Origin of the sequence: Streptomyces griseoflavus (assembly GCF_014649995.1) — a bacterium.
GTDB classification, from domain to species: Bacteria; Actinomycetota; Actinomycetes; order Streptomycetales; family Streptomycetaceae; genus Streptomyces; species Streptomyces griseoflavus.
Genome location: NZ_BMUC01000014.1, coordinates 153,358 through 202,545, shown reverse-complemented (window position 1 = coordinate 202,545; position 49,188 = coordinate 153,358). Strand labels below are relative to the sequence as shown.

The window sequence follows — 49,188 nt, the reverse complement described above, 5'->3', positions numbered from 1 at the left end:
CCAGCACCCGCACCGTGTGCTCCAGCAGGTCGGCGAATGCCTGGGCCGCCCCGGTCGCATCCCCCGCCTCCCCCCGCCAGGAGGCGAGGTTGTTCCGGGTGGTGAGGGTGTCGGGGTGGTCGGGGCCGAGGCGGCTGCGGGTGGTGATGGCCAAGTGGTCGAAGTGGTCGATAGCGGCGGTGAGCTGACCGGATTCACCGAGGCTGCGGCCGGTGCGGTACAGCACCGGGTGCGCGTCCGGCCGGTACAGTGCGTCGTCGGCATGGCGGGTGATGGCATCAACGTTAGTGCGCAGGGCCTGGGCAAGGGTGGTATCGCGTTCGATGTCAGGCCAGGCGGCGACTAGGGCATCAGCGGCTGTGCGCGCGGCCTGATCGTGCTGGTGGGGGCTGAGGGTGTCGCGGGTGGCGCGTTGGATGAGCTGGTGGACGCGGACGGCTTGGTGGGGGGCGTCGGGTTGATGACCGATGAGGCTGAGCCGGTCCAGGACCCTTAGAGCACCGAAAGCCTCGTCCGGGGTAACGGGAGCCGCCGAGCGCTGCCGTCTGCTCGGCCACCACTTCGGTCGCCGCCTTCGTCCGGGGCCGGCTGTCGTGCGGTGTGCGGCAAGGTGTGCGCGGGCCACGTCACCCATCAGGACGTCCTGGGGGATGCCGTTGGCGTCGAGCAGGGAGGCCAGGTGGAGCATGGGCCGGGCCAGGCCGGCGGGGCGTAGCGTGTCGGCGCGGTCGATGGACAGGGACCAGGCGGCGGCGAGGGCGGTGGCCTGCTCGTCGGGCAGGGCGTCGGGGGCGAGGTCGGTGAGTTTGGTGGCGCGGTCGGCCAGCAGGTCGCGGTAGGTGGCTGCGGTCTTGCCGGAGTCGATGAGGTAGGCGGCGGCCTGGGCCAGGGCCAGGGGCAGGTGCCCGAGGTCGGCGCCGAGGGCGGCGAGCTGGTCGGCGGGCTCGGTGCGGTCGTGGGCGTGCAGGGCCGCGGTGAGGTAGGCAACCGATTCGGCAGGGGTGAACAGGCTGACCTCGATCCGTCGGCGGCCGTTTCCGAACAGGGCGGCGTCGCGGCGGCGGGTGGTGAGCAGGGTCCGGCCGTGCGGGCTGGCGGGCGGCCACAGGCTGTAGCGGTTGCCAGGATCCTCGGGGTGGACGATCAGGTCGTTGGGGTCGGCGACGTCGTCCAGGACGATCAGCCACCGGCACGGCCGCTGCCCGGGCTTGGGGGCCAGCCAGGCCAGGAACTGTTTCGCGGCCTGCTCGGGGTTCTCGGGGTCGGCCCGGCACAGTTCGACGCCGGCCTGTGCGTACGTGCTCACCACGGGGGACTGGGCGCTCGCGGTGACCCAGACCAGAACGTCCAGGCCGCCGTCGTCCCAGGCGGCGCGGGCGTAGTCAGCGGCGAGCTGGGTCTTGCCGACCCCGCCCATCCCGGTCAGCACCTGGGATAGCACGGCGGTGCCCCCGCCCTCGACCGCCGCCCGCAGCCGGTCCGCCTCCACGCGGTGCTGGAAGGACCGCGCCGGAGACGGGATCACGCCGACCTGGTGCGGCCAGGAGGCAGGTTCCCGCGGCGCGTGCTGCACAGTCAGCGTGTGTACGTAGCCGCTGACGGCGATTGCGCCGTTGGTGGCGGTCGCGTCCCCGGTACTGGACAGGTGCACCGAGGCGGGGGACTCAGGGCCGTTTCCCGGGACCGGGCCGCGATAGCCGCTCACGGCCGTCTCCTCACCGGCGGCCTCGGCGTCACCGGTGTCCGCCACGGTCACCGACGGTTCGGGCTCCTCGTCCCGCGCCGTGCGTCGGGATGCCTTCGTCATGGCTGCGGGGCCTAGTTCGAGTAGTCGATGCCGGAGACGGAGTTCTCGCCGCCGGCCTCTCCCGTCCGCTCGGCTGTCGCCGAGCCACGGCCCCGGCCGCCGGGCCGCCGGATGCCGGTAACGCCACCACGGCTGGCTTTCCCGGTCCGGACGGCTCTGTCCGTGGGCCCGGCAGAGGACGGACGCTGGAACAGGGCCCAGACCAGGGCGGCGATGCCGACGGCGGCCTGGACCGTGGCCCCGGCCAGCTGTCCCGCCCCGGGGCCGTCCAAAAGCCAGATCAGCGGTGTGGACAGGACGCCGGCCACCGCCAGCACGATGACCGTGATCTTCCACCCCTGCGACACAGCGGCTCCCCCTCACCCCGATACATCCGCCGCCGGACGGCTGACGGCCTGTCACTTCGCATTGTCCCGGACCGTTCTCGCCTGAACCAGGAAACGCACTTCTTCGGCATCGCGGTTCCCGGCGCGACCGTCACCCGTCATGTCGCCGGGCGCGCCCCCGCCGCGCGTTGCCGAACATGACGCCCCTCGTTCGCGGCTGGTGACAGCTTTCTTAACCGGCACCCCGAAGCCGGTACTGTGCTCACCTAATCGTCACGTGACGATTAGGTGAGGAGGACGCATGACGACGTGGCCGGTATGCGGCGGGGCCCTTCCCGCGCAGCGCGGCCCCCGGGCCCGCCGCTACTGTTCGCGCGCCTGCCAGGCCAAGGCGTACCGCACCCGTCAGCGACAGGACCAGGAGCACCGGGTCGCCCCCGGCGAGGAGCGGGAGCTGCTGGAGGCGTACGCAGGGGTGCCCGCGGTGGAGCTGGCCGACAGCCTGGCCGCCGCCGCCCGGCGCCTGGCCGGCGCTCTGAACGCCGGACGGCCCGCCGACGACTTCGACCTCGGGGTCGTGGTGCGCATCCCGGTCGTCCTGGCGGCCCGCGCGCGGCAGGCTGCCCCGGCCGCGCAAGCCCTGCACGGCATCCCGGACCGCACCCAGACTTCGACCGTCACCATTGTCGACCTGGTCGCCGAGCCAGCCCCGCCGCGCGCCACGGTGCAGGCGCCGCCGACCGAATCGTCACGTGACGATTCGGTGCCGTCCTCCCCGCAGCCCGCCGGCGCGCCGAAGAAGACAGCACCGGACCGGCGCAAGCGGCTGTCGCAGAAGGCAGCCCGCGCCGTCGCGGACAGCGCCCGCCTGGTCAAGGGCGCGGACCACCGCGACACCCACCGGTGGGACCTGATCGCCGAGGACGGCACGGTGCTGGGCTACGTGGAACCGTCCTACGGCGGTGCCGGCCGGACCGGGCGCAACGGCTGGAAGCACCGCCTTGCCGACTCCTTCGCGGCCGGCGGACCGTACAAGACGCGCGAGGAGGCCGCCCTGCAGTGCGCACTGGCCTGGACCCGCGTTGCCACCGCCCCGGTACGACGCACCCCCACTGTCGGCTGAACTACCAGCCCGGCACCGAGCGGCTCACCGTGATCCCTGGCAGGACGCGCACGCCGCCCGCCGCGCCGGGTCGCCTGGAAGTGCGCGAAGTACACCATCGCTCTCCTGCCGAGGGGGTCGGCCCTCGGTGTTTGCGTCAGTCGACGAGGTAGTGGGCTTCGATGTAGGCGACGGTGGAGTCGTACGGCTCTCCCACCGGCTTCAGGGTGTACCGGCGGAAGACCGCGGCGGTGGCGCGGCGGACGCCTCGGTTGCGGGCGTCCGCGTTGTCCCAGGAGCCTGCGAGGGTGCGGGTGACCACCTGGTCGATCTCCTCGGCCAGGTTCTTCTCCGTGATGGTGAGGCCGGCCGGTGCGTGGTCGTGGATGATCCGTGACAGGACGCCCACGTGGTCGTCGTCCAGCACGACGACGGCTTCGTCGGGGTGTTTCCCGGCGTCCACGATGGCGCGGGCGACCCGGAGCGCTTCGGACAGGAACTCCAGGGCGTCCTGGGCGTTCTGGATGATCCGGTCCCGCAGCTGCTTTATCCGCTCGGCGAGGGCGGTGTACTTTGCGGAGCCCGGTTCGACGTCCTTGTCGAGGGCGGCCTTGATGTGGTCCAGGATCTCGGCTGCGGACGGCGGCGTCTTGTCCTGGCCGTTGTCCGTGCCGGGCTTGGGGCGGACGAGGGCCAGCAGCTCCTTGAGGATGGCGATGCCCTGGGCGTCCAGGACGAGGGCTTCCTCCTGGGAGGCGACCACGGAGAAGGAGTGGACGTGGGCGTTGATGATCTCCAGGACCATCGGCCCGAGCTCGTTGAGCCGTTCCTTGCGCTCCTCGTCGGAGGACTTCTTGAACAGGGTCGTGTACGCGGACCCGAACAGGGCGAAGCCGTCGCGGTACTTGGTGACCCGCTTGTCGGTGCTGATGAGCGGGTACAGGCGGGCCAGGAGCCGGTAGTCCCTGCTGAATACCTCGGCGGCGCCGGGGTGGGCGTCCAGGAAGGTGTTGATGGCGCGCACGGACTCGTAGCCGTGGACCGTGAGGTCCAGGCCGTCCACGTCCACGAGGAGGTCTTCGATGCGGGCGAAGACGGTGCGGAACTCGGCGACCAGCTCGGTCACGTCGGTGACGAACCCGCCCCCCTTGCCGCCGGCCTTCTCCGCGGTGGGGTCGGTGACGGACCGCTGGACCTCTTCGGCCAGGCCGATGTAGTCCACGACCACGCCCTGCGTCTTCACGAACCCGGTCGGGGAGATCCAGGTGCGGTTCGGGCGGGTGATCGTCTGGAACAGGGTGTGGGCCTTCAGCGGCTTGTCCAGGTAGAGCACGCCCTCGTTGGGGGCGTCGAACCCGGTCATCAGCTTCGCGGTCACTACTAGGAAGCACAGCGGGTCGTCCGCCGTGAGGAACCGCCGCTTCTGCTCCTCCTCCTGGACCTCCGAGAGCTGGAACTTCCGCAGGGCGGGGTCTTCGTCCTTGGAGTCCGAGACGGAGATGTTCACCTCGGCGGTGATCCGCTCGTGTCTGCCGACCTCGGCGAGCACCTGGGAGGCCTCGAACCCGGCCAGCAGCTCGTTGATCTTGTCCGTGTACGCCACGGCCAGCTCACGGTTGTAGGCGACGACCTGGGCCTTGAGGCCGTTGCGGTAGGCGCCGGCCAGGTAGTGGTCCACGATGTCCTGGCAGATCGCGTGTATGCGGTCGGGGTTGGAGAACACCGAGGTCAGGCGCCCGAACTTGCGGGACAGGGCCTCACGGTCGGGGTCGTCGAGGTCGAAGGCGTCGGCGAACTGGTCAAACTCGGCCTGCAGCTCCCGGTCGTTCATCTCGAAGGAGACCGGGTGCGGGTCCAGCATGACCGGGACGGTCGCCTCGTCCAGCAGGGATCGGGACACCGAGTACCGGTGCAGCACCCGGCCCGGGTCACTCTCCTCGCCGAAGAGGGCGAAGGTGTCGGTGGCCAGGTTGCGCACGGGGGTGCCGGTCATGCCGAAGAACTTCGCGTGTGGCAGCGCCGCGCGCATCTGCCCGGCCAACGACTTCGACCGGGCGGACTGGGTGCGGTGCGCCTCGTCGACCAGGACGATGATGTTGTCGCGGGTCGACAGCTCCTTGCCGGCGTCGGCGAACTTGTGGACGGTCGTGGAGATGACGCCGCGCACGTCGTCGGCCAGCAGCGCCCGCAGCTCGGCGCTGGTGGCGGGCTGGTGGAAGTAGGCGTCCCCCAGCGCGGAGGTGAACACCCCGGAGGTCTGCCGGACCAGCTGGGTGCGGTCGGAGAGCAGGATGATCGTGGGCGACTCGGTGCGGGTGTCGGCCAGCAGCAGCGAGGCGGCGAACACCATCAGCAGCGTCTTCCCCGACCCCTGGTGGTGCCAGATCAGGCCCTTCGACCCGCCCGCCAGCACCCGCTGGTGGATCAGGTGCGCGGCCTCCATCTGCGGATAGCGGGGCAGGTACTTCTTGTCCACCCCGCCCCCGGAGGTGTCGAACAGGGCGAAGTTGGCGAGCATGTCCAGGATCGTGGCCGGGTTCAGCAGCAGCTCGACGGAGCGCTGCACGTCGGCCTGCCCGGACAGGTTCTCGTCATCCGCGGTGGACCGGAACGGCTGCCACAGGTTCGTGGGCGCGCCGGCGGCACCGAAGCGCAGCTTCAGCCCGTCGGAGGCGACGGCGAAGACATTGGGGGTGAAGAACCACGGGTACTCGGTGACGTACACGTCGTTTATCTCACGGGCCGCGTCGGCCCACCGGGACTTCGCGGTCGGAGACTTCACCTCGACCACGACCAGGGGCAGGCCGTTGACCCAGTACACCAGGTCGAACCGGCGGGAGGTCTTGCCGGGGACGGTGATGGTCACCTCGTCCGAGACGACGAGGGTGTTGGCGGTCGGGCGCTCGAGGTCGATGACCTTCAGGGCGTGCCACACGCCGTCGGCGTCCCTAAACTCCTTCCGGCCCCGCAGCAGGTGCAGTACCTGCTCGTTGGCCCGCACCAGGCCGCCTTCGACGGCGTTGACCGTGGCGACGATCTCCTCGACCACCGCGTCCACGTCGAATCCGTCGATCACCCCCGGGTTCAGTCGGACGAGAGCGCCCCGCAGCTGGCCGGCGAGCATCGTCTGCGTCGTCTCACGCGGCAACGACCTGCCCGCCATGAAGCCCCACCCCATCGGGAGGGACCACTGGATCATCAGATTCTGGAACTCACGCTCTCGAATACCCTTTGCCACGGCTCAGACCCCCTGCTCAGCGGACTCAAGGTCGATGGTGCGATCCAGCAGGCCCGACAGCAGGCTTGCACGAACGCTGCGGAGACCGTCAGCCTCAGCACGTGTGGCGGTAATCTTCGCGTCCACTGCTCCGATTACCTCGACGATCCGCTCCTGAACCGACAATGGAGGCAGGGCGAACGTGAACTCGCTGATGTCCCGTCCCGAGATATGGGGGGCGTAGCCTCCGGGCGTCTGCCTGCCAGCAAGGCGCTCTGCCATGCTCGAGGACTGCACCACAAGGATCAGAAACTCGGGCATGACCCGGTTAAGGTTCGCTCGCAGCCTTGTCACCCGCTGAACAAGCAGCGCCGGCAAGTCAGCTTTTTGGATCAGGCCGCACCGAAGAACGCGATCACGTGTGAACGGTCGATCCATAGCGATACAGACGTCCCCCGGCTCCAGCACGTACTTCTGAAATGCTCCGCTCTCGTCCTCCGGCCAAAATACCGTGTCGGCATCGTTCCAGCGCGTTCCAAAGCGTCCGAGATTGATACCTCGCAGAAGGCGAGGCCCAACAGGAGTCGACGCGAAAACAGATGACTTGAACGCGGGACCAGCGAGTGGGGACGAAACCTCGCTGAGACGTACTTCCTCCCACTCCTTACTCTCGCTTATAGTGAGAGATTCAGCGAGCAACCCGACTCGGAGGGCTATCGCCGCCTCCGCCTCAGTGTCGAGTGCGGTGATTTGGTCGTCCACCGCACCGATGACCTCAATAATCCGCCCCTGGACAGGAAGCGGCGGCACGGGAACCGTCCATGCCTCGAAGTCAGCTTCCTTCCATCGAGCACGTCCCTCGGAGCCTGCACGCATGGCACCGATCTGTCGCAAAACTTCTGACCGCTGGAAGTTGAGAAGTAGGAAACGGGCGTCCACTTCCTCTTCGTTCACTTCATAAAGGGGAAACTCATTGGTTGCCAGGGCGCCATCAAGCTCAGCAGATACGACATCGAATGCACCCTTCTGAGTGTCGATCCGGTTGAATGTGAAGTCTCCCTCCCGCGCTCGATAGAGGGACTTGGCCTTGACTGTCTCAGTCGTTACGGCACCCCTGTCGTAGGCTCCTTTCCCGTACCACCGCACACCCATCGTGCGGTATTCGATCCCCGGCTCCAGGCGAACGATCTCCCGCCGCTGGCGGGCGATCTTCCCTGCAGGAAAGTGCCGCCATTCACTCATCGAAGCCCTCGATTCCAGCATCGGCGAGGACGGCGAGCATGCGCTGCTCGGTCTTCTGCCGCTCAGCTCGAGCGACGTTGTAGGCATCGATGAGGGTGCCGAGCTCTTCCTGCTCAGTGGCGGTCTGCTTGATGTACCGCCCGAGGTTGAGGTCGTACTCGTTCGCCACGATCTCAGTGGCGGGGACGAATCGCGCCGCGAGTCCGCCGTCGCCGTTAGGGTCGACCGGGTTGCCGTCGGAATCGAAATCCGAGTGGTAGGCGGTCACCACATCGGAGATGTCCGCCTCGGTCAGGACGTTGCGGTTCTTGGCCTTGGTGAACCGCTTGGAGGCGTCGATGAACAGCACCCCCTTTTGGCGCTCCTCGGCCTTGGTGCCGGGGGCACGGAACACGAGGATGCAGGTCGGGATGGAGGTCGAGTAGAAGAGGTTCGCCGGCAGGCCGATCACGGCTTCCAGGAGATCGTCATCCAGGACACGTTGGCGGATGGCTGCTTCCTGGCCGCCGCGGAAGAGGACGCCGTGGGGCAGGACGACGCCTGCACGGCCCTTCTTCGGGTTCATGCTGGCGATCATGTGCTGGACGAACGCCCAGTCCGCCGACGACTGCGGGGCGATCCCGCCGATGGCGCGCGGGTCATTGGTCCAGGGCTTCCACTTCAGGCTGTAGGGCGGGTTGGCGACGATCACATCGAACTGCGCGACGGACCCGTCCGGCTTCTTGAAGCGCGGGTCCTTCAGGGTGTCGCCGACCTCGACCTGGAACTGGGTCAGGTTGTGCATGAAGAGGTTCATGCGGGCCACACCGGCAGTGTCCGGTACGGCTTCCTGTCCGTGCAGCTTGAGGGTGTAGCCGCGGCCGCCGTGGGCCTTCAGGAGGTTCGCGGAGGCGATGAGCATGCCGCCCGACCCGCAGGTCGGGTCGTACACCGACTCGTGCCCCTTGGGGTCGAGGATCTCGACGAGTAGCTCGACGACCTCGCGAGGGGTGAAGAACTGGCCGGCGCGGGTGCCGGACCCGTCGGAGAACCGCTTCAGCAGGTACTCGTACGCCCCGCCGAGCACGTCGTGGGACATGTTGCCCTCGTGCATCTTCGGGGTGCGGTCCATCGCCTGCAGGACCGCCGCCAGCACCTCCCCCGACAGCACCTCTTCGGAGGTCCAGGTCATGGACCCGAACAGGCGGGAGAACTTGTCGGGGTTGGCCGTCTCGATGGCCTGCAGGGAGGCGCGGACCCGCTGGCCGAGGCCGGACTGGGTGATGGTGGCCAGGATGGAAGACCAGGACGCGCGACGCTCGGCGACGGTGCCGGGGTAGATGCACGGGATCTCGAACGACTGGTAGTCGCGGTACTCGATCTCGCGGGCTTCTTCCGCAGAGAGGCTGTCCAGGTCGTTCTCGTCCAGGAACTCCTGGTGGTGGTGCTCCCAGGTGTCCGACAGGTACTTCCAGAACATCAGCGGGAAGACGACCGAGGAGTACTGCGCTTCGGGCATCGCCACGCGCAGCTCGTCGGCGGCGTCCCACAGCCGGTTCTCGATCTCCTGCTGGGTCACTGCCATCAGTCGGGGATGTCCTTGCTCGTAAAAGGTGGCGACCCGAAGGCCGTGGTGTTCCGGTGGGTCACCCTATTTCGGTCGTGCCTGGCGCGTACAGGACGGGGGTGTCCTCGGCCTCGAGGGAGGACCGGTTCTCATATGGCTACTGCCAGGTGGCGTGTAGCGCTGAGTAACTGCTGGGCTGCGGGTGCTCTGCTGGTGGGCCGCGCCGTAGGAAACCCAAGGCGCACCAACGGGTCGTGCTGGCAGGATCACCGTATGCTCATCACACCGCGTCCCGGCGCAGATCGGAAGAACATCCGGCAGGCTCTCCGCGGCGTCCACACCGAGGCTATGAACCTGCAGCGGCCCTACAGCAGCGCCTTCGAGGGGCTGCTGACGTATCTGGAATGGGCAACGGAGTCTGCCCGGATGCTGCGCTCCCAGATCAGCGACCGGGACCTTGACCAGCTCGTGTTCACCGACCGCTACCGGGCGCTGCTGGGCAGCTGCGGCACACTCGCCGGGAGCGACCAGCAGCGACTAGTGAACGGCTTGGTCCAGCTTGAGGTCGCGGAACGGATCGAGGCGTTCGAGGCGGCCGTGGCCGCGCTGGATACGCGTATCAGTCGATGGAGCCAGCAGCGCGAGCATTTCGTCGTGGCCGACTCCAGCTTCTACATCCAGAACGAGGTGAAGCTGGCCGATGTCGACCTGCACGAGGTACTCAATGTGCCGCGCTGGCAGTTCGTGCGCCTGTTGTTCCCGATCGTGGTGGTCGACGAGCTGGACGACCTCAAGGACGCCAGCAAGCAGCGGGCCCGCTGGCGCGCCGCCCACACGCTCGGTCTCCTCGACGGGGTTCTCAACGGCGGCACCCACGGGGTCCTGCGTGAGGGGGAGTACACCGTTCAGGATGGCGAGACCCGCGACAGAGTCAACGTGGAGATCGTTCTCGATCCCCCCGGCCATGTGCGCCTGGACCGTCCCGATGTCGAGATCATCGATCGGACGGTGGCCATCCAGAGCCTGGCCGGCCGCGACGTTCGGTTGCTGACGTGCGATACGAGCCAGCACACCCGGGGCCGAGCCGCCGGGCTGCAGGTGACCAAGGTGGCGACGAAGGATCCCGGGGACGAGCCGAACTGGTCAGCTCCGGACAGGTCTGGCACTGGCGTACGCGCACAGCGGCGCGCTCGGCAGACCGAAGCCGGGGAACCAACAACCAGTTGAGAATAGGCGACATCTCGTTGCCGCCTGAGGAACCGGCCCTGCACGGACGAGCAGGCCGAGAGCGACGAGGCGCCTGGTGTCGTCTCCCGGTATGACCTTCCACCCGCATGGGCGGCGCACTGGACGAACGCGTGATCGCGCCCTGTCGTAGGCCGTTATGAACAGCTCATGCTGAACACTGTGCTGCACGGCCTGGCTGCCGCCTCCCTCGCCGTCCTGCCTCTCACCGTTCCCGCACCCGCGCACGCGGCGGAGACGCTCCCCCTGACCGAGGCCGTCACCGCCCTGCCGGTGGGCACCGAGTCCCGCGACGGCTACGACCGGGATGCCTTCCGTCACTGGAACGCTGGCACCGACCCGTCCGACGGCTGCAACACGCGCGCGGAGGTCTTGCTCTCCGAGGCCGTCGAGCCCCCTGTGGCCGGGCCCGGCTGCCGTCTGACGGGCGGGCGCTGGTGGTCGTACTACGACCAGGTGTGGGTGACGGCAGCCTCCGGTCTCGACCTGGACCACATGGTGCCCCTGGCGGAGAGCTGGGACAGCGGTGCGTCCGCGTGGTCGGCGCAGCGCCGTGAGGCGTATGCCAATGACCAGGGAGCCGAAGCCAGTCTGGTCGCCGTCACCGCCCGCTCGAACCGGTCCAAGTCCGATCAGGATCCCGCCGAATGGCTGCCGCCGGCCGCTGAGGTGCACTGCCGGTACGTCGCCGAATGGGTCGCCACCAAGCTCCGCTGGGAGTTGACGGCCGACGAAGCCGAACTGGCAGCCCTGCGCGAGGTGGCCACCGGCTGTCCGGACCAGAGCGTGACGTACGAGCCGGCCGTGTAACTGACCTGTTCGGTCCCGCCACCTGAAGGTGGCGGGACTGCTGGCGTGGCGCAGAGGGGTCAGCCGCAGTCGTTGCGGTTGACCTCCAGGGAGCGGGTCTGGTCGCTGAGGCTGTAGCCACGCAGGTCGTGGATGGAACCGCCGCTGCGGGTGACGCACATCCAGCGGCCGGCACGGTTGCGCTTCTCGTAGACGCGGGCGGTGCGGTCGGACGAGGGAGACCACACCGAGCGCCCGGCGGGCCGCCGCCCTCCCACCGAAACCCGCTAATCATATTTTCTTCACGCTTTCGCCATCACTTGATCACTTCCGATAAGCTCCGGGCCCTCCATCCGCACCACTGAGGGGGGATTCCTCATGCGCATGCACCACGTTCTGACCGTCGGCGCCACCACCGCCGCCGTCGCCGCCCTGAGCCTGACCACAGCCGTTCCGGCTCAGGCAGCCGAGTACTCCTCGGCACTGAAGATCAAGGGCATCCAGTACGACGCTCCGGGCCGGGACTCCAACAAGTGCTCCGGCGGCAACACCAAGAACGAATACCTGACGATCAAGAACTACTCGAAGACCGCCAAGGTCAACCTGAAGGGCTATGTCGTCAAGGACGCGGCCGGCAACAAGTTCACCTTCAAGAGCAGCCACACTCTGGAGCCTGGCGACTACGTCCACCTGCGTGGCGGCCGCGGCACCGACTCCGACGGCAAGAACGTCGTCTACCGGCAGAACTGCAACTTCATGTGGAACAACGACAAGGACACCATCTACTTCTACAAGCCCTCCGGTGCCCGGGCTGACGTCCACTCGTACACCAAGAAGGCCAACGACCGCGATGGCAACGGCTACATCACCTACCACGGCTGACCGGCCGAAGCGTCGCCGCACCGGAAGCCCCGCTAGATAGAGCGGGTGCCACCCGGCATCATGATGACTCCCGCCGGAGCGGGGGCCATCATGAATCTGGCTCAAGGCGCGGGGTGTCGGCGGGCGACAGCTCCGGGCGCATCCGATGCCAGCGCGCCGAGTGGCGCCAGCGTCGGGCACCGTCGCGTGCAACGTCGACGCCGACCTCCACCACCAGCTCCGGCGCGACGAGAGTGTTGCGCAGGCTCTCGCGCGAGCCCCATCCCGCGCTGAAGGTCCAGCCCGTCCACGGATGGTCTGCGGCCGGGGCGAGGAACCCGGCAACGAGTGGGCGCCGCCGTTGAGGGAGGGGACCGACGTGGTGGAGCGCGCGTACGAGCTGAGGTCGGTGCGCATGCGGGCCAGGGAGCGGGGCTGCACGAGATGGTTTACGGGATGGAGAAGGAGCCCGGAACGGAGATGAAGGACATGCCGTCGGTGGCTCTGCCTGCGCTGTAGCGGCCGGAGCATGACATCCGGCTCGTCGCCCGGGCCTGGGCGGCGCTCCAGGAGCTCGGCGCCGACGGCCCGACTCAGCCGGTGTTCATGGCCCTGACGGTCACAGGCCGGCTCGCGAACCGGGCGCATGCCACTTGGCGCGGGGAGCGCATGAAGGGCGCGCGATCAACGAGCGCGTGTAGCCGCTCGCCGGCCGGGCCGGGATCCCTACGTCGGCGGGAAGAAGGGGAAGGCGCACAGTCTGCGGGCCGGCGTCAACACCGACATGATCGCCGCCGGTGTGTCCCTGCGGGACCGCAGCCGGCGCGGCCGGTGGTCGCCGGAGTCAAACACGGCGGACACCGTTTATGACCGGCCGGTGATCGACCCGTAGGACGACCCACTGTTCCAGGGTGCCCCTCGGGGGCCACACGACAGTCCAAGAGCAGTAAACGACTAAGCCCCACCGCCCGGTTGAACGGTGGGGCTATTCGTGTACCTGCGGAGCCGACCGCGGGTACGGTTCTGGTGTCGAAGCAGAACAGGAGCCAGTATGCACGCTCTGCCGCAAGACCACACCGGTACTCGAATCGCCCGTCTACGCCGAGAACGGCATCTGACGCAGAGGGCCCTCAGCGAGCTCGCGAACATCCCGTACAGCACCCTGACGAAGGTCGAGCAGGGCGTCATCCCCGCTTCCCCGCACGTCGTGGGAGCGTGCGCCCGCGCGCTGCGCGTGGAAGTGTCGACCATCCAGGGACAGCCCTACACCGACGAGTTGCGCGCTGACCAACTCGACGTGTTGATAAGGCCCATCCGTGAAGCGCTCGACGTGTATGACCTGGGCGCGGACCCCGATATCCGCGTGCGCCGGCCGGAGGAGCTGCACCGCGAGGCTGAAGACCTCTGCGCGGATGTGCGGGCGGGGAACATCAAGAGCGCCGCATCTCGCGTCGCTGGCCTCATCGAGGAGGGCACGACCGCTGCGCACACCGCGCAGGCCCGGGAGAGCTGGCTGACTCTGGCGAGTTTCTACCGCACCGCCTACGACGTTGCGGCGAAGCTGGGATACCCCGACCTGGCCCAACTTGCCCTGGCCAGGCTCGACTGGGCTGCGCAGCGCGGGTCTGATGCCGTCCTGGGCGGGATGCACCACTACATGCGTGCGCTGACGTACCTGCGCGAAGGCAAGTACGGCACGGGAAGTCGGCTGGTCCGTCTGGGCCTGGCCACCCTGGAGCAGGCAGATGCCAGCCGGGAACGGCGGGTTGTTACCGGGCAGCTCCACCTTGGCGCCGCGGTGCTGGCCGGCCGTGCGCATGACGCGGACCAGGCGCACACGCACCTGCGCGAGGCCGAGCAGATCGCGGCCGAGACCGGCGAAGCGATGAAGGTGCATTGGCTTGCCTTCGGGCCGACCAATGTGGGCGTGCACCGCGTCTCCGTGCTCGCGGAGCTGGACCAGTACGGCGAATCCGTCGAGGCAGCGCAGACGACCGTCATCCCGAAGGGATGGGCCAACTCCCGTAGCAGCCACCACTATGCGGAGGTCGCCCGCTCCCTGCTGTGGACGGGCAACCTCGACGCATCGTTCGAGAATCTGCTCAAGGCGCGCAAGGCCGCCCCGCAGCAGGCGAAGTACCACCCGACCGTGCGCGAGACGTACGCGGGCCTTGAGGCCGCCCGGCGGCGCCTCCCAGACAGCTTCCTGTCCTACGGGTCGTGGCTCGGGCCCGCACCTACACACTAGTCACACCGCGTGAAAGCTTTGGCCCTAACTATCAACAAGCGCTGATAGTTGGGGCCTTCACGGTTCGCCACCATGTCGTCACACGCCATTTCGACATGGAGCCGACCATGACGACTGCCCACCTCCCGGCCTCGGGGCGCGCCCGTCGAACCGCCTTAGACGCTGATGACTTCCCCCCGTCGACCGCCACGGCGGCCGACCGCTCACCTCGCGAACGCCAGCGCCTCCGGCACGCGCCACGGCCTGACGACCGGATGAGTGTGTGCTTTGAGGTCTGCCCGCCCCGGACCGACGACGGCGTTCCTGAACGGGACGCCCAGCGCGTGCGGATGGCCCGGCGGCTGACCGCGGCACGGCTGCGGTTCTGCGGCCTGGAGACGCTCGTCGACGACGCCACGGTCATCGTCTCGGAGCTGGTCACCAACGCTATCCAGCACGGGACCGGCGCACAGGTCACGTTCACCATGACGGTCCGGGACGGCTTCCTGCGCTTGGCCGTGCACGACGAGACCCCCGGCCGGCCGGTCGTCCGCCACGCCGACGACGACGCCGAGCGCGGCCGCGGCCTGTTCCTCGTCAACTGCCTCGCCTCCGCCCACGGAGGCTCCTGGGGAACCAGCGACGACGGAGCCACCACCTGGTGCTGCCTCGCGGTCCCCGGCGGCCAGCCGTGACCGCCCCCAGCACCGCCGAGCGCACCGCCGACACCGTGCGGCCGTGGACGCCGCCCTTATCCGGCGGGGAACTCGCGACCGTCTTGCACAGGCTCCGCGGTTGGACCGCGTTCGACGGCGTCGCCCTCCTCGACGACGTCGCCACGGCCTTGGACGACGTCCCCCCGACCGAGGAGAACACCGAGGAACTCGCCGAGCGGCTCCGCGGGCACCTCATGCGGCTGGTCACCATCGCCGTCGCCGCCGAAGCCGAAGAGGACACCGACGCAGCCCACCTCATCGAGCAGGCCCGCACGCTGCGCGTCGAAGACCTCCCCGGCGACTACTGGAAGGCCGTGGCCCACCTGCGCCGACTCGGCTGGACTGCCAACGAACTCCACGACCGGCTCGCCGCCATCCGCTGTCTAAAGGAGGCGGCATGACACCCGCCCCTACTATCCCGCCCCGTTTGAGAGAGAACACCGTGCGCCCCGAACCGCCCCTGGTCCCGTTCGTCATCCAGCGTGAGGGGGAGGAGGCCGCCCCCGACAACCTGCTGCTGACCACGATCGGGCCGGGCCGCTACCGGCTGCGCTACGCCGACGAAGACCCCCGAGACCGTGACCTGCGCGGCGTGCTGTGGGCCCGCTGCTCCTTCGGAGCTGTCGACGACCTCGGACGGCCGACGGGCCGGCCGCAATGGCGGATGATGCACCCCCTGCGGCAGCGGGGCACGATGCAGGCACTGCGCTGCCAGGTCTGCGCCGAACGCGCGCGGACCCCGCTCGGGTTCATCTTCCTCGCCGGCCCGAACACCGTGGACCCCGACGACCCGACGGTCCTCACGAACCAGCCGCCCGTATGCCCGAAGCACGTGCGTACCGCCGCCGAACAGTGCCCGCACCTCACCCCCGACCCGATGGTGTTCCTCGCGCAGAGCGCGCCCATGTATGGGGTGAACGGCGTCGGCTACGGCTACGGCAACCAGGGCCTACAGGTCGTGCAACGGCCCGCCGGACCAATCCCGTACGGCCACGAGCTTCTCCCCACCGTCCTCGCCTCGCAGATGGTGCGCCGACTCAGCGCCTTCCGGCTCGTCGGCCTGAACCAACTGCTATGGGAGCTGGAGCGCGCCGCATAAGAACCCTGTCCGGTGGCCCGGATGCCCCCTGGTCGGGCCACCGGACAGGCAAGACCCCCGGCGCGGGGACGAACTACCCGATCCGTGTTCCCCCACGGAACAGTTACCGCCCCGCGCCGGGCCCAGACGCGCCGGTCGGCCACACCGAAGGACAGGCGGCCGGCGTGGGGCGGGCCCACGGAGTCCTCTGACTCCACCTCTGCAGCAGGCCCGCCCACCCCATCGCACACACGAAACGAAGGGAAGTAGGACTGTGACGACAGCACCGGAGCGCGAGGCGTTCCCTCTCACTCTGCCCGGAGGCCGGACCCCCTACAGCGAGGAGGCCCCGTCGGCTCCGGCTACGAGGCCGTGGGCGCTGCGGTTCGCGCGTACGCCTGACTCCACCGGCGCCACCCGAATCCCGGCACACGTCTACGACCACGGCCGGCAGGTCAACATCTCCGACGACGGCGGCCTGCTGACCTGCATGGCGAACACGCACTCGCCGACCGTGCCGGACGGCTCGACGAGCAACCCGCCGCCGCTGGACGAGGGGGCGAAGGACTGATGCCCTCGCCCGTCCTGATCATCGCCGCTTCCGACGACTGGCCCACGGACCGGATCGTCGTGGAGCTGGAGCGCCGCGGGGTGGAGGTGTTCCGCATGGACACCGCCGACTTCCCGCAGCGGCTCACCCTGGCCGGAAGGATCGACCAGGCAAGCGCGTGGACGGGCGAACTCTTCACCGAGCACCGGACGGTGGAGCTGTCCCGGGTCGGCGCGGTGTACTACCGCGCCCCTGGGGCGTTCCGCTTCCCCGAGGGGATGTCCGGCCCGGAGAAGAGGTTCGCCTCCGCGCAGGCCCGCGCCGGCCTGGGCGGGGTGCTGTCCGCACTGGAATGCCGCTGGGTGAACCACCCCACCGCCATGGCGCGCGCCGAGTTCAAGCCGGTGCAGCTCGCTGCCGCCCGCGCGTGCGGCCTCCGTATCCCGCGCACCCTGATCACCAACCGGCCGCAGGACGTGGTGGCATTCGCCACGGAGATCGGCGGGCCGATCGTGTGCAAGCCGGTCGCCTCGCCCGTGCTGATCGAAGACGGCCACCTCAAAGCCGTCTATACGCAGCGCCTGACCTTGCCCGACCTGGAGGATCTGCGCGGGATCGACACCACCGCGCACCTGTTCCAAGGGTGGGTCAGCAAGGACCATGAGGTGCGGCTGACGGTGGTTGGGGAGCGGATGTTCGCCGCCGCGATCCACGCTGGTAGTGAAGCCTCGTACGAGGACTGGCGCAGCGACTACGGAGCACTTTCGTACACCACGACGACGGTCCCGGACGATGTCGCCGCGGGTGTGCGCCGCCTGGCAGAGCGGCTGCAACTTCGCTACGGCGCGGCAGACTTCATCGTGGACCCCGGGGGAGAGTGGACGTTCCTTGAGGTGAATCCGTGTGGCCAGTGGGACTGGATCCAGGGCGCGACTGGCCTGCCGATCGCCGAGGCAATCGCCGACGACCTGCAAGGAGTCATCTGATGGACTGGAAGCCGCACGCGGCCGCGCTCGCAGCCCGGGTCACCTATCCGGGTTCCAGCTGGTGGGTGCCGGTCAAGGAGACGCCCCGGCATCTGCTGGTGGAGCGCTGGTACAGGTCCACCCCGAAGGGGTGGATCGTTGTCGACGGGCCGTCCGATGAGTCGGCGTGGGCTGCGGCCGCGTACGTGGACACCACGCTGGTCACCCGTATCGGCGCGGTACACGCCGACCATGCGCGCCCGTACCCGCCGGTCATCGGGCATCCGACCTCGTCCTCCACCCTGCCCAGCCTGGTCTTGACGATGCTCGAACACGGCCGCCTCACCCCGGGCGTGCGGCTGCTGGACGTGGCCACCGGCTCCGGATACAGTGCCGCCCTGGCCTGCCAGCGACTCGGCGACGACCTAGTGACGACACTGGACGTCGACCCCTACCTCACCGAAGCAGCCGCGCAGCGCCTCGACCGCATAGGCCGGCATCCCACCGTCGTCACCGCAGACGCCGGCGGCGAGGAGCTGCCGGGCGTCTTCGACCGGATCGTGTCCATGGTGTCGATGCCCCGCATTCCCGCCTCGTGGCTGGCCGCTCTCGCCCCCGGTGGGCGCCTGGTCACCACTCTCGCCGGTACCGGCCTGATCATCACCGCGGACAAGACCGAAGACGGCGGCGCCGCTGGGCGCGTGGAGTGGGACCGTGGATCGTTCATGACCACCCGGACCGGCGACGACTACCCCCCGGCCCTCAACGACGTGTTCACCACGGCCCACCACACCGAAGGCGAGGTCTCCGTCTCCCCCTTCCCCGTCCTCGACGTCATGCAGGCCTGGGAAGTATGGTCCATGCTCTCCCTGACCGCGCCCGGCATCGAGCACCGCAACGGCATGTCGGACGACGGCAGCCGCATGGCCTGGATGCTGCACCCTGACGGCTCCTGGGCCCGCGCCCACACCGCGCGCGGCGAGCACACCACTACCGTCTACCAGGGCGGTCCGCGCCGCCTGTACGACATCCTCGAACAGATCCGTTGGCGATGGCTTGAGCAGGGCAGGCTCCCCGTGTACGGCGCCCAGGTCACCATCACTCCTGAAGGGGAGACGACCCTGTCACGCGATGGATGGACCGCCACGCTGTAATTCCGCACAGCCCACGGCGATGGGTCGGCGCGACAAACCGGACCAGAACCGACAAGGGAGGAAGCGCCCCGATGGAAGACGAACCCCTCGATGAGTGGGCAGCGCACCGAGAACAACAGCGCCCCAGGCCCGGGGAACGCCGCGCGGTCCCGCTCGGGGAGCAGGCAGAACGAGGAAGCCACGTCGACCCTGATGTGCCGCGCGGCATCCAGGAATGGAACGGCCATGAGTGGATCCCGGCCGGAATTGCCGACGACCACCAGGCCGCCGCGGCTGAGACCGGCCAGGACTCCGCTTCCCGTGCCGAACGTGTTCCTCTGCCCGCGTTCAGCAAACTGCCCCCCGCGCCCGAACCCTGGCGCCCGACCGAGCCGTGGCACCGTCCCTGACAGCCGGAGACGGCTGGTAGATGCCCCTCCCCGGCCCAGGAACCCCCGCCACGGCGGGCGTTCCTGCGTGTCTCCCCAGGTGTAACGCCACGGGCGGTCACTCCGTCCATATGGATTCGAGGCGTTGACGCTGGGGGCCGCGGAAGGACTTTCACGTGACGACAGCGGTGGTGCGGGACCACGCCATGTGGACCGTACGGTGGTCGGTACCACCGCGCCTGCGTCGTTCACCGCCCGAGTGACCATCCCCGCGGGTGCGGGGAGCAGAGCGTGTCGTCCAACGCCATGAGGTCGAGGAAGGGACCATCCCCGCGGGTGCGGGGAGCAGGTACGGCGGTCCCTGTAGGTCTGGGACATCCGGGGACCATCCCCGCGGGTGCGGGGAGCAGGCGTCCATCCGCCGGCGCGCCACCGTGTCGGGGGGGGGGACCACCCCCGCGGGTGCGGGGAGCAGCTGACTCTTGCCGCGGGCGGTCGCGGCCTGGAAAGACCATCCCCGCGGGTGCGGGGAGCAGCATGTAAACCCCGGTGAGTAGCCGCGGGCCGGGGGACCATCCCCGCGGGTGCGGGGAGCAGGCCCTGACACCGACTACACGGAGGTAAGCCGTGGGACCATCCCCGGGGGTGCGGGGAGCAGTAGGGGGACCTATGCCTGTGCGGGTCATGGTTGGGACCATCCCCGCGGGTGCGGGGAGCAGCTCTCGGGCCACCAGCTCCGCGTGCTGAACCAGGGACCATCCCCGCGGGTGCGGGGAGCAGCCTTGGTGGTGCCGGTGTCGAGGCGCTTCCAGGGGACCATCCCCGCGGGTGCGGGGAGCAGCCCAATCACGGTCTCGGCGCTCTACGGCCCTCGGGACCATCCCCGCGGGTGCGGGGAGCAGCGGTTGACCTTGGCGAAGGCGCCGCGCTCGATGGGACCATCCCCGCGGGTGCGGGGAGCAGCCCTTGTAGCGTCGGATTTCATACGACCCGGTGGGACCATCCCCGCGGGTGCGGGGAGCAGGAAAAGCTCACCGCTTGCGTGTGCGACGCCTTGGGACCATCCCCGCGGGTGCGGGAAGCAGACCCAGTTTGTAGACACTATGACTCGCGCATGGGGACCATCCCCGCGGGTGCGGGGAGCAGGCCAACGCCGTCGTCCAGCGGTCCGTGATGCGGGCACCATCCCCGCGGGTGCGGGGAGCAGTGTCGCGCAGCTTGAGAGTCCAGGCAGTGACCGGGACCATCCCCGCGGGTGCGGGGAGCAGCCGTGAACCGACGTGCCGTAAGCGGTACCTCGGGGACCATCCCCGCGGGTGCGGGGAGCAGCTACCACCTCACCACTTACCACGGGAGCACCCGGGACCATCCCCGCGGGTGCGGGGAGCAGTTCCCGATCATCTGGACGATGACGTCGATGATGGGACCATCCCCGCGGGTGCGGGGAGCAGCGCTGCGAGCGGCGGGTGAGCCGCGCGATCTCGGGACCATCCCCGCGGGTGCGGGGAGCAGACGGTGACCGGGGAGCCGGACGCGGTCGACTGGGGACCATCCCCGCGGGTGCGGGGAGCAGACTGTTTGACCTGGGAGTCTATGGTCGCAGAAGCGTGTTTTCAGCGACTTTCGCAGAATCCGACAAATAGGACTTAGGGTGATGTGAGTTTGGAAGACCGGACGAAGACGTGTAGTAGCAGGAGGACAACGGGGTCCGCAGCGGTAGGGGAACGCGGCCGCCCCCGAGTTGTATCTGCCCCTGCCCAAAAGGCCGCTGTTCTGTGATCACTGCGGGTCTCGAAACGCGGGCAGCGGACGTACTGCCGTCGTAGCCCGAACTGCCGACCTCGTCGGAGTGACGGCCCTGGGGAACGGCGCGGCCGTATGCAGTCCGGGCGTCCGGCGGAACGCGGAGCGGGTGAGTTCGGGCGGCAGGGTGACCGCGAGCCGGCCGCCGTGGTGATCGGCCAATGTGGCGACGGCCCGCAGTGCGTCCACATCGGCTGGTACGAAGCGGGGCGGCCGTCCCGCCTGGGCCCGCTGAACGTTCGCGGCCTCGGCCCGCTCCACCAGGGTCTGGGCGCTGCGGCCGACGTCACTGTAGGGGCCGGCCGCTGTGCCAGGGCCGTCGGGCAGGTCTGCTTCAGGCAGCCGCTGCCACGCCTGCCTGAAGGCGACCACCCGGGGATGCTCCGAGGAAGCGGTCAGTTCCTGACCCATGGGGGTCTCCCGCCATGCCTGGAAGGCTTCGGCGACCCCCCGGCAGGCATGCACTGCCTCCTCCCGCGTCCTATAAGAGACCGGGGCACCGGTCCGCAGGATGGTGCGCAGCTGCCGCATCTCGTCGACGTTGCCGCTGGCGGCTTCCGAGAGCGGGTGGTCGGGACGCGGGATGTCGGGGGTGCTGTAGGAGAGGGCCGCCTCGCTGAGCTTGAGCAGGGCCTCGGCGGTGGGCAGGTCACCGCCGCGAAGGCCGCGACGTACCCGGTTGGCGAGAGCCTGCGCGCAGTTGCTGATCGCTGTGGTGGCGCGGATGGAGACCGTGCGCCAGAAGCCCTGTACGCGAAGGTCGGCGTGCAACTGACCGAAGTACTCCCCCGCCCGTTCGCGGAGCACGTTCCACAGGTGAGTGGTGGCGCCCCGGACGGTTTGCAGTCGCTGCCATTCCGGGAGATTTTGCAGCGCGGCTGTGTGAGTGTCGGCCTGCCGCAGGGCTACGGCAACCGGCTCCGGATTACGCCGAGGAAGTATGGGGTTGTCGTGGTCAGGTCGGGCGGGCACGCTTTGCCGTTCGCCGTCCGCCCGAGAGGCGGGTACGGCCCTCTGCCACTGCTCCTCCAGCTCGCGCAGCGGCACGTCGACGGCTTCAAGCAGATCCTCGACCGTGTCGTGTTCGGGCGGGACGATATCGGCCCAAGCCTGGGCGAACGTGGAGATGAAGGCCTGCCTGAGATCGACGGGTTCATATACGTCGGCTCCCCGGGCAACCGGGCTGTCCTCGACGGACGCTTCTGCGGGCGGCTGCATCCTGAGTGCCGCCTTGAGCCGCCACTGAGGGACACCATAGGCGTCGTAGAGAACTCCATCCTCTTTGCGCCAGGGACCGGTCGGCAGGTCGTTTCCGGTCCACAGCGGCAGAACCCGCTGCTCCCGGGAGGGCGCCGCCGCGGCCCGGGCCAGCGCGCGACCCTCCAGCGATTCATGCCATTCCTCCGTCGGCGGGTTCGGCCGGGCACCGGCCCGACTCTCCGCCCGTACCCGGAACACAGCCGCCTCGGCGATGGCCTGCAGGCGTTCGCCACCGGAGGCGACGGGACCAGGAAGTACCTCCTCGCGTGATGGCTCTGACACCGCCTCGACGGCAGCTTCGATCTGCTGCAAGTGCACGGACCCGTCGGCCTGAACGGCGTGACGCAGGCCTCGGCTCACAAGCGCGCGCCTCTCCCTAGCGTGGTGGGCGGGGGCGCGGTGGTTCCTCGTGCGATCGCGCTCCGCGTGGTGGGGGCCGGGGCAGAAACCGGGGCCCAGTTCTGGGCGGTGATGTGCCGGTGGGCCGCCGCGTCGAGAGCGGCACGGTTGGTGTCCATGCCGATCACGGAAGCAGTGGCCAGCAAGCTTCGTGCTGCCGCCTGCTGAGCGGTACAGACCTGCTGGAATGAGTTGCGGAGGCGCTCTAGTTGATGGTCGTGGAGCTGGTAGAAGCGGTACGGCTGGCCGGCGGGGCGGTGCTCGGGGACGTCAGTGATCAGACGGTGTTCGATGGCCGTTACGGCCTGGGGTGCGGCCACCGCCATCTGCCAGTCTGCGACGGTGAGGCGATATACGGTCTGGGCCAGTTCGGCAATACCTCCCGAATCAGCCACAATCTCCTGTGCCGGCCTTGCTCGGGGCGGGCTGCTCGCGGGGTCGGGAATCCAGTCGCCGCCGAAAAGTAACCGCCCTGCACGCAGGAGCGTCGCTCCTGCGATCTCCACGGCCGGGTGCGGGGCCCTCCCCTGGGGCATGCGGAAAGTCTGGCCTCGGCGCACCATCTCGTAGCTCGGCTGGGGGAGCCGGGGACGGGCCCGGGGGTCACCCACATCGACGACACGGTCCCAGCGTTCCTGGACATCCATCCACGCGCGGGCGGCTTTTCGGAAGTGGTCCGCGCAGCTTCTGAGCGCGGGGCCCATCCCGTTCGGTGCCTCAGCAGCGGCCTGTACCAGGAGCCGCCCTGCGAGCATGGTGCCCAGGGACCGCCACTGAGCGATCAGCTGCAGGTCGGATCCGCTGAAGGGCTGAACGGAGCGGCCGTGGAGGGTCTCATAGGCGGCGCGGGACAGCTGTTCGCAGTCGTCCCGGATCAGACCGGCGGCCTGAGTGAGCGGATCGGTGGGCAAGGCGGGGACCGGGGTGAGCGGTAGAGCTTGGGGAAAAGCCGCCAGCGTCAAATCCGCCCCGGCGCTGGTGTGCCAGGCCTGGACCGACGCGTACTGCAGGGAGGCGTGAGCGGTCTGCAGCCTGACCGAAGCGTTCCAACCGGACACCTCGCTCACGGTGTGCACGATCCGGCCCGCGGAATGGAGCATTCTGGAAGCGTGACGCAGATGGTATGCCTGCGCGGAGCGGGTGGTGAAAGCGAGCGCGTACGGGGTGACCGGAGCGCCGCTGGTGTCGCGATGACCACGAATGAGGTCGACGACCGCCCCGCTGGCCTCCACTGCCGAGCCGAGCGGGCCGTCGTTCCTTGCGCTGTCCGGGGCGACCGACGGCAGCCAGCGAGCGGCGCCGCCAAGCGCTCGTCGGGCGTGGTAGAGGTGGCGGAAGGTGTTATCGGCAGCGGCATCGATACGGTCGCCCGGCCTACGAAGCAGGAGATGCACGTGCCCGATCAGTGCTTCGACTTGTCTGAGCGCGAGGGCATGCGCGAAAGGATCGTCTCTGGGCACGGAGGTGACCTGGTGGAGGCGTTGGTGAACGACGTCGTAGAGCTCTCCGAGCGTAACCGTCATGAGGCCTCACCGCCGTCCTGCCGCACGGTCATGAGGTGATCTGCGGCAACTGCCGCGTAGCCGGCCACGACGTTGAGCGACTTTACGTCCTCCGCCCATTCCGGCACGGAAGCCAGTCGGCGTAGCGCCACTTCGACGTGGCGCAGCAGCGCCCCGTACGGTTCGAGCCAGGCCCGGCCGGGACACACATTTGGCGTCTCCAAGGGCTGGCCGTTCTCAGGTGGTGACAGCAGGCGACGACCTTCCGTGCACTTGATGCGGGCGAGCATGGCCTGGATCTCATCGCTACCTTCGTCGACGGCGAGGGCAGCCGCCAGTCGGCCTACGACGTCGAACGCGTCCCAGGCGGCGGAGAGCACGGCGTCGCCCTCATCGGCATCCAAGGCGGTGTCGAGGTCGGTGATGGTCGGCTGCGTCATTGCCGCGATTCCTCCTGTCGGCCTGGCCACACCACCGATGCGGTGGCTGCGGCTTTTCCGCGAGGGTCCCACTTCGAACCAACGACGGCCGCGGGCTGTGGATAACCGGCAGATCGCCGAACCACACGGACGGGTAGCGCGGCTCAGCGTCCGCTACGGGCAGCGAAGCGCATCCCACGTTCCTCCTCGAGGTTCGTCCTGGCCTTCGACCGTGCCGGGAGGCATGCACTGCGCTACAGCGGTGGGTCAAGCTCGGCGGTCATCCGCCGTACCTCCGCCTCGGCCGGGTGCATCGCCGGATCGGTAATGTCGGCGGAGGTGGCCAGGTACAGCTCCCACTCCTCGTCGGCTTTCAGGTCCGGCGGCGGGGGCAGCGGAGGCTCCTGGTGGCCGCCGACGCAGGCGGGGAGCTTCATGTGCGGCTTGAAGGCGTGCAGCGTGTTGATCCACTCGGCCTCGGCGAGCTCGCGTCCCGGTGTCTTCTCACCCTCGTAGGTGCGCAGCCAGCCCACGTAGAGGGCCGTGAGCATCTCTCTCGCCCAGCGGTGCCGGTACCAGCACAACGGGATCTCGTTGTGCAGCTCGGCGGTGTGGCGCAGCCACTCCACCCAGGTACGCAGTTCGCGGAGCCGCACACGGCGTTCGGGGGGTGCCATGGCCGACCACACCCAGCCCTGCGGCTGGGGCGCTTCGGTCTGCGGCGGCGGCGGTACGGAGGGCCACAGAGCCGCCGGGTTGTCCGGGAAGTCAGTCACGGCTCGCCTCTTCCGTCGCGGACGCCCCGGCCCTGTCAAGCGTCTCCCGCCCGTACCCGGCGACCGACCGGGGTACTGCCAGCAGCCGCTTCAGGTCACGGTCGCGGAAGGTCAGCCGCATTTTCACCTTGATCGGGGGCTGGTTGGAGTATTGGGCGATCGCGGTGAACTCCTTCAGCTGCTGCAGGGAGTGGACCGGCGCGAGGTCGGTTTCCATGGGTGAGGTGTTGGTGGTGAACTCGCCGCGGGAGCGGCCGTGCGAGGTGCGCAGGGTCTCGGTGCGGCCGTACAGGCCGGAGAAGTACCGCAGGGTCTCCAGGTCGCCGCAGCCGGGCAGCAGCATGCGCAGACCGCTCGCGGAGAGCACGGTGTTGGCCTTCTGCGTGCCGAGCCGGTCGCGCAGCTGGGACAGGTCGTGCCACACCGTCAGGACGACGATGCCCATGCCGCGGCCGGTGGTGAGGATGTTGGGCAGGCGCGGGTAGCGCAGCATGTTGCCCGCCTCGTCGACCAGCACGCCGAGTGCGGGGTCGAGGGGCCTGCCCGTGGTGTTGTAGGCGACTTCGGCGCCGTGGATGATCGAGGCGATGATCGAGGTCAGCAGCGGGGCGAAGCGTTCCGCGTCGGCCTCGGAGGCGATCAGGCACACGGTGCCGTTCCTGGTCAGCAGATCCTCGACGGTGAAGTCGGTGCCGGCGCAGGTCTCGCGGACCTCCTCGTCGGCGTAGACGCGGGCGAGGACGTTGAGGCTGAACTGGATGGAGCCGATGCCGTCCTCGTGCAGGCGCAGCCAGGGAGAGGCGTAGTCGTCGGCCACCTCGGTGTAGCCGTGCTGCTGGAGTACGGAGCGGACGTGGTCGACGGCGTCCTTGCCCAGGGAGAGCCAGCGGCGCATGGTGTTGATGCCGCCGCCGGAGAGGTTCGCGGCGAGAAGCACGCCCTTGAGAACGTTCTTGGCCTGGTCGATCCAGGGCGCGGCCCGCTTGCTGTCACCGGACGCCGACGACTCGGCCATCCAGGCGGCCATGCGGTCGGCGGCCTTGGCGTCGGTGCAGTACTCAACCGGCGACCACTTGTCGGTCTCCCGGCCCGGGATGCCCGCGGGGGCGATCACCCAGACGGGGCCGAGGGCGCGGCGGCGGGCGTAGACGATGTCGAGGTCGGTGGCCTTGGTGGTGGTCACCACCAGAGGGCCCTGCCATTCCGCGGCGTTGGGCAGAACCAGGCCGGTGGTCTTGCTGCTGCCGGGCACGCCGAACACGGTCGCCGAGATGTTGGGCTGCGCGGCCACGATCGTGCCCGTGTGCACGCCGCGGCCGGCGGTGATGCGGTTGGCCCGCCGGACTGGGTCCTGCGGGGCCTTGAGCCTGCGCTCGACCTTCGCGCCGCCCCACTGCGCGCCGCCGGTGGACCCGCCGCCGAGGTTCAGCTTGGTGACGGCCTTGAGCAGCAGCAGGAAGAACGTCAGCAGCAGCACCGCGACCAGCGGATAGAACAGCCATCCGGGCGGGGCCGGGGTGAAAACCGAACCGGGCCCGTCGACCACGGCGCGCAGCACGGTCTCCGGCAGGCTCGCGCCGGAGCGCGCCCAGCCGCGCCCGGCCAGCAGTGCGGCCAGCGGTCCGGCCAGCAGCACCGCCCCGCCGAGAGCGACAGCGAGGCCCGCACCGTACGCGGTGAGCAGCGTGTTGTCGTCGAGCCCGCTGCCCGCGGGCTTGCCGGCCATAGCTAGATCACCATCTTCTCGTCGGTCTCGAAGAGCTGTTCCTCGGTGCGGGAGAGCATCAGCTGCACCGCGTGCGAGCCTCCGCCGCGGCCGACCTTCCACAGGGCCCGGCCGCGCTGCCCTGCGCCCCAGGAGCCGATCAGGTCGCATTCGGCGTCGGTCAGGCCGATCGCCTCGCGGGTGATGGCAAGCGGGCGGGTGTCCTGGGCGAGCTGGATGCGGGTCTCGCACGAGCTGATGAGGTCCTTGGCGATGTTCACGGCCTCGGATCCGGCTGCGCCGACCCCTTCGAAATCGCTCAGGCGGTGGGTGGCGAGAACCTGGATGGTCCCGCTCGCGCGGCTCAGCCGCAGATCGGCGTCGATCTTCTTGACCTGGGAGGCCCCGCCGGAGCGCATCTGCCGCCACAGCTCGTCGCGCACCACGATCCACGGCCGGTTGCCGGGCCGGTCGATCGCGGCTTGCGCCCAGGACGAGACACAGGTGAGGACCATGGCCACGGTTTCGTCGCCGTACTGCTCGAGGGCGGAGACGTCGACGCTCTGGATCGGAGCGTCCCAGTCCAGGCCGATGCTGGTCCGGTCGTCGAAGAGTCCGGCAACGTGACCGTTGACCATGGCGCCGAGGGCGGAGCGGATGGATTCCATCTGCTCGCGGGCCCGCTGCACTTCGCCGTCACGCACGCGCAGCTCCGCGGCCATGGCGTCCGTGGGGTCGCGCAGCTTGTCGTAGACGAGCGGCAGCGTGGGGGTTTCCAGCCGCGTCTGCCCGTGCAGTTCGCCGGTGACCTCGCGTACGGCGACGTCGAGGGCCTCTTCCTCCTGCGGCAGCAGGGTGCGGCGCAGCTGTAGCTCCAGCAGGGCTTTGACCAGGGTCAGTCGCCTGCGGTGGATCTCCCTGAGCCGGTTGTTCAGCTCGCCCGGGTCGCTGATCCTGTCCAGGCCCTGGCCGAGGGGTCCGGCGTCCAGCGGGTTGACGCGGCCGGGCAGGCCGGGGCCGAGCCGGACCGGTTCCACGCCCAGGTGGCGGCAGAGAGCGGCGTACTCGCCCTTCACGTCACCCGCGATGAGGGCCCGGTGGCCGAACGCCATCAGCCTGAAGCACAGCGCTTTGATGTGCGCGCTCTTCCCGCTGCCGGGGATACCGGTGATCATCACGTTGGGGTTGGTGCACAGCCCTTCCTTCACCCACACCGCCGGGTGCGCGCTGAACGCCTCGGTGGTCAGAGTGTTCTGCCCGATGTACGCACCCACGGGCGGGAGGGAGGCGGCGTGCAGGAAGGGGTAGGCACCGGCGGCATTGGCGGTGTCCGCGCGAACGGCCTCGACGCGGGGCAGTGAGGCGGCACGCCCCGCGTACGGCTGTGCCCAGCCCTTACCGGGAGCGACCCGCATGACCGTCCCGGGGTCTTCGAGCAGCCTCGCGCGCCGCTGGTCGCGGGCGCTCGGCGCCGTCACCGGCGCCTGTGCGGGCCGTTGCTCCAGGCCGGTGGCCTCGCCGAACCCGGACGCCTTCAGCGAGCTGTCGCCGGCGTCGCGGCGCTTGAACGACAGCGGCATCAGAACCCGATCCTCCGATCCGGCAGTCCCTGGCCCAACGGCAGCGCGGCGGCCGCGAAGCCGACGTCCTGGGCGCCCCACATGCGGCGCAGCTCCAGTCCGGAGGCGGCCGCATCCGCCTGCAGCTCGGCGCAGGCGGTCTCGAGTTCGCCCAGGTCGGTGACGGTGACGGCGAGCACCGCGGTGAGCCGCACGACGCCCTGGCCGGAGGCGCGGGCGACGTCCTGCGCCCTGGCTTTCCGGGACTCGAGCAGCTCGTCGGCGGACTCGTCCTGGCCGGTCCTGGCGCGCAGTGTGCGGGCGGACTCCCGCTTGGCCTTCTCACGGGCGAGATCCTGACGGGCCCGGCGGGGTCCGGTCGGCTCGTAGACGATGCTCAGGCTGCGGCGGGCATTCTGCCGGGGCCGCAGCAGCGGCTGCAGGAAGGTGGCGTACACGTCCGCCTGCGGCCAGGTGCGGACCTGGTAGGAAACGGTCCACGCGCCGTCGTGGCGGTAGGTGCCCCAGTCGGTCTCGGCATACGCGGGGCCCGCCAGCTCGGGGGCCACGCCGGCTTCCAGGCCCTGCCAATCCGGCGCCTGGGCGGCGGCGTTGCGGGTGGCGAGCATCAACTGCGCCTCCGGGTCGTACGCGGTACGCACCACTTGGGCCAGGGCGCGTGGGGCGAGCCACTCGACGACCTGCAGGCTCGCCGAGGACAGCGAGCTGTGCATCGCGTGCAGCTCGCGCACCAGAACCGCGGCTGCTCCGGCCTGCCCGCCGCCGGCGCCCTTGACGGCCAGCCGGGACTTGGACGCGGACAAGGTGACCGACAGATAGGTCTCGCGGGTGGTGGTGGCGGGGCCGGCGCCCTCCATCAACTCCATGAGTGCGGCGACGGCCTCCTTGGGGGCGTCCGCCGCCAGATGCCGGTGGGTCCAGGAACGCAGCGCCGCGCCGTCGTCGGGCAGGCACCGCTGGTGCACGGCGAGCCGGACGATCGGCGAGTCCTCGGTGCAGAAGCCGCGCAGGAAACCCGCCCACGCCGCGACCCGGGCGGTCTGCCGGTCGCTGTCGATGAGCGCCAGGCCGGGGAAGGTGATGCGGGCCACCGCCGTGTAGGTGTTCGCCACCGGGTCGTAGGAGGCGCCCAGGGTGCCGCCGAGGCCGTCGGGGGCCTCCAGGAAGCGGAGCCGGGCCAGCACGCCGGGCAGGTCCATCGGCTGCTGTCCGGTCGTCCTCGAGCGAGGGGCGAACGCCCCGGACTGGAAGAGGTTGCGCCTGGTGGCCACGTTGATCTGATGCCTTACTGCGAGAAGGACCCATTCGTCGGCGCTCAGGCCGAGCACCCGGCCGAAGGCGAGCGCGAACAGCACGGCGGCCGGGGGCAGGCACACGGACGCGGCCGTCCAGCTGCCGAGGTTGACCGGCGTGAGCAGCAGCACGCATCCGCCCACGACGAGGGCGAAGCCGGTCCCGGAGAGCCGTCCCATGAAGCCACTGCGCTCGGACTGCCATCCGCCGTAGGTGACGGGGGTGGAGCGGGACATCGGCTATCCCTCCCCCGGTGACGGGATGTCGGTGTTCGGCGGGCCGGTCATCACCGGTGTAGTGTCCGGCCGCGGCTGCGGTGCGTGCTCCTGGACGGCCAGAGGCAGGCTCGCCGTGTCCGGGCCTCGCGGCGGAACGACCACGTGACGGCCACCGGGAGAGGCGGAGTCGAGCCCGGCATGCGCGGCGGTGTTGGCCATGCCGGACTCGAGGGTGTCCTTGCCCACGGAGAGAGCCTGCAGACCCAGACCGAGCGGTCCGGCCACACGGGTGCCGAGGCGGCCGCCGGGTCCCTTGATACGGGCCTTGAGCGACTCGTTGGTCCAAAAACTCCCGCCTCCCTGGGCGTTGGCGCCGCTCGCCTGGATCCGCGTGTTGTCGCGCTCCAGGGCCCGCGTGTAGGCGGGGCCGCCTCCGACGGCACCCGCACCGCCGAGTTCGGGCCGGTAGCCGCCGCCTGCCGAGGCAGCCGACGAACCCAGGGAACTGATCAGTCCACCTGCCACGGCGGCGCCGGCACCGAGGGTGGAGAAGGTCATGAACTTCGCCAGGACGGGCCAGCAGAAGCACGCCGTCAGGAAGATGACCAGGCCCACGATGACGTTCTGCATGCCGTCGCCCTCGGTGAGGGCGAAGAAGCCGATCGAGAAGCAAAACACGATCATCGGTTTCATCAGGATGAGCGCCAGCAACGCGTCGCGGGCCTTGGGCCACCAGTCCTTCGTGGCGTCCGACATCTGCCCGACCAGCACGATCGGCATGGTGGCGACCAGGATCATGATTCCGGCCTGTCGCATGATCATCTCGATCCACAGCGCACCGATGGCCAGGATGCACACGATGCCGATGACGATGACCACGGCGACGGCGGCCGCGGTGACGCCCTGGCCGGTGACCAGCGCACCGCCTGCTGTGGTGGCGCCTCCGCCGCCGATGATCAGGCCGCCGAACAACTTGCCGAACTGGGCCTTCATGGCCTCGTCCGCACTGACGCCTTCGCCACCGTCGAAGGAGTAGTCGATGATCCAGGTGGAGATCGCATCGGACAGCTCGAGCGCCGTCGTGGTGACCGTCCAGTACGCCGCGGTGATCAGCGCCCACTTCGCCAGGCCGAAGATCGCTGTCGCCGCGTGCTCACCACGGTGACTGACGGCCACCTTCCCGAACTGCAGCAGCAGGAGGAACACGGCCAGGACGGCGGACAGCGCCGTGGCGATGCCCATCGGCTCGCTGATCCCCGTGTTGTCGAGCTCGATACTGGAGGCGTCGTTGAAGACGTCGGCGAACTGCTCGAGCAGCCACACCACCGCGTTGCCGATGTACTGCGCCGCCTCCTCCAGGGCGTCCCGCGCCAGCTCGGAAACCTTCTCGCCGACCCAGTCGCCGAGGGTCTGCCCGCCGATCGGTCCGTACTCCTCGTTGGCCTCGTTCTTGCAGAAGGCGAGCGACGATCCCTTGTCGACGCACTCCCCAAGAAGCGTGAACCGTTTGTCGAACTTGGCTTGATCGAGTTCGCCCTTCTGTACGAGCGCGAGGTTGGTCGTGCGCCACTTCTCCAGCTTCTTCTTCTCGAGTGCCGCCCACTCCTCGTTGCTGCACTCCGGGGACTTCTCGCCGCCCGCGTTCTCACAGAGCCCGATGGAGCCCGGCGTCTCGCCGGCTTCCGGCATACGACAGACGCTGGCGTCGTTGATCTCGTCGTAGAGGCAGTAGTTGCCCTGCTTGTCGATGCCGCAGGGCGCCCCACCGCTCCAGTCGACCGGACACTGCTTACCGCTGTCGGGTCCCACGTCGAGGTGGTACTTCGGATCATCATCGGCCAGGGCCATCGGAGCAGTACTCAAACCGGTGCCGAGACAGATCAGAAGCGCGGTCAGCAGGAGGACGAGCCGGGACAGCATGCGGGCCGAGTATTCAGTCCGCATGCCTCACCTGCTGCCAACCGTCTGCCCAGGAGACGTTGGAGTCGGGAAAGTAGGCACGGGGGAAGGAGCGCTTCTGCCAGTACTCGGGATCGTTCGTGATTTTCCAGGCGCCGTCTCGCCACTTCAGCAGCAGGTCGGTGTCCTCGTCCTTGAGCGGTGCGTCGTCCGGACTCCCGTCGGCCCTCGTGGCGTACCGGTCGTAGTTCATCCAGACCTGCACGACCTTCCCCTCGGTGCCGGTCAGGGACGTCGCCCGGACGGCGTTGACCGCCGTGCTGAAGGTGATTCCGGCCGGCGTACCCCCGGACGGGGCGAGGCCGACCGTCTCTCGCAGCTTGCGCACCTCGGAAACCTTCTCGTCGACGTATCCCTCGGCGTCCGGGGAGACGATCGCCTCCAGTTGCTGACGGGCTTTCCGGTCGTCGAGGAAGGCATACTCCTCCCAGAAGTGGACGGCGGTGGAGATCGCGCCCACGGGACCCTCGGAGAAGCCGTTGGACAACCCGTCCTTCTGGTTGGTCGGCTTTTCCACCACGAGCTTGCGGGCCTTGTCCGGAGTCATCGTTGCCTGACGGCTCTCGGCCGGCGTCGACGGGCCGACCGTGGCGGACGCAGGTGACGACCTACCGGGACGAGGGTCGTCGTCGCCCCCTCCCAGCATCGTGACCGCGGTCATTCCCCCGCCTACCAGCACACCGACCACCAGAATGCCGAGCCCTGTGAGCATGAGCCGGGCCTTGCGGGTCTTGCTGTCGTCCACCGGGCCGCCCTCACGTGCCCATGTTGTAGAAGGTGGTCACCAACGCGGCGGTGACGCCGATGCCGCCGGCCCCGAGCAGGCTCCAGAGGATCGCCTGTTTGCCGCGGGCGGCCAGGGCGGCCCGTTCGCTGTTGTGTCCGACGGCCACCGCGGCCCAGCCGAGCAGGCCGCCGAGAACGGCCGCGGCCAGGCCGAGCCCGGCGGTCCAGTTCAGGATGTCCTGGACCGGCTTGCCGACGTCCTTGGGCATCTCCGGGGTGACGTCCGGAACCGCGTCGGCGAGGGTGTGCCAGTGGGGGTCGGCGGCGACGGTGTTCAGGGTGGCCAGGATCTGACTCATATCCGATTCCTCGTCAAGAAGCGGTGACTGCGGGGATGACGGGGGCGGGCTGTGGCGCGTTCGGGAGCGGATGGCCCCAGGCGGCATGGGCCGCGGCCAGGACGGCCCCGGTGAGCTGAGCGGCGGCCTGCCGGGTGCGTGGACGCAAGCGGGCGACGGCCAGGGAATGTGCGCGGATGTGCGGGTCGTAGGGCACCTGCACCACCGCGGCGGTGCGGGACGTGAGCATGGTCGCCCCGGCCCGCACCGCCACGGGCGGACGGCCCTCGCCGGTCGAGATCAGGGCGACAACGGTGCGGTGAAGCGGGAGGCCTTCCGCGTGCAGGGCCATGACCGCCTGCTGCAGGCTCCGCACGCCCTGGGCGCTGGCGGCCGCGCACAGGACGGGCACGGCGTACGGCAGGTCGTACCAGCCACGTGTCCGACCGGCCTGGCCGGCGCAGCGGGAACTCAGGAGGTCGTGGGCGAGCGGATGGACGGTGTCCCCGACGACGACCTGCCAGCCGCCGATCGCCGCCAACTGGTACCAGGCGGCGGGGTTGTCGGGCAGGGCCAGGGGCTGCGTGTGCCACTCCCGCCCGTCGGACAGAATGTGCCACGTGGAGCCGCCGGCGCCCACGTCGGCGGCGCACGCCCGCCGAAGAGCGGATCTCGTCAACGGCTGGTCGGACGGCAGCACCGCCAGCCCGCCCGCCTGCTGCTCGGCGAGTCGGGCGGGCCAAGGAGAGGACAACCGAGGAGCGAGGTCCAGGACCACCGTGGAACCGCTCGCGGCCAGTCCGGCGCCCAAAAGGCTCGCGACCGTGGTGCGGCCGCTTCCCCCGGTAGCGGCCATCACCGGGACCACTAATCGCGTGCCCGCGGGCAGCGCAGAGACGGCATCAGGTCGTTTGCGCGCCATCCCCCTCCCCCTCCGTATGCAATTTGCGTAAGCCACTTCATCGCACAGTCGACGCCGCCCCAGCACCGCCGGGAACCTTACACGGACAACTGGCCTACCCTGCAAGGAAGAACGCAGCATCACCCTGATGTGCTCAGATGGCACACGGTGCATGAATCATCACGCTACGATGCAGTCGTCGACTCCCCTCTCGGAGTCTGAATTTCAGATTTGAGAGAGCAAATCTGTATGCACGTCAAGAGGGTGCCGCGTGGCAGGCAAGGTCAAGCGGGGACTGCTGGCGCTCGGTCTGGGATTCGCGACGACGCCGGTCGCGTTGGGGCTCAGCCTCGTCCTGCTGGTCACCACATTTGACGAGGACGGCGGCGGCAGCGTGAGCAACCCGTTCGGGGGGCTGCGGATCGGCAAGGGTGGGGTGCCGGCGCAGTACGCACCGCTCATCCTGCGGGCAGCCGCCGATTGTGGAGAGGGGCTCTCCCCCGCCGTGCTCGCCGCGCAGATCAGGCAGGAGAGCGGCTTCGATCCTCACGCACAGTCCAAGGACGAGAACGGTGATCCCATCGCGGACGGAATCGCGCAGTTCATCCCGAGCACCTGGGCGACATGGGGAGTGGACGGCAACGGCGACGGCAAGAAGGACGTGTGGGATCCGGAGGACGCCATTCCGGCTCAGGGTCGCATGATGTGCTCCCTGCTGAAGAAGGGCAAGGCCCATCCGCAGTACAACGGCTCCCCGATCGAGCTCGCCCTCGCCGCGTACAACGCGGGATGGGGCCGGGTCGACCAGTACCAGGGCGTACCGCCACCCTCATTCGCCGGCGGCCAGACCTACCACTACGTGCAGAACATCATGAGGATGTCGGCCGGCTTCGCCGCCCCGGCCTCGAGCGAGAACGGCACCCCGCCCGCCGGCTACGAACTGCCCGAGGGGACTCCCAAAGAAGCACGCGTGGCCGTGTCCTGGGCACTGAAGCAGCGAGGAGGCTGGTACCAGCTGGGCGGGGACTGCACCGACGCGCTGGGCAAGAACCCGGCCCACTGGTGCGACTGCTCCTCCCTGATGCAACAGGCGTACCGGGCGGCCGGGGTGAGCATTCCGCGGACCACGTACGACCAGGTCAACGTCGGCGCACAGGTCAACCTCCACAAACCCAAACCGGGCGACCTGGTATTCAACGCGGGGTCGGACGGTTCGGACGCACGACCCGGACACGTCGGCATGTACATCGGCAACGGCTTGATCATCGAGGCGCCGCGTACCGGGGTGAAGACCCGGATCGTCACGTACGAAAGCTGGCGCAACAGCACCAGCTACCTGACCCGCATCACCGAGGTCCGCCGGGTGGTGGACTGGTGAACCTCGACCTACAGCGGGAGAGTCCGACCATGTCCGAGCCGCTCTACCGCCCCTGGGGGACGGTGACGCCGGAGTTCTGGGACGCGCCCGGCCCTGGAATCGCGCCGCTCCCCTCCAGAATTGCTCCTGAGACGCTGCGCGCCCGGCTGGCCAAAGTCGCCGAGGTCGCCCAGACCGGGCACTTGCCGGATGCCGCCGCCCTCGCGGCCCGGCTCGACGAGAACGTCACCGCCGAGTACGGCGAACCACATCTGTATACGATCCAGGTCCGCGAAGTTCGTGGCTACCTGGCCGCCCTCGCCGGGGACCATCCCTCGGGCCTGTCGTGGTATCTGCACGCGGCGCAACTGCGCGTCACCATCCAGGGCCCAAGACACCCCGACGTCGAGGAGGCCACCCGCCGCGCCTACAGCCTGTGGCGAGCCATGCCGCAGGAAGCCGACCGGAAGCGCCTGGGCACCGACCTACTGACGATCGCCGGCGACATCCACGGCCCCGACTCCCCGATCGCGCGCCGCATCCGGGAACGGTTGTACGCCCTCGCTGTGCCGTCGAGTGATACGCCCGCACCACTGAACCGCGCTTGACCCTTCTCGGTAACTCCGGATGGACACAGCGGCAGTGGTTCCCTTCCGATCACCACCCGCCGTCGTGGCCGGCGCAGCCGTGGGGAAGCGGCTGTCCGGTACAGGCCGTCGTCGAGAGACCATCCCCGCGGGTGCGGGGAGTAGGGCCTGACCTGCGGCGGAGTTTCGTTCCCACGAGGACCATCCCCGCGGGTGCGGGGAGCAGGCCACGCGGCGCCATCACTGGGCAGTGCCATCGGGGACCATCCCCGCGGGTGCGGGGAGCAGTACCAGGGGGCGGTGACGCATGGGCCGACGTCGGGACCATCCCCGCGGGTGCGGGGAGCAGGTCGCCTCCATCACGGTCACGAGGACGCTGCTGGGACCAACCCCGCGGGTGCGGGGAGCAGATCCATGCGACGGACAAGGACGGCAACCCTCGGGACGATCCCCGCGGGTGCGGGGAGCAGACCGTCATGCAGCCCGACGCCGCCATACCCGAGGGACCATCCCCGCGGGTGCGGGGAGCAGGGCAAGAACAACCTCCCGGTCACCACCCGCGAGGGACCATCCCCGCGGGTGCGGGGAGCAGCTCAGTACGTCGTCGTCACCCGAGCCGGCGTGGGGACCATCCCCGCGGGTGCGGGGAGCAGTTGGGGTGGAAGGTGGTGCCGTAGCTGTCCTTCGGACCATCCCCGCGGGTGCGGGGAGCAGCACTGCCCGAACTGACGGGGGACGGGCTTCTCGGACCATCCCCGCGGGCGCGGGGAGCAGCGTCCCCGGTGGTGGTCGGGGGTGCCCCCCCCGGGACCATCCCCGCGGGTGCGGGGAGCAGCAGGTCCACCGCAACTTGCGCACCGTCGCGTCGGGACCATCCCCGCGGGTGCGGGGAGCAGCGGGCGGTCGCCCGCGTCCAGACCGACTCCCGGGGACCATCCCCGCGGGTGCGGGGAGCAGCGGGCGGCACGGTCGAACGCGGCGAGCGCGGTGGGACCATCCCCGCGGGTGCGGGGAGCAGGCCGCGGTGGACGATGCTGCGGAGGCCGGTCAGGGACCATCCCCGCGGGTGCGGGGAGCAGGGCTGCACCGCCGGCGTCACCACCCTGGCCCGGGGACCATCCCCGCGGGTGCGGGGAGCAGAGGGCCCTACGCGTGCGCGCGCGAGGAAGCAGGGGACCATCCCCGCGGGTGCGGGGAGCAGGGGGATCAGCATGGCGCGCCCACCTTCCAGCTGGGACCATCCCCGCGGGTGCGGGGAGCAGCTGCTCCTGCCGAGCGACGCCGAGGAAGCCACGGGACCATCCCCGCGGGTGCGGGGAGCAGTATGCCGAACTACTTCCCGGCCTTCACCGATCGGGACCATCCCCGCGGGTGCGGGGAGCAGACAGCTCCGCCAGGGTCACGGCGCCCCGGTCGGGGACCATCCCCGCGGGTGCGGGGAGCAGCACGGATAGTTTCGGGCGGACGGTGGCCGCCGGGGACCATCCCCGCGGGTGCGGGGAGCAGCCGTCCCGGCCGAGCTGGAGAAGACCGCCCGCGGGACCATCCCCGCGGGTGCGGGGAGCAGCCGGTGCTCGGGGGCGGCGCCGACGGGACGCCGGGACCATCCCCGCGGGTGCGGGGAGCAGAACGGCAGCTGGGGCGCCCAGCCCTTCTAGGAGGGACCATCCCCGCGGGTGCGGGGAGCAGTCCACCTCGGCCACGCCGCTGCCGTTCTGGTAGGGACCATCCCCGCGGGTGCGGGGAGCAGTGGATGGCTGAGGACCTGGGCGCGGACGTGACGGGACCATCCCCGCGGGTGCGGGGAGCAGCCCTCGCCGCGGCGCATCGGCACCAGCTGGTCGGGACCATCCCCGCGGGTGCGGGGAGCAGGTGCGCAAGCTGGTCCAGGACCACGGCGCCGAGGGACCATCCCCGCGGGTGCGGGGAGCAGCCCACGCTGGCGGACATCCGCAGCGCCGACCAGGGACCATCCCCGCGGGTGCGGGGAGCAGTGGAGGTGGCAGCCCTGGCACATGGCGCGGAGGGGACCATCCCCGCGGGTGCGGGGAGCAGACACCTTGGCCGTGCCGAGGATGACGAGCGCTGGGACCATCCCCGCGGGTGCGGGGAGCAGACGGCGGCGGGCCAGTTCAGCCCGGCGATGAGGGGACCATCCCCGCGGGTGCGGGGAGCAGTCGGAAGGTACGAATCGAACCACCGGCAGGTAGGGACCATCCCCGCGGGTGCGGGGAGCAGACCCCCTGACATGTCAGACGCTCTGACAGACCGGGACCATCCCCGCGGGTGCGGGGAGCAGTCCCGGAGGCGGCGGGCACCGTTGTTCGTGTTGGGACCATCCCCGCGGGTGCGGGGAGCAGACTATGTAGTCGACACCGGTGGGAGTGGTGCCGGGACCATCCCCGCGGGTGCGGGGAGCAGCCCTCTCCCCGGAGACCCGCGCCAACTACGGCGGGACCATCCCCGCGGGTGCGGGGAGCAGGGCCGCCCATGGTGCGCCGTTCTCAAAGACTCGGGACCATCCCCGCGGGTGCGGGGAGCAGGCACGATGGGGATGAGGTAGGCCGGCCGTGCAGGGACCATCCCCGCGGGTGCGGGGAGCAGCCGTCGATCTGCTGGTCCGAGATCGACCAGCGGGGACCATCCCCGCGGGTGCGGGGAGCAGTAGCCGCCGGACGCTGCCTTGGTCTTGCGCCCGGGACCATCCCCGCGGGTGCGGGGAGCAGTTCCTCTTGACTCGGTTCCCACAGTTCATGGAGGGACCATCCCCGCGGGTGCGGGGAGCAGACTGTTTGACCTGCATGTTTACTGCTGCTGAAGCGCGCTTTCAGCAACTATTGCAGATTCCGGCAAATAGGACATGGAGGGTATCCGGTCTCGCGGGATACTTCTGACTGGCTCAAGGACGAGCGGATCATGGTACGTCTTGCGGGCGCTGTCTGCCTGCGAATAGTCCTATCCACTCATGTTGACCTACGAAGCCGAGCTTTTCCTGTACTAATCCCTCATGAGCGTTGGGGGGAGTGCTCGTCCGGATCTGTTGAGTCGGCTCGGGGAGTCGGCTCGGTCCGTCTGGGCTAAGCATGATCGTGACAGCGACGGTTGGTTGCCGCTGTGGCGGCACATGGAGGACAGTGCCGCGGTAGCCGGCCTGTTATGGGACCGGTGGCTTCCCGTGGGGGTACGGAGGCTCGTGGCAGAAGCGCTGCCGCAGGGCGAACTGGACGCACGCACCCTCGCCGTATGGCTCGCCGGAGTGCATGACATCGGCAAGGCCACTCCGGCGTTCGCCTGTCAGGTGGATCAGCTCGCCGACACGATGCGCGACCATGGGCTGGAGATGCGCTCAGCGAGGGTAATGGGGCCGGATCGCCGGATCGCGCCGCACGGTCTGGCGGGACAAGTTCTGCTGGGGGATTGGCTGGAGGAACGGCACGGGTGGGCGTCTGCTCGGACCGGTCAGTTCACGGTTGCTGTGGGTGGGCATCACGGAGTGCCGCCCGAGCACGGACAGATCAAGGCCCTGTACGCGCATGAAGAATTGCTGCGCACTCCTGGGGCGAGCAGCCTCGTCTGGCGACAGGTGCAGACGGAGTTGCTGGATGCCTGCGCCGAGCATTTCGGCGTGGCCGAACGGCTGGCTGGATGGCGGGCAGTCAGGCTTCCGCAACCAGTGCAGGTGCTTCTGACCGCGCTGGTCATCGTCTCCGACTGGATCGCCAGCAACCCCGACCTCTTCCCCTACTTTCCCGAGGGTGCGGCCCTCAACGAGCAGGACCGTCTCGCTGCTGCCTGGCAAGGGCTGGACCTGCCGGCCCCCTGGCGGGCCGAAGAGCCGGACGGAAGTGCCCGGAACCTGTTCACCTCCCGTTTCGAGCTACCTGCGGGTGCCGAAGTACGTCCTGTCCAGGAAGCGGCCGTGGAACTCGCCAGGGAAATGAAGACGCCCGGCCTGATGATCGTCGAGGCGCCAATGGGCGAGGGAAAGACGGAGGCGGCCCTCGCCGTTGCTGAGATCTTCGCGGCGCGCTCGGGTGCGGGCGGGGTGTTTTTCGCCCTCCCCACCATGGCCACCGGCAACGCCATGTTCCCCCGCCTGCTCGACTGGCTGAACCGGTTGCCGGGGGTGGCGGGCTCACGCCACTCGGTGCATCTGGCCCACTCCAAAGCGGCTCTCAACGAAGACTTCGCCGGCCTGATGGCTCGCGCGGGACGGGTCACGGCCGTCGGCGTGGACGAAGCGGCTCCCGCCTTCAAGCAGAAAGTGGACGAACGACGCCGCGCCAGTCCCGAGCTCGTGGCCCATGCCTGGCTGCGAGGCCGTAAGAAGGCCATGCTGGCCTCGTTCGTCGCGGGCACCATCGACCAACTGCTGTTCGCCGGGCTGAAGAGCAGGCACCTGGCGCTGCGTCACCTCGCAGTGGCAGGGAAGGTCGTGGTCATCGACGAGGCGCACGCCTACGACACGTACATGAGTGTGTACCTGGATCGGGTGCTCTCCTGGCTGGGTGCGTACCGGGTGCCGGTGGTGGTGCTGTCCGCGACCCTGCCGGCCTCGCGCAGGCGTGAACTCGTCGAGGCCTACGCCGGCCAGGCCAGTGCGGGCGCCTCTTGGGACGCGGGCGCGCCGGACGTGTACCCGCTGGTGACGGCCGTCCCTCCAGGAGGGGCAGCACCACTGGTTCGCCACCCACGGGCGTCGGCTCGATCGACGACTGTGCAGGTGGAGCCCCTCATCGACGATCTGGACATCCTCGTCGGCCGGCTGGAGAAGGAGCTGGCCGACGGCGGATGCGTCCTCGTGATCCGTAACACGGTCAAGCGGGTACTGACGACGGCTCGGGTACTGCGTGACAGGTTAGGCGCCGAGAACGTGACCGTCGCCCACTCGTGCTTCGTCGATCTCGACCGGGCGGACAAGGACAGCACCTTGTTGCGCCTCTTCGGACCTCCGGATAAAACGAGCGCCAGACCTACGGGCCGGCACATCGTGGTAGCCAGCCAGGTCGCTGAACAGTCTCTCGATGTCGACTTCGACCTGCTGGTCAGCGACCTGTGCCCCGTCGACCTGCTGCTGCAGCGCATGGGCCGTCTGCACCGGCACCGGCGGGGGCAGGACCAGAACAACCGACCCCCACGTCTGCGAACCGCGCGCTGCCTGGTGACCGGGGTGGACTGGACGGCGGATGTACCCGCCCCGGTTCGGGGCTCGGTTGCGGTGTACGGACGGTACGCACTGCTGCGATCGGCCGCGGTACTCCGCCCCCACCTCGACGGCGGCGCCCAACGACCGGTGCGGCTCCCGGCGGACATCAGCCCGCTCGTGCAGGCCGCGTACGGGGAGGGAACGGCCGGACCGGAGGACTGGCAAGAGGTGATGAAGGAGGCCGGCGAACAGTTCGAGCGACACCGCGACGACCAGGCCGAGCGCGCCGCCGTATTCCGTCTGGGCGGCGTCGGCAAACCGGGACGCCCGCTGTTCGGCTGGGTCGCCGCCGGGGTCGGAGACACGGACGACACCCCCGCCGGGCGTGCTCAGGTCCGCGACAGCCGGGACAGCCTGGAGGTCGTCGTCGTACAGCGGCGCGGTGACGGGAGCCTCGCCACCCTGCCGTGGCTCGAGCCGGATCGGAGGGCGCGGCAGCGCGCCGGCGTCGTGCTTCCGCAAGATGCGACGCCGACGTCGTTCGCGGCCCGTACCGCAGCGAGCTGCGGACTGCGGCTTCCTCTGCAATTCTCCGGCGAGATCATGGACCGGGCCATCGAGGAACTGGAGCAGCTGTATCTGCCCACCTGGCAGGGCAAGAACAGCCCTTGGCTGTCCGACCAGCTGATCCTCGCTCTTGACGAGGACTGTCAGACGCGACTGGCAGGATTCTCGCTCCGGTACAGCCCTGAAGACGGTCTTGAGGTGACCCGTGCCGAAGAGCCAGGGGGGTCGTCGGCGTGAAACTTCGGCAATTAATCCCCGCACGGGCGGGGAGCAGTGGAGAGCGTTGCCTGTTACGCCCCTTGGTCTGGGGCCATCCCCATGTCGGTGGGGATCAGTTACCGCATGCTACGCGAGGGGTTCCGTGCGACTGGCCCGATGTCCTGCAACACCATCGGGAGCTGAGAACGGAGCAATCACATCTCCTTTGATGGCCACCGGCTTCTCTCTGCCCATCGGACTAAGGGCAGGCACGCTACGCCAGACACTGCACTGGCCAGGGCGGTGGCAATACCCCATTGGTTCGCTTCGTCATCGGGCCCCCCGAGCGGCAGCCAACGCCCCAGCACCAGACCTAACCAGAAGACGACGACGACGGCGCCCACTACAAGACTCCAGCGGATCCAACCATTCACGCTGCCAACTCCCCTTGGTCTGTTGCATCATGGATGGAGGCACCTTAGAGCAGTTGATACTTCGCGCAAACTTCCGCAGGTCAAGGGCAACTCATTGCTGCGGTATAGGTGATGGGCTGCAACCGGACCCATCAAACGTCCATCTGAATGTGGGTGACTGGTAGCCAGGCACTGATAGCTGGGTTCGCCCAGCGGTTCGTCTGCTCAGCAGGGATTGTCAGACCTCTCTGGCAGGCTTCTGCCTCCAACACCCCCCAGCGACCGTCTTGAGGTGATCAGTGCCTGAGAACAATCCGAGCAGTGCTGGCGCACTGTCCTTCGACCTGGTGAACGAGCCATGGATCCAGGTGCTGCGGTGCAACGGTTCCCAGGATGAGCTGTCGCTACGTCAGGTCTTCGCCCAAGCCGACGATCTGCGGCGTGTCCCGGGCGAGCTGGCCACCCAGGAGTTCGCCCTGATCCGTCTGCTCCTGGCCGTCGCACACGATGCTCTGGACGGTCCCGCCGGCGTGGAGGAGTGGGCGGAGCTGTGGGGAGATCCCGACTGCTTTGCTCCTGTCCAGGCTTACCTGGAGGAGCACCGCGAGCGGTTCGACCTTCTCCACCCGGTCGCGCCGTTCCTCCAGACCTCCGGCCTGCGCACGGCGAAGGATGAGGTCTTCTCCCTCAACCGGATCGTGGCCGATGTGCCTGCCGGTGAGCCGTTCTTCAGCGCGCGGTTGCCGGACGTGAGTCGGCTGTCCTTCGCCGAGGCCGCCCGCTGGGTCGTCCACGTCCACGCCTGCGACACCTCCGGCATCAAGTCCGGCATGGTCGACGACGACCGGGTCAAGGGCGGCAAGGTGTACCCGCTCGGTACCGGCTGGGCGGGTGGACTGGGTGGCGTCTTCGTGGAGGGCGGCACACTGCGCGAGACCCTGCTGCTCAACCTAGTAGCAGCGGACACCGATGAGCTGGACTTCTCCCCCGACGACCGGCCGGCCTGGCGCCGTGGCCCTTGCGGTCCGGGCTCCGACGGGCGTTCCGCGACCGGGCTGCGTGACCTGTACACCTGGCAGTCACGCAGGGTGCGCCTGCACCACGACGCGGACGGCGTCCACGGAGTCGTCCTCGGCTACGGTGATCCGCTCGCCTGGCGGAACATGCACCGCCTGGAGCCGATGACTCCGTGGCGGCGCAGTCCCGCGCAGGAGAAGAAGCTGGGGCGGTCGCCTGTGTACCTGCCGTTGGAACATGATCCGGCGCGTTCGGCCTGGCGGGGCGTTGCCGCGCTCCTTGCCGACCGTGCGGAGGAGACCGGCGGCGCCGAGGGGCCCTCACGTCTGCGGCCGCGGATCCTGGAGTGGGTCGCACGGCTGGTGACCGAAGGCCACCTCTCCCGCCGTTTCCTCGTCCGTGCGCGGGTGGTGGGCGTCAGGTACGGGACTCAGCAGTCCGTGGTCGACGAGGTCGTCGATGACCGCTTGGTGATGCCGGTCGTCCTGCTGCACGCGCAGGACCCCACGTACGCCCAACAGGCCATCTCCGCGGCGGAGGACGCCGACCGGGCGGTGCGGGCCTTGGGTGACCTCGCGGGCGACCTGGCCCGGGCGACTGGGGCCGAGGAGGAGGGGCCGAAGTCCGTGGCCCGTGCCGGGGGGTTCGACGCGCTGGACCATCCGTACCGCGACTGGCTGTCCGCCATGGCGGAGGTTGTCGATCCCTTCGAGCACCGGCACGCGTGGCAGCGCCAGGTACGGCAGATAGTGGGACGTGTCGGTGACCGCCTCATCGCCGCTGCGGGTGATGCGGCCTGGGAAGGCCGGATCCATACCGACAACAAGGGCGGCACCCACTGGCTGAACGCGGGCCTGGCCGACGTGTGGTTCCGGGGGCGACTGGCCAGGGCGCTGGGCGACCCCGGCTCTCCCGATTTTCCTGGCTCCCCGGGCTCCAACGAAGGAGACGCCACCCCCGGAGGCGACGGCCCGTACACGCCGGGGCCGGCCGGTCTGCCGGAAACCGATGACGCCGCGACCGACCCGGAGGTGTACGTATGACATCCGCATCCGCCCCGCCCGCTGCAGCTCCGGTCCACCAGCGGGTCACGGAGCTCACCGCCACCCTCATCGGCTCCTGGCAGGAGGGCTACCTCCAGGACCGGTCGGCGGCGGTCGCCGCTCTGGCCCGCCTGCGCCGCGGCGCAGGCCGTGAAGCAGGTGAGACGCCCGACCTATGGAACCTGATCGACACCAACGCGCTCCACACCGCGACAGCGGGAACGCGGCCGCTGGGCGAGCAGGAACTGGTGCGTGCCGAGAACGCGCTGCACGCGGCCCTCACCCTGTGGGCTTTCCACCAGCAGTCGCGCGGCGCACCGATGCACCGTCGGCACACCCGTGAACGGCCGGGCGGCCTGGGAGCTGCGGTTCGGCGTCTAATGCCGGCGGACGGCGTCGACGAGCCCGTCCGCAAGCGTCTGGTCCGCGCAGGCACTGCCCCCGACCTGGTCTCCCTGACCCAGCGGCTGCGCGACATCGTCGCGCTGCTGCGCCGCGAGGACATCCCGCTCGACTACGCCCTCCTCGCCGGCCAGCTGTATCTCTGGCAGTGGCCCGATGGGCCCGCCGCCGTTCGCCGCCGGTGGGGCCGCTCCTTCCACGAGCAGCGACGGCCTCGGCCGGCCTCCGACGAGAACACCACCCCGGGCACCGACGAGAACAGCACCTCGAACACCGACAAGGACGCCTCGTGAACCGCATTTTCCTGGACGTGCACGCCCTGCAGACCGTCCCGCCCAGCAATCTCAACCGCGACGACACGGGCGCGCCCAAGACGGCCGTCTACGGTGGAGTCCCCCGTGCCCGGGTCTCCAGCCAGGCGTGGAAGCGGGCCATCCGCACCTACTTCAAGGACGAGCATCTGCTCGACTCCGCTGAGCTGGGCGTGCGCACCAAGAAGATCGTGGAACTCCTGGCCGACCGGATCACCGGGCTCGACGATTCCGTCGGACAGGAGACGGCGCTCCGGCTCGCCGACGAGACGGTCAAGGCCGCCGGCTTCAAGACGGAGGTTCCCAAGCGGAAGGCCGACCAAGCGAAAAAGGACGGAAGCCCCTCCCCCGCCCCTGAGAGCAAGTACCTGGTCTTCCTCAGCTCCCGGCAGCTCGACGGCCTGGCCCGCCTCGCTCTCGACGGTGCCGCCGACATCACGGCGTTCTTCAAGACCAAGGAGAACAAGGCCAAGGCTCGGGAGCTCGCGGACACGCATCACTCCGTGGACATCGCCCTCTTCGGCCGTATGGTCGCCGACGTCGCCGACATCAACGTCGACGCCGCCGTGCAGGTCGCACACGCCCTCAGCGTTCACCGGGTCGACAACGAGTCCGACTACTACACCGCCGTCGACGACGAGAACACCGACGAGGAGACCGGCGCCGGCATGATCGGCACCGTCGACTTCAACTCCGCCACCCTCTACCGCTACGCCGCCCTCGGCGTGCACCAGCTCGCCACCAACCTCGGCCAGGGCCTGCGCAAGGACGAGCCGCGCACCGAGCCGGTACGCCGCGCCATCGAAGCGTTCGTGCAAGCATTTGTCGCCTCCCTGCCCACCGGAAAGATCAACACCTTCGGGCACCACACCGAACCCGACGCCGTGGTCGTCAAGCTCCGCACCACCCGGCCGATCAGCTGCGTCGCCGCCTTCGAGGACCCGGTCCGCAGCGACGGCGGCGGGCACCTGCGCGAGGCCGCCGACCGGCTCGCCGCCTACGCCTCCGACGTCGAACGGGCCTACGGCGACCCGGAGACCACCCTCACCTGGGTTCTGCGTCTCGGTCCCGCCACGCAGAAGCTCGCCGATCTCGGCACCGAGGCCGGCACGCTGCGCGAACTCGCCGCCGCGGTCGGCCAGGCCGTCGCGGAACGCCTGGAGAAGCCCGCATGAGCCGCACGAGCGTGCTCGTCCTCCGCCTGGCAGGCCCCCTGCAGTCCTGGGGGGCCTCCTCGCGTTTCACCCGCCGCACCACCGAATCGGCCCCCACCAAGAGCGGCGTCATCGGCCTACTCGCCGCCGCGGCCGGTATCGAACGCGGCGACGACACGCGCCTCGCCCCGCTGGCCGCGCTCCGGTTCGCCGTCCGCATGGACCAGCCCGGCACCCGCATCCGCGACTTCCACACCGCCCACCACGCGGTGACCGGAGCGTCCATGCCGCTGTCCGAGCGGTTCTACCTCGCCGACGCCGTCTTCGTCGCCGCCGTCGAGGGCGATCACGCACTGCTCACCGGTCTGCGCGACGCCCTGCACAGCCCGGTGTACCCGCCCTACCTCGGGCGGCGTTCGTGCCCGCCCTCCGAACCGGTCGACCTCGGACTGCACGAGAACGCCCGCCTCGAGGACGTCATGGCGAGCGTGCCCTGGCAGGCCTCCCCCTGGTACCGCAGACGTCACCAGGCCCCGCAGACCCTGACTGTCCTGCGCGAGACGGCCGCCGACGAGCCCACCGCAGCGTCGGACGTCCTGCGTGACCAGCCCGTCAGCTTCGACGCCGCCCACCGGCGGCACGCGCTGCGCACCGTCCTCACCGACCCCGTGCCCACTCCGATCGCGTCGAACGGCACGAGCCCACAGAAGGCACACGACCCGTTCGCCGCCCTCGACGCCCTGGAGAATTGAGAGCGCCTGATGTTCCTCTCCCGCTTCCGCGTCAACACTGCGCGGCCCGGCGCCCGCCGCCTGCTGTCCTCGCCCCAGGCCATGCACGCGGCCGTCATGTCGTCCTTCCCGCACATCCTGCCCTCCGACAGCCCCGCGCCCGACGCGCCGCGCGTGCTGTGGCGCCTGGACCAGCGAGCCCGCGCCGAAGTGCTGCTGTACGTGGTCAGCCCCGACCGCCCCGACCTGACGCACCTGGTCGAGCAGGCCGGATGGCCCGCCGTCGCCGGCCCCGAGAACCCCGGCTGGCACACCCGGCCCTACACCCCACTCCTCAACCGGCTCACCGCCGGCGGACACTGGGCGTTCCGCCTGACCGCCAACCCCGTCCACACCATCCGCCGCAAGGAAGGCGAACCCCGCAAACTCACCGCCCACCTCACCCCCGTCCACCAGATGGGCTGGCTGCTCGACGAAGAACGCCAAAAGCGCCTCGGCTTCCGCGTCTGCGAGAAACCCGCCGACCGACGCCTCCTGCCCGAGGGCACCACCCACCACAAACGGCCCCACCCCGGCGACCGCTACGAGCTCGCCATACGGGACTCGCGGTCCCTCTCCTTTGACAAGTCCCGTGCCTCCGGAGGCCGTCGTGATAGGCCGGTCACGGTCGTCACCGTCACCTTCGAAGGGCGACTGGAGGTCACTGACCCCGACCTGCTGCGCCGTACGCTCACTCAGGGCATCGGCCGGGCCAGAGCGTACGGCTGCGGTCTCCTCACCCTGGCACCGGTCGCACAGCCCGACCAGCACACCCCATGAGCACCGTCTCCCGACGCCCGGCGCTCACGCCCCGGCAGCTCACACGCACCGACGAACGACTCTCCTTCGTCTACCTGGAACGCTGCACGGTCCACCGCGACGCCAACGCCATCACCGCCCAGGACGCCGAAGGCACCACCCACATCCCCTCAGCCACCATCGGCACCCTCCTCCTCGGCCCCGGCACACGCGTCACCCACCAGGCCATGAGCGTGCTCGGCGAGACCGGCGCCGCAGTCTGCTGGGTCGGTGAACACGGCGTGCGCTACTACGCCTCCGGCCGGGCCCTCAGCCGCTCCTCCGCCCTCATGGAAGCCCAGGCCCGCCAGTGGGCCAACCCCCGCAACCGCCTCGCCGTGGCACGCGCGATGTACCGGATGCGCTTCCCCGACGAGGACCCGACCGGCCTCACCCGGCACGAGCTCCTCGGCCGCGAAGGAAGACGCGTCAAGGACTGCTATCGAGCCGAGGCCGCCCGCACAGGCATCTCCTGGCGGGGCCGCCGCTACGTTCCCGGCGACTTCACCAGCGGCGACGCCGTCAACCAGGCCATCACCGCCGCCGCCCAGTGCATGTACGGCATCGCCCATGCCGTCGTCACCTCCCTGGGATGCAGCCCGGCTCTCGGTTTCGTCCACTCCGGCCACGAACTGTCCTTCGTCCTGGACATCGCCGACCTTTACAAGACGGAGATCGGCATCCCGGTCGCTTTCGACGTGGCCGCAGAGGATGAGGAGGACATCGGTTCCCGCACCCGCCGCGCACTGCGGGACCGCATCAACGAGACATCCCTGCTGAACCGGTGCGTCGACGACATCAAACGCCTCCTGATACCGGGGGCAACCGACCCCTCCGCCCCCGGCGGCGACCGGGACGTAGTCACACTGCAGAGCGACCACGGTCACCAGGTCGCCTCCGGCGTCAACTACGACGGCCCCGACGAGGAATTCGGAGTCGAGCTCTGGTGACCGTCATCGTCCTCACCAACTGCCCGGCTGGACTACGAGGTTTCCTCACACGCTGGCTCCTGGAAATCTCTGCAGGCGTGTTCGTGGGCAACCCCTCGGCCCGCATCCGCGACGTGCTCTGGGAAGAGGTCCGGCAGTACGCAGGCCAGGGGCGCGCCCTACTGGCCCACACCACGAACAACGAGCAGGGCTTCACCTTCCGCACTCACGACCACACCTGGCACCCCACCGACTACGAAGGCATCACTCTGATCCATCGCCCCGACCCGAACGCACCGCCACCCGGGCCGGCTCCCCAAAGCGGCCCGCCCTCCGGCTGGAGCAGGGCTGCCAAACGCCGACGCTTCGGAAGAGGCTGATGCACATGAAACCTCTAACGCCCCATATGCCGGAATCAGAGAAA

The 49,188-nt window shown here is 69.5% G+C and carries 39 protein-coding genes and 2 CRISPR repeat arrays; of the genes, 22 read left to right on the top strand and 17 right to left on the bottom strand.

The features are described from left to right. Both IE172_RS26575 and IE172_RS26570 read right to left on the bottom strand, forming a co-directional pair. Positions 1 to 1,807, bottom strand: a 1,807-nt coding sequence (locus IE172_RS26575; protein WP_190099843.1) for an NB-ARC domain-containing protein, incomplete at its 3' end; no start/stop codon positions are given. An 11-nt stretch (positions 1,808 to 1,818) separates the two neighbouring features. Continuing rightward, entirely contained in the window at positions 1,819 to 2,154 is a 336-nt protein-coding gene (locus IE172_RS26570; protein WP_190099842.1) for a hypothetical protein, read from the bottom strand. Between the two features lie 280 nt (positions 2,155 to 2,434). Between IE172_RS26570 and IE172_RS26565 the strand changes: the two genes are divergently transcribed. Further along, entirely contained in the window at positions 2,435 to 3,256 is an 822-nt protein-coding gene (locus tag IE172_RS26565; RefSeq protein ID WP_190099841.1) for a hypothetical protein, read from the top strand. Between the two features lie 136 nt (positions 3,257 to 3,392). Here IE172_RS26565 and IE172_RS26560 read toward each other — a convergent pair whose 3' ends face one another. From IE172_RS26560 to IE172_RS26550, 3 genes are read right to left on the bottom strand one after another with little or no spacing between them, the layout of a single operon-like run. Continuing rightward, entirely contained in the window at positions 3,393 to 6,473 is a 3,081-nt protein-coding gene (locus IE172_RS26560) for a type I restriction endonuclease subunit R (RefSeq protein WP_190099840.1), read from the bottom strand. 3 nt (positions 6,474 to 6,476) lie between these two features. After that, positions 6,477 to 7,694: a restriction endonuclease subunit S gene (locus tag IE172_RS26555; protein WP_190099839.1), complete on the bottom strand. Its 1,218-nt coding sequence runs from the start codon at positions 7,692 to 7,694 to the stop codon at positions 6,477 to 6,479. Beyond that, positions 7,687 to 9,258 carry a type I restriction-modification system subunit M gene (locus IE172_RS26550; RefSeq protein ID WP_190099838.1) on the bottom strand — a complete coding sequence of 524 codons (1,572 nt, stop codon included), beginning with the start codon at positions 9,256 to 9,258 and terminating at the stop codon, positions 7,687 to 7,689. Before IE172_RS26550 ends, IE172_RS26555 begins: the two co-directional genes overlap by 8 nt. Before the next feature lie 255 nt (positions 9,259 to 9,513). Here IE172_RS26550 and IE172_RS26545 point away from each other — a divergent pair, with 255 nt between their 5' ends. Together IE172_RS26545 and IE172_RS26540 are read left to right on the top strand one after the other, a co-directional pair. Beyond that, on the top strand, positions 9,514 to 10,467 hold the full coding sequence (locus tag IE172_RS26545; RefSeq protein ID WP_190099837.1) for a PIN domain-containing protein: 954 nt from the start codon (positions 9,514 to 9,516) through the stop codon (positions 10,465 to 10,467). Positions 10,468 to 10,635: 168 nt separating this feature from the next. Beyond that, complete coding sequence (locus tag IE172_RS26540; protein ID WP_190099836.1) at positions 10,636 to 11,295, top strand: HNH endonuclease family protein; 660 nt, start codon at positions 10,636 to 10,638, stop codon at positions 11,293 to 11,295. Between the two features lie 59 nt (positions 11,296 to 11,354). On the opposite strand, the gene IE172_RS26535 is transcribed toward IE172_RS26540, so the two are convergent. Continuing rightward, complete coding sequence (locus tag IE172_RS26535) at positions 11,355 to 11,522, bottom strand: hypothetical protein (RefSeq protein WP_229886426.1); 168 nt, start codon at positions 11,520 to 11,522, stop codon at positions 11,355 to 11,357. A gap of 130 nt (positions 11,523 to 11,652) precedes the next feature. On the opposite strand from IE172_RS26535, the gene IE172_RS26530 reads away from it, so the two are divergent. The 9 genes from IE172_RS26530 (at position 11,653) to IE172_RS26490 (ending at position 19,214) form a co-directional block, all read left to right on the top strand. Further along, on the top strand, positions 11,653 to 12,156 hold the full coding sequence (locus IE172_RS26530) for a lamin tail domain-containing protein (protein ID WP_190099834.1): 504 nt from the start codon (positions 11,653 to 11,655) through the stop codon (positions 12,154 to 12,156). A gap of 1,030 nt (positions 12,157 to 13,186) precedes the next feature. Continuing rightward, a complete protein-coding gene (locus IE172_RS26525) occupies positions 13,187 to 14,383 on the top strand; it encodes a helix-turn-helix domain-containing protein (RefSeq protein WP_190099833.1) in 1,197 nt (398 codons plus the stop codon). Between the two features lie 254 nt (positions 14,384 to 14,637). After that, positions 14,638 to 15,057, top strand: coding sequence for an ATP-binding protein (locus IE172_RS26520; protein ID WP_190099832.1), 420 nt, complete (start codon positions 14,638 to 14,640; stop codon positions 15,055 to 15,057). Then, complete coding sequence (locus IE172_RS26515) at positions 15,054 to 15,479, top strand: DUF6415 family natural product biosynthesis protein (RefSeq protein ID WP_229886424.1); 426 nt, start codon at positions 15,054 to 15,056, stop codon at positions 15,477 to 15,479. Before IE172_RS26520 ends, IE172_RS26515 begins: the two co-directional genes overlap by 4 nt. Before the next feature lie 26 nt (positions 15,480 to 15,505). After that, complete coding sequence (locus IE172_RS26510) at positions 15,506 to 16,177, top strand: hypothetical protein (RefSeq protein WP_229886422.1); 672 nt, start codon at positions 15,506 to 15,508, stop codon at positions 16,175 to 16,177. A gap of 253 nt (positions 16,178 to 16,430) precedes the next feature. Beyond that, positions 16,431 to 16,727: a putative ATP-grasp-modified RiPP gene (tgmA, locus tag IE172_RS26505; protein ID WP_190099830.1), complete on the top strand. Its 297-nt coding sequence runs from the start codon at positions 16,431 to 16,433 to the stop codon at positions 16,725 to 16,727. Further along, positions 16,727 to 17,692 (top strand): ATP-grasp ribosomal peptide maturase, encoded by a 966-nt coding sequence (gene tgmB / locus IE172_RS26500; RefSeq protein ID WP_190099829.1) that lies wholly within the window; start codon positions 16,727 to 16,729, stop codon positions 17,690 to 17,692. Before tgmA ends, tgmB begins: the two co-directional genes overlap by 1 nt. After that, entirely contained in the window at positions 17,692 to 18,825 is a 1,134-nt protein-coding gene (locus IE172_RS26495; protein WP_190099828.1) for a methyltransferase domain-containing protein, read from the top strand. Before tgmB ends, IE172_RS26495 begins: the two co-directional genes overlap by 1 nt. Before the next feature lie 71 nt (positions 18,826 to 18,896). Next, positions 18,897 to 19,214 (top strand): DUF6087 family protein, encoded by a 318-nt coding sequence (locus IE172_RS26490; RefSeq protein WP_190099827.1) that lies wholly within the window; start codon positions 18,897 to 18,899, stop codon positions 19,212 to 19,214. A gap of 238 nt (positions 19,215 to 19,452) precedes the next feature. Next, positions 19,453 to 20,766: direct repeats of the CRISPR family, unit length 29 nt; unit sequence GGGACCATCCCCGCGGGTGCGGGGAGCAG. 206 nt (positions 20,767 to 20,972) lie between these two features. On the opposite strand, the gene IE172_RS26485 is transcribed toward IE172_RS26490, so the two are convergent. The 11 genes from IE172_RS26485 to IE172_RS26435 all read right to left on the bottom strand — a co-directional run bounded on the left by IE172_RS26485 (position 20,973) and on the right by IE172_RS26435 (position 34,027). After that, entirely contained in the window at positions 20,973 to 22,568 is a 1,596-nt protein-coding gene (locus IE172_RS26485) for a hypothetical protein (protein ID WP_190099826.1), read from the bottom strand. Between the two features lie 44 nt (positions 22,569 to 22,612). Then, the gene (locus IE172_RS26480; RefSeq protein ID WP_190099825.1) at positions 22,613 to 24,178 is read right to left on the bottom strand and encodes a hypothetical protein; all 1,566 of its coding nucleotides are present in this window, start codon (positions 24,176 to 24,178) and stop codon (positions 22,613 to 22,615) included. Then, positions 24,175 to 24,597 (bottom strand): hypothetical protein, encoded by a 423-nt coding sequence (locus IE172_RS26475; protein WP_190099824.1) that lies wholly within the window; start codon positions 24,595 to 24,597, stop codon positions 24,175 to 24,177. Before IE172_RS26475 ends, IE172_RS26480 begins: the two co-directional genes overlap by 4 nt. Before the next feature lie 233 nt (positions 24,598 to 24,830). Beyond that, a complete protein-coding gene (locus tag IE172_RS26470) occupies positions 24,831 to 25,352 on the bottom strand; it encodes a hypothetical protein (protein WP_229886420.1) in 522 nt (173 codons plus the stop codon). Beyond that, positions 25,345 to 27,078, bottom strand: a complete 1,734-nt coding sequence (locus IE172_RS26465; protein ID WP_190099823.1) for a type IV secretory system conjugative DNA transfer family protein — start codon at positions 27,076 to 27,078, stop codon at positions 25,345 to 25,347. The genes IE172_RS26470 and IE172_RS26465 overlap by 8 nt, the downstream gene beginning before the upstream one ends. A 2-nt stretch (positions 27,079 to 27,080) precedes the next feature. Then, positions 27,081 to 28,637 (bottom strand): putative type IV secretion/conjugal transfer ATPase, encoded by a 1,557-nt coding sequence (locus IE172_RS26460; protein ID WP_190099822.1) that lies wholly within the window; start codon positions 28,635 to 28,637, stop codon positions 27,081 to 27,083. Next, complete coding sequence (locus tag IE172_RS26455; protein ID WP_190099821.1) at positions 28,637 to 30,166, bottom strand: SCO6880 family protein; 1,530 nt, start codon at positions 30,164 to 30,166, stop codon at positions 28,637 to 28,639. The genes IE172_RS26460 and IE172_RS26455 overlap by 1 nt, the downstream gene beginning before the upstream one ends. 3 nt (positions 30,167 to 30,169) lie before the next feature. Beyond that, positions 30,170 to 32,092, bottom strand: coding sequence for a TrbL/VirB6 family protein (locus IE172_RS26450; protein WP_190099820.1), 1,923 nt, complete (start codon positions 32,090 to 32,092; stop codon positions 30,170 to 30,172). Further along, on the bottom strand, positions 32,082 to 32,852 hold the full coding sequence (locus IE172_RS34825) for a hypothetical protein (RefSeq protein WP_229886417.1): 771 nt from the start codon (positions 32,850 to 32,852) through the stop codon (positions 32,082 to 32,084). The genes IE172_RS26450 and IE172_RS34825 overlap by 11 nt, the downstream gene beginning before the upstream one ends. A 10-nt stretch (positions 32,853 to 32,862) precedes the next feature. Beyond that, entirely contained in the window at positions 32,863 to 33,192 is a 330-nt protein-coding gene (locus IE172_RS26440; protein WP_190099819.1) for a hypothetical protein, read from the bottom strand. 13 nt (positions 33,193 to 33,205) lie between these two features. Next, positions 33,206 to 34,027, bottom strand: a complete 822-nt coding sequence (locus tag IE172_RS26435) for a hypothetical protein (protein WP_229886415.1) — start codon at positions 34,025 to 34,027, stop codon at positions 33,206 to 33,208. A 316-nt stretch (positions 34,028 to 34,343) separates the two neighbouring features. On the opposite strand from IE172_RS26435, the gene IE172_RS26430 reads away from it, so the two are divergent. From IE172_RS26430 to cas2e, 10 genes are all read left to right on the top strand, one after another. Next, positions 34,344 to 35,450 (top strand): C40 family peptidase, encoded by a 1,107-nt coding sequence (locus IE172_RS26430; RefSeq protein ID WP_229886413.1) that lies wholly within the window; start codon positions 34,344 to 34,346, stop codon positions 35,448 to 35,450. A gap of 29 nt (positions 35,451 to 35,479) precedes the next feature. Beyond that, the gene (locus tag IE172_RS26425; RefSeq protein ID WP_190099817.1) at positions 35,480 to 36,037 is read left to right on the top strand and encodes a hypothetical protein; all 558 of its coding nucleotides are present in this window, start codon (positions 35,480 to 35,482) and stop codon (positions 36,035 to 36,037) included. A 115-nt stretch (positions 36,038 to 36,152) separates the two neighbouring features. Further along, a CRISPR array of direct repeats spans positions 36,153 to 38,803; the repeat unit is 29 nt; unit sequence GGGACCATCCCCGCGGGTGCGGGGAGCAG. Between the two features lie 220 nt (positions 38,804 to 39,023). After that, the gene (gene cas3 / locus IE172_RS26420) at positions 39,024 to 41,966 is read left to right on the top strand and encodes a CRISPR-associated helicase Cas3' (protein WP_190099816.1); all 2,943 of its coding nucleotides are present in this window, start codon (positions 39,024 to 39,026) and stop codon (positions 41,964 to 41,966) included. A gap of 673 nt (positions 41,967 to 42,639) precedes the next feature. Next, positions 42,640 to 44,400, top strand: coding sequence for a type I-E CRISPR-associated protein Cse1/CasA (casA, locus tag IE172_RS26415; RefSeq protein ID WP_229886408.1), 1,761 nt, complete (start codon positions 42,640 to 42,642; stop codon positions 44,398 to 44,400). Further along, a complete protein-coding gene (casB, locus tag IE172_RS26410; protein WP_190099815.1) occupies positions 44,397 to 45,095 on the top strand; it encodes a type I-E CRISPR-associated protein Cse2/CasB in 699 nt (232 codons plus the stop codon). The genes casA and casB overlap by 4 nt, the downstream gene beginning before the upstream one ends. Next, positions 45,092 to 46,288 carry a type I-E CRISPR-associated protein Cas7/Cse4/CasC gene (cas7e, locus tag IE172_RS26405; RefSeq protein WP_190099814.1) on the top strand — a complete coding sequence of 399 codons (1,197 nt, stop codon included), beginning with the start codon at positions 45,092 to 45,094 and terminating at the stop codon, positions 46,286 to 46,288. The genes casB and cas7e overlap by 4 nt, the downstream gene beginning before the upstream one ends. Then, the gene (cas5e, locus tag IE172_RS26400; protein WP_190099813.1) at positions 46,285 to 47,019 is read left to right on the top strand and encodes a type I-E CRISPR-associated protein Cas5/CasD; all 735 of its coding nucleotides are present in this window, start codon (positions 46,285 to 46,287) and stop codon (positions 47,017 to 47,019) included. Before cas7e ends, cas5e begins: the two co-directional genes overlap by 4 nt. Before the next feature lie 9 nt (positions 47,020 to 47,028). Beyond that, complete coding sequence (gene cas6e / locus IE172_RS26395) at positions 47,029 to 47,817, top strand: type I-E CRISPR-associated protein Cas6/Cse3/CasE (RefSeq protein WP_190099812.1); 789 nt, start codon at positions 47,029 to 47,031, stop codon at positions 47,815 to 47,817. Further along, positions 47,814 to 48,785: a type I-E CRISPR-associated endonuclease Cas1e gene (cas1e, locus tag IE172_RS26390; RefSeq protein WP_190099811.1), complete on the top strand. Its 972-nt coding sequence runs from the start codon at positions 47,814 to 47,816 to the stop codon at positions 48,783 to 48,785. Before cas6e ends, cas1e begins: the two co-directional genes overlap by 4 nt. Beyond that, positions 48,782 to 49,144: a type I-E CRISPR-associated endoribonuclease Cas2e gene (cas2e, locus tag IE172_RS26385; protein WP_190099810.1), complete on the top strand. Its 363-nt coding sequence runs from the start codon at positions 48,782 to 48,784 to the stop codon at positions 49,142 to 49,144. The genes cas1e and cas2e overlap by 4 nt, the downstream gene beginning before the upstream one ends. Positions 49,145 to 49,188: the final 44 nt, after the last annotated feature.

Excerpts from the sequence above, each read along its gene's own strand:
- IE172_RS26530 (WP_190099834.1), top strand. The coding sequence starts at position 11,653 with ATGCGCATGCACCACGTTCTGACCGTCGGCGCCACCACCGCCGCCGTC.
- IE172_RS26555 (WP_190099839.1), bottom strand. The coding sequence starts at position 7,694 with ATGAGTGAATGGCGGCACTTTCCTGCAGGGAAGATCGCCCGCCAGCGG.
- IE172_RS26565 (WP_190099841.1), top strand. The coding sequence starts at position 2,435 with ATGACGACGTGGCCGGTATGCGGCGGGGCCCTTCCCGCGCAGCGCGGC.
- IE172_RS26545 (WP_190099837.1), top strand. The coding sequence starts at position 9,514 with ATGCTCATCACACCGCGTCCCGGCGCAGATCGGAAGAACATCCGGCAG.
- IE172_RS26455 (WP_190099821.1), bottom strand. The coding sequence starts at position 30,166 with ATGTCCCGCTCCACCCCCGTCACCTACGGCGGATGGCAGTCCGAGCGC.
- IE172_RS26550 (WP_190099838.1), bottom strand. The coding sequence starts at position 9,258 with ATGGCAGTGACCCAGCAGGAGATCGAGAACCGGCTGTGGGACGCCGCC.
- IE172_RS26525 (WP_190099833.1), top strand. The coding sequence starts at position 13,187 with ATGCACGCTCTGCCGCAAGACCACACCGGTACTCGAATCGCCCGTCTA.
- casB (WP_190099815.1), top strand. The coding sequence starts at position 44,397 with ATGACATCCGCATCCGCCCCGCCCGCTGCAGCTCCGGTCCACCAGCGG.
- IE172_RS26435 (WP_229886415.1), bottom strand. The coding sequence starts at position 34,027 with ATGGCCGCTACCGGGGGAAGCGGCCGCACCACGGTCGCGAGCCTTTTG.
- IE172_RS26450 (WP_190099820.1), bottom strand. The coding sequence starts at position 32,092 with ATGCGGACTGAATACTCGGCCCGCATGCTGTCCCGGCTCGTCCTCCTG.
- cas3 (WP_190099816.1), top strand. The coding sequence starts at position 39,024 with ATGAGCGTTGGGGGGAGTGCTCGTCCGGATCTGTTGAGTCGGCTCGGG.
- IE172_RS26425 (WP_190099817.1), top strand. The coding sequence starts at position 35,480 with ATGTCCGAGCCGCTCTACCGCCCCTGGGGGACGGTGACGCCGGAGTTC.
- IE172_RS26440 (WP_190099819.1), bottom strand. The coding sequence starts at position 33,192 with ATGAGTCAGATCCTGGCCACCCTGAACACCGTCGCCGCCGACCCCCAC.
- tgmB (WP_190099829.1), top strand. The coding sequence starts at position 16,727 with ATGCCCTCGCCCGTCCTGATCATCGCCGCTTCCGACGACTGGCCCACG.
- IE172_RS26480 (WP_190099825.1), bottom strand. The coding sequence starts at position 24,178 with ATGACGGTTACGCTCGGAGAGCTCTACGACGTCGTTCACCAACGCCTC.
- IE172_RS26475 (WP_190099824.1), bottom strand. The coding sequence starts at position 24,597 with ATGACGCAGCCGACCATCACCGACCTCGACACCGCCTTGGATGCCGAT.
- IE172_RS26465 (WP_190099823.1), bottom strand. The coding sequence starts at position 27,078 with ATGGCCGGCAAGCCCGCGGGCAGCGGGCTCGACGACAACACGCTGCTC.
- cas6e (WP_190099812.1), top strand. The coding sequence starts at position 47,029 with ATGTTCCTCTCCCGCTTCCGCGTCAACACTGCGCGGCCCGGCGCCCGC.
- cas5e (WP_190099813.1), top strand. The coding sequence starts at position 46,285 with ATGAGCCGCACGAGCGTGCTCGTCCTCCGCCTGGCAGGCCCCCTGCAG.
- cas1e (WP_190099811.1), top strand. The coding sequence starts at position 47,814 with ATGAGCACCGTCTCCCGACGCCCGGCGCTCACGCCCCGGCAGCTCACA.
- IE172_RS26460 (WP_190099822.1), bottom strand. The coding sequence starts at position 28,637 with ATGCCGCTGTCGTTCAAGCGCCGCGACGCCGGCGACAGCTCGCTGAAG.
- IE172_RS26490 (WP_190099827.1), top strand. The coding sequence starts at position 18,897 with ATGGAAGACGAACCCCTCGATGAGTGGGCAGCGCACCGAGAACAACAG.
- IE172_RS26495 (WP_190099828.1), top strand. The coding sequence starts at position 17,692 with ATGGACTGGAAGCCGCACGCGGCCGCGCTCGCAGCCCGGGTCACCTAT.
- IE172_RS26540 (WP_190099836.1), top strand. The coding sequence starts at position 10,636 with ATGCTGAACACTGTGCTGCACGGCCTGGCTGCCGCCTCCCTCGCCGTC.
- IE172_RS26520 (WP_190099832.1), top strand. The coding sequence starts at position 14,638 with ATGAGTGTGTGCTTTGAGGTCTGCCCGCCCCGGACCGACGACGGCGTT.